Raw genomic sequence first — 57,127 nt, 5'->3', positions numbered from 1 at the left:
CCGGGCGACATGGCACTGACCGAGGACCCGCCGCCCGTACCGGCCAGCGAGCAGTCCGACGCTGCCGACCTGCGGTCCGAGCCGACCGCGGAATCGGCCGCCGAGCCGCTCACGGTCGACGAGCAGCCCGCACCGGCGGCCGTGGTCGCTCCGCGCCAGCCCGCGGACGACGTCCCGCCCGTCGATGCGACGCCGGCCGATGGCGCACCGGTCGCGGCCACTGCGGACGACGATGCGCAGAACAAGGCGATGGCTGTCGACCAGACGTCCGTAGGGACTCCGGCTGACCCGTCGGCTGCCGAGCCGGTGCAGGTCGCGTCGGCGGATGCCGCCGAGGAGGCCGAGCGGTCGGCGGTGGCCGCGCCTCCGGTCCGGCCGTCCGCCGCCGCGACGCCTCCGGTTGGTTCGGAATCCGAGACGACGATCGGCGGCGTCGACGCCGATCCGACCGGCCCGGCCGACGACTTCCGCCGGATCCAGGGGATCGGCCCGAAGATGGCGGCGGCCCTGCAGGACGCCGGTGTGCGCACGTACGGCCAGCTCGGCGAGTTGGACGAGCCGGCGCTGCGCGACCTCATCCGGGCCGCCGGCCTGCGTGCCGCACCTGGCCTGGCCAGTTGGCCGCAGCAGGCCCGCGTGCTGGCCGGCGCCGGCGACGAGATGGCCGCAGTGCTGCCGAACGGCAACCCGGCCTGACCGCTTGCATTCGAGCCCCCGGCAGCCGTCCATGGCGACGGCGGCCGGGGGTTCGGCTGTAGCTACCGAAACTCCGCCGGCGCACGGTGCCCCAGCGTGATCGGCGCAGAGATCGACTCGGCTTTCAGGAGACCGCGCCAACTCGTCGACTGGGACACCCCGATTTCCAGAAAACCGAGTCGATCACGAGCGACAGCGCGCCGGCGCCGTCCGGTCTCAGGCGCGCAGCCTCGCTGCGAGGTCGCCGATCGACGCCATCGCGTACCGCTGCATCCCTGGGCCGAAGGTGATGCGTGTCGCGCCCTGCCGACCCAGTTCGGCCACGGACTCCGGGTCGGGTTGGGCGGCCATGTTGATCGGACCGGAGATGCCCTCCCGCAGCCGCGGCAGCACCTGCGGCGGCGCCAGGATCGGGTAGACGCAGTCGGCGCCGGCCGCCACGTAGCGGCGGGCGCGTTCGATCGCCTCGACGGGGTCACCCGTGCCGACCAGGAACGTGTCGACGCGCGCGTTGATGAAGAGGGCGTCACCCGCTTCGGCGCGCACCTCGGCCAGCCAGTCCGCGTGCCGGCGGGGGTCCCTGAGGGTGGCGTGCCCGTCCGAGTCTTCCAGGTTGCAGCCGACGGCACCGGCCTCCAACAGCCGTCCGACCAGCTCGCGAGGGGTCAGACCGTACCCGCCTTCGACGTCGGCGGACACCGGGACGGACACGGCGCGGACGATGCGCGCGACCGCCGCGAACATCTCGTCGGGCGGGATCGCGCCGTCCTCGTAGCCGAGGGAGGCGGCGACGCCCGCGCTCGGGGTCGCGAGCGCCGGGTATCCGGCGTCGGCAAGCATCCGTGCGCTTGCCGCGTCCCAGGGGCCGGGCAGGACGAGCGGGTCGCCGGCGGCACGGTCGTGGTGCAGGGCACGGAAGGCGGAGGCGCTCATCGTTCGGGTCTCCCGACGGGGCTGCGGAGGTGCGCGGCTCCGGCACTGTCGCCACCAGCTCCCACCGGGGGCCCGAACCAGCTCGTCAGCCGCGACAAGAGCTTATTTGATCTTACGGGTGGAACGGACCACGATCTTCTCGTACTCCGGATGCTTGACCAGCCAGTCGGCGAGGAACGGGCAGATCGGCACGACGGTCCGGCCCTTGCTCCGCGCGTCGTCCATCACGGCCCGCGCCAGCGTCGACCCGACACCCCTGCCCTCGTACGCCGGATCGACCTCGGTGTGGGTGTAGGCGATGATCGAACCGGTCAGCTGATAGGTGACGAACCCGGCGACCACGCCCGCCTCGTCGCGCGCCTCGAAACGCTCCCGCGCCGACGCGTCTGTCACGGTGAACTGCACCCGACCATCCAACCACCCGCCCCGGCGGCACCCCCCGCGAGGCTGCCGGGGCGGTGATTCGGCGCATTGTCGGGCCCGAAACGGGAAACGCCACACGGCCGGACGCCCGCGCACACACCACCGCCGGGCACCGCACCACCGCCGGGCAGCAGACCACCGCCCGGCGGCGGCGCACACGGCACCGCCGGGCAGACCCTGGGAGGAGACCCGCCAGCATGACGAATGCGGCAACGGACGGCGGCTTCGCCGTCGTCGAGATGTTCACGTCTCAGGGCTGCAACAGTTGCCCTCCGGCGGAGGAGTTGCTGAGCGAGATCGAACGCGACGCCCGGGAGCGGGGACAGAACGTCTTCGCCCTCGGGTTCCACGTCGACTACTGGGACGACCTGGGGTGGCCCGACCAGTTCGCGGACGCGGCGTACACCGCGCGGCAGGAGGCGTACGCCCGCGCGTTGGGCACCAGAGGTCTGTACACCCCGCAGATGGTCGTCAATGGCACCGTCGAGTTCGTCGGCTCCGACCGTCGCCGGGCGGCCGGCGCGATCATGTCCGCCATGGCGTCGAGCGTCACCACACCGCTGGCGCTCTCCATCGCCAACCTCGGCAGGGACCGGGTGATGGTGGACTACCGGACCGACCAGCCGCCGGCGGGCTCGGTGGTGCACGTGGCGGTCGTCGAACGGGATCTGACCAGCGAGATCGCCCGGGGAGAGAACGCCGGTCGGACACTGCGGCAGGACAACGTGGTGCGCGCGTTCCGGTCGGTGGTCCTGGACGCCGAGCGGGGGCAGGTGGAGCTGGCGACGCCAGCCGGTCTCGATCCGGGCCGCGCCAGCGTGGTCGGCTACGTCCAGGAGAACGGTGACCGGGCCATCGTCGGTGCCACCGCCGTCGAGCTGTCCAGCGCGTAATCTCGGCGCATGCGGATGGCGCGCGGTGCGAGGGGGTTCGGTGGCTGACGCGGACGACGTACGCCGGGTGGCGTTGGCCCTGCCGCACACGGTGGAGATTCCCAGCGACGGCTTCGACTTCCGGGTGGCCGACAAGGGCTTCGTCTGGTCCTACCCGGAGCGGGTACCGGGCCGGCCGCGGGTGATCCGGCTCGACATCGCGGTGCTGTTCGTCGGCGACGAGGCGGAGAAGCAGGCGCTCCTGCTCGGGGAGCCCGAGATCTTCTTCACCACGCCCGGCTACGACGGTCTGCCGCTGGTGTTGCTGCGCCTGGCGGCGGTCGACGTCGACCGGCTGACCGAGTTGGTGAGCGACGCGTGGCGGATGCGCGTGCCGGACGCGTTGCTTGACGACCGTGCGGGCGCCGGCAAGTAGCGACATCAGCACGCAACGGGCCGGACACATTGACGGGAATCTCGGTGCTCCACTACCGTTGCCGAGAGAGCGCTCTCTCCCCTGACCTTCCCCCCAATTCAGACGCATCGCGCTGGACCCGGCAAGGGCCGCACCCGGCGCGCGATGGAGGCACCATGAAACCTCCCGTCCCCCACCGCCGATGGGCCCTGGCCGCCGCCACCGCGCTGGCCCTGGTCGTCGGCGGCCTCACCATCCCCGTCACCCGCGCGGCCGAGGCCGCACCCGTCGGCGCCGGCAGCTACACCACCACCCCGGTCGGCGCGCTCCCCAGTGGCTGCGGCGCGATGACCAGCAACCCCCGGCAGTTCGCCACCGCGAACGCGCCAGCCGGGCCGATACCCACCAACGACTGGTGGTCCTCGCTGCTGTGGAAGCGCACCGACTGCTCCTTCAGCGAGCCGTTGCACGCCCACCCGGTCTCGTACGACACCTTCGGCGACGGGCTCGGCTTCTCGGCCAACTCGACACCCGCCATCAGCGGCACCGCCACCGGTGTCGGCGAGTACCACTACCCGTACGTGCAGGACATCCGGGTCGGCGTGGCCGGGCTCGCCGCACCCCTGGTGAAGGTCGACGGTTGGACGGACTGGACGGTCAGCCCGCACTGGAGCGACGGCACGCGGACCATGCGCGCGACGATCGGCCACGGCCTGCCCTTCGCGTACTTCCAGACCACCGGCGGGAACGCGCAGATCAGCACCGCGGGCACCCCCGACGTCTGGTCGAACTCCGGGGCCACCATCGGCTTCCGGGTCAACGGCCACGACTACGTCGGGTTCGCGCCGAGTGGTGCGAGCTGGACCGTGGCGTCCGGCCGGATCTCGTCCACCCTGGCCGGTCGCGGCTACTTCTCGGTGGCCCTGCTGCCCCCGACGTCGAGCGCGACCGAACGCGCCAGCCTGGCCGCGACCTACGGCCAGTACGCGCACGCCCACGTGACCGGCACCCAGGTGTCGTACGCCTACAACCCCGCGACCAGCGGCCTGACCACCACGTACGCGTTCACCACGACCGCCCGGGAGGGCAGCGCCACGCAGACCGTGGTCAGCCTCTACCCGCACCAGTGGAAGTCGTTGAGCGGCTCCACCGCGATCACGCCGACCTACCCGTCGGCGCGCGGCCGGATGAAGGTGCTCACCGGCGTCAACCAGTTCCGCACCGCCATGAAGTTCCAGGGCATCCTGCCCGAGCTGCCGGCCGTCGGCGACGGCAGCGGTGGTGACCTGTCGACGCTCACCGGACACCTGGCCGCCACCCGCGCCAACCCGATGGACCAGCGCGGCAACGACACCTACTGGACCGGCAAGGGCCTCGGCCGGGCCGCCCGGATCGCCGAGATCGCCGACCAGGTCAACGACACCACGACCCGCGACAGCGCGCTGAACGCGATCCGGAGCACGCTCACCGACTGGTTCACCGCGTCCAGCGGCAAGACCAGCAGGGTCTTCTACTACGACAACAACTGGGGCACCCTGATCGGTTACCCGGCGTCGTACGGGTCCGACCAGGAGCTCAACGACCACCACTTCCACTACGGCTACTACATCGCCGCCGCCGCGACCCTGGCGAAGTTCGACCCGAGCTGGGCGGCCACCAGCCGTTACGGCGGAATGGTGGACCTGCTGATCCGGGACGCCAACAACTACCGCCGCGACGACACCCGCTTCCCGTACCTGCGGGACTTCGACATCTACGCCGGCCACGACTGGGCGTCCGGGCACGGCTCCTTCGGCTCGGGCAACAACCAGGAGTCCTCGTCGGAGGGGATGAACTTCGCGAGCGCCCTGATCCAGTGGGGGCAGACGACAGGCGACACCGCCGTCCGTGACGCGGGTGTCTTCCTGTACACCACGCAGGCCGCCGCCATCCAGGAGTACTGGTTCGACGTCAGCGACCAGAACTTCCCGAGCGCGTTCGGGCACTCGACGGTCGGCATGGTCTGGGGTGACGGCGGCGCGTACGCCACCTGGTTCAGCGGTGAGCCGGAGATGATCCAGGGCATCAACCTGCTCCCGGTCACCGGCGGACACCTCTACCTGGGCAACAACCCGGCGTACGTGCGGACCAACTACGCCGAACTCGTCCGCAACAACGGCGGGCCCCCGACCGTGTGGCAGGACATCCTCTGGCAGTTCCAGGCCCTCGGTGACGCCGACGCGGCGTTGGCGAACCTGCGGGCGAACCCCGGCTACACACCGGAGGAGGGCGAGAGCCGGGCGCACACGTTCCACTGGATCCGCAACCTCGCCGCGCTCGGCACCGTCGACACGTCGGTGACCGGCAACCATCCGCTGTCCGCGGTGTTCTCCCGCAACGGGGCCCGCACCTACGTGGCGTCGAACCCGACGGCGACGCCGATCACCGTGACGTTCTCCAACGGCACCACGCTCACCGTGGGAGCCGGCAAGACGGCCACCACCGGGGCGTACACCTGGAGTGGCGGTAACGCGGCCGGCGGTGTCCCCCCGACGACGCCCACCGATCCCCCGCCGACGACGACCCCCCCGACGACGACCCCGCCGTCCACCGGCGGGCCGACCCGCTACCTGCTGCCCGGGGGCGGTCTGGGTGGCGCCGGTAGCGCGGCCACGACGACGGTCGCGGCGGCGAACGGCAACCACGACGGTACGCCGACGAACGCCCAGGTCTTCACGGCGACCGGCCTCAACCTCGCCTACTCCGGCGGGCAGACCGCGTTCGACCTGTTCGTGGACGCCGGGGCGGCGGTCGGCAACGGCGTGCAGGTGCGGATCTCCTACGACCTCACCGGCAACGGCAGTTGGGACCGGGTGGAGACGTCGCGCTACTTCGCCACCGACCCGGTGGCCGGCTACGAGCACTACACGCAGAACGCCGGCCTGTCGTCGGCCACCGGCACGTTGGGCACGCTGAGCAACGGCACGGTCCGGGTGGAGGTCTGGTCGGCGATCGGCAACAACCCGAGCACGGTGGGCATCGGCAACCAGTCGGTGCTGCGGCTGCCGTACTCCTGACCGACCCGTTGCGCGGGACGGCCGGTGTGCAGGATGGTCCTCCACACCGGCCGTCGTGTGTTGTCAGAGGGTCAGGAGGCGGTGCAGGTGGGCGTCATGCCGGCCCCGCTGCCCGTGCCCTGGAAGCCGAACTCGGCGACCTGGCCGGCGCTGAGCCGGCCGTTGTAGTCGACGTTGGCGAACCGCACCGTGCCGGTGGAGCCGCTTGCCGTCGCACTCCAGGTGCTGGTGACGCTGGCGCCACTGGGCAGCGTGACGCTGACGTTCCACCCGTTGGTGCCGGCGGAGCCGGCGGTCACCTTCACGTTGGCCACGAACCCACCGTTCCAGGAGTTCAGCGACACCGATGCCGAGCAACCACCGGTGGTCGGCGGCGGGGTCGTGGGCGGCGGGTCGGTGGGCGGGGGCGTGGTCGGCGGCGGGGTGGTGGGGGTGCCCGTGCCGGCGTTGAGGGCGTTCAGGACGTTCGTGTACGCGGCCTTCTTGTTGCCGTTGCAGTCGAACAGCAACGCATTGTCCGAGCCACGCCACGAGTCACAGTCGCGTACCCCCCACACCGTGATGCCGGTGCAACGGGAGACGTTCATGCAGGCGCGGGTGACGGCGCCGAAGATGTTGGCCTGGTTGCCGCCGGTCATCACGTCCAGTTCGGTGATCTGCACGTCCACGCCGAGGTCGGCGAAGCGCTGCAGGTTGGCCTGGTAGTCACTGGCCAACGACGTGCCCAGGTGCGACTGGAAGCCCACGCAGTCGATCGGCACGCCACGGGACTTGAAGTCCCGCACCATGTTGTAGATCCCCGTCGACTTCGCGTTGACCCCGTCGGTGTTGTAGTCGTTGTAACACAACTTCGCACCCGAATCAGCAGCCCGCGCCGCCCGGAACGCCGCCTCGATCCAGTCGTTACCCGTACGCTGCAGGTTCGAGTCACGACGCCCACCCGAACCACCGTCGGCGAACGCCTCGTTGACCACGTCCCAGGCGTAGATCTTCCCGCGGAAGTGCGTCGCCACCTGGGTGACGTGGTTGATCATCGCGCTTCGCAACGCGCTGCCCGACATGCCCTGCGCCCAACCCGGCTCCTGCTGGTGCCACAACAGCGCGTGGCCGCGCACGCTCATGCCGTTGGCCTGGGCGTGACTGACCAGACGGTCGCCACCGGTGTAGTTGAACCGACCCTGCTGCGGCTCGGTGGCGTCCCACTTCATCTCGTTCTCGGCCACGACACTGTTGAACTCGCGGTTCAGGATCGTCGTGTAGACGCTCGTGGACAGCTTGTTCGTCGCGACAGCCGCCCCGAAGTAGCGGCCCTTCTCGGCCGCCGAGGCGCCGAGGGTCGTGCCGGCGCTGGCCGAGGTGGTCAGCGCCATCGTCATTCCGGCGGCGAGAGCGCCGGTGACCGCTATGGTCACCGCCGCTCGCAGGGCTCTGGTGTGTTTCATGCGGAATCCTTCTCTGTGGTGGTGCAGCGATGAAAGGCGCAGTGCCCGACCTGCTCCTGCGTGGACGCAGGGGTCGGCACCTGTCGCCGTCGCGGCAGCAGTGCGGGGAGTCCTGACGCGACGTCCGGCATGCCCTGGACGGACGTCGCGTGCCGAGGGGCCGCAGCAGGCTCGCCCGGTGAACCACGGGTGCGGCCGCCCTCAACCATCGACTGTGAGCGATAACATGCCGTTCGTCAAGTCGTAACCGACGGCGGCTGATGTGGATGCCGTGCGGGCGATGCGCGCTGCCGGAGCCGTACGGGGCGCGGCTCCGGCAGCACCCGTCACTGGAACGAGGCGTCGTCGACCAGGAGCCCGTCGGTGCCCGCCGCCGTCTCGACGTAGAAGGTGGCACCGGAGAGCGTGCCGCTCCACGACACGGTCGCCGTGCCGGTGAGCAGGGTCCAGCCGTTGACGTTCACCCCCACCGCCGGGGTCAGTTGGAGGTAGCTCGTGGTGCCGTTCGCGGTCAGCGACAGGGTCGCCTTCGCCGACGGGGTGCCGCTCTGTGCGCGTACCCAGACGTTCGTGGTGAAGCTCTTGCCGTTGGTGAGCTTGCTTGTCACGTCCTGACCGGGGCCGTTCCACGCACCGGTGCGGCCGGTGATCGACAGCGACCCGCTGCCACCGTGCGCCACGCTCGTGTTGTGGGAGAGGGTTCCGCTGCCGTGCACAGCCCACCCCGTCGTGCCGTTCTCCACGTCGCCGTTGGTGAGCAGGTTGCCGCCGCCGCTGCCGCCGCCGCCGAACTGCCACCAGTTGATGTTGAACAGGTTGCCGCTGCCGCCGGCGAAGCGCAGGTAGAGGTCGTGGGTGCCGGTCGCTGCGCTGACCGCGCAGGTGCTGGTGGTCCAGGTCTGCCAGCCGCCGGTGCCACCCACGGTGCAGGTGCCCACCACCGGGCCGCTGGCGCTGTCGAGGCGTACCTCGATCCGGCCGCCGCTGGTGGCGGACGCCACCCGGGCGCTGAACGACGTCGCACCCGCGCCGAACGCGACGCCCTTGACCTTGATGTAGTCGCCGTTCTCGATCCAGCCGACGTTCATTCCGCCCTCACCGGACACCTCGGTCTCGATCCCCGAGCCCCAGGCGATCGTCTCGGCCTCCTGCCGGACGTACGGGTTCAGCGTGCCCACCTGCGGCGCGCCAGTGGTGGTCATGTTGATCGTCGGGAAGGTGCCATTGCTGTTGTAGCTGAACTTCTCCACAGCGACCGAACGGGTGTAACCACTACCTCCGGGCAAGGCGCCGTTGTGATAGAAGAAGTACGATCCGCCCTGGAAATCGATCACACCCGCGTGATTGGTGAAACTGGCGCCCTGGCGCGGCATGATCGTTCCCCGGTACGTCCACGGCCCGGTCGGCCCCGTCGCCGTGGAGTACGCGAGAAACTCCGAGCAGCACTCCGCCGCGAACACGTTGTAGTACAACCCGTTGCGCTTGAACACCCACGGCCCCTCCTCGTACAGGGTGGGCCGGCTCGCGTTACCGCTCCGGGTGCCGAAGCCCGCCGTCGTGAGCGGGATGCGTGTCGCGCTGCCGGAGAACGAGATCATGTCCGGGTTCAACTTCACGTACCACAGGCCCGGGTTACCCCAGTACAGGTAGGCCTGCCCGTCATCGTCGATGAAGGCGTGCGGGTCGATCTCGTTGTTGCCGACGAGTGGTCGACCGAGCGCGTCACGGAACGGCCCGGTGGGGCTGTCGGCCACCCCGACGCCGATGACCATCTGCCCGTTGGAGCGCTGGCGCACCGGCACGTACCAGTAGAACTTCCCGTTCCGCGCGACGACCTGGCCGGCCCACGCGTTGGCGTCCGCCCACGCGAACGTCGCCAGGTTCATCGGCGAGCCGTGGTCGGTCCAGTTCACCATGTCCGCCGACGAGTACACCCGCCACTCACGCATGGTGAAGTAGGTGGATCCGTCCTCGTCGTGTCCGGTGTAGAGGTACACCCGGCCGTTGTGCACCATCGGCGCCGGGTCGGCCGTGTAGATGTTCTGCACGATGGGGTTGTCGGCCCTGGCCGTGCCCGGGATCAGTGCGAGGACGCAGGCCATGCTCGCCAGCCAGGCGATGGCGCGCCTGGCCCGGCGGGTGGCCCGGGTTGTGGATCGATCTTTCACAGTCACGATTACTCCCACAGAGAGTGCGCCGTGCGCGATGTCTGACTCGGCGAGCCACAGCCGTCCTGGCCGCCGCTCGAACGGGCTGAGCCGTCCGCACAATCAGCAGCACGAGCGTCGGCCCTGTTAGCGTTAACAGATCTCGCCGAACACCCCCTCCCTCACCTGACCTGGAATTTTGCGAGGCACCGGATGACCGTCGTCATCACATCGCAGCATTGATGTATCGACGTTGACATCCAAGATTTACGATGCACCGTACTGAGCGACCGGACGGGCGTCAACGGAGGGACAGTCGTCCCGCACCCACCGCCACTCGTCACTCACGGTCACATTCTGGCTGCCGCAGACCCGGTGGATGTCCGATTCGGACCATAGGTGCCGCCGGGCCCCGCGCCCCTCGAGTCAGGTGTCGCAGGATGGGTCAGCGAGGCGCCTCGGGGGTTGCGGGCGTGTTAACGACGAACTATGTTAGCGATCACATCGATGTGCCGCGATCAGCGCCTGGGTGGGCACCCGGCGTCCACGGCGACCACGTTCCCCACCACCCACACCGCATCCGCTGTCGGCCTTCTGCCGCCGACCGCCCCGCCGCCGTCGATGGCGGCCCCGACGTACCCGGCCACCTGGAGGTTCCCCATGCCACCCCCGCCCCTCAGCCGCCGCCACCTGCTTCAGGCCACCGGCGCCACAGTGGTTCTCTCCGCGACCGGCGCGGCCGTCGCTCCCGGAAGCGCGTCCGCCGCCGTCGTGCCCCCGGCCCGGTCCGACATCGGCGTCTCGGCGTACGCGTTCGACCTCGGTCAGGTGCGGCTGACCTCCGGGCGTTGGATGGACAACCAGTCGCGGACGCTCAACTACCTGCGGTTCGTCGACGTGGACCGAATGCTCTACAACTTCCGGGCCAACCACCGGCTGTCCACCAACGGCGCCGCCACCAACGGGGGCTGGGACGCGCCGAACTTCCCCTTCCGGACCCACATGCAGGGCCACTTCCTGAGCGCGTGGGCGTACGCGTACGCGGTGCTGGGCGACACCACCTGCCGGGACAAGGCGAACTACATGGTCGCCGAACTGGCCAAGTGCCAGGCGAACAACGGTGCCGCCGGGTTCGGCGCGGGTTACCTGTCCGGCTTCCCGGAGTCCGACTTCAGCGCGCTCGAGGCACGGACGCTTTCCAACGGCAACGTTCCCTACTACTGCATCCACAAGACCCTCGCCGGTCTGCTCGACGTCTGGCGCTACATCGGCAACACGCAGGCCCGTACGGTGCTGCTGTCGCTGGCGGGCTGGGTCGACACCCGGACGAGCCGACTGAGCTCCAGCCAGATGCAGTCGATGCTGGGCACCGAGTTCGGTGGCATGAACGACGTGCTCGCCGACATCTACCAGCAGACCGGCGACAGCCGGTGGCTCGCCACCGCGCAGCGGTTCGACCACGCCGCCATCTTCGACCCGCTGGCCTCCGGCCAGGACCAGCTCAACGGTAAGCACGCCAACACGCAGGTCCCGAAGTGGATCGGCGCGGCCCGGGAGTTCAAGGCCACCGGGACCACCCGTTACCGCAGCATCGCCAGCAACGCGTGGAACATCACCGTCGGCGCGCACACCTACGTCATCGGCGGCAACAGCCAGGCGGAGCACTTCCGGCCGCCCAACGCGATCGCCGGCTACCTCACCAACGACACCTGCGAGCAGTGCAACACGTACAACATGCTCAAACTGACCCGGGAGCTGTGGCTGCTCGACCCGAACCGGGCGGACTACTTCGACTTCTACGAGCGCGCGCTGATGAACCACCTGATCGGCGGCCAGAACCCGTCCGACAGCCGCGGCCACATCACCTACTTCACGCCGTTGCGACCGGGTGGTCGTCGGGGCGTGGGCCCGGCGTGGGGTGGCGGCACCTGGAGCACCGACTACAACTCGTTCTGGTGCTGCCAGGGCACCGGCCTGGAGATCAACACGAGGTTGATGGACTCCATCTACTTCTACAACGGCACCACGCTGAGCGTGAACCTGTTCACGCCCTCGGTGCTGGACTGGACGCAACGCGGCATCACCGTCACCCAGACCACAACCTTCCCGGTCAGTGACACCAGCACCCTGACCCTGAGCGGCTCGATGAGCGGCTCGTGGAGCATCCGGGTGCGGATCCCGTCCTGGACCAGCGGTGCCACGATCGCCGTCAACGGCACTGTGGAGAACGTCACCACCACACCGGGCAGCTACGCCACTGTCACGCGTACCTGGGCCGCCGGTGACACCATCACCGTGCGGCTGCCGATGCAGGTCGCCGTCAAGGCCGCCAACGACAACGCCAATGTCGGCGCGGTCACGTACGGCCCCACAGTGCTGGCCGGCAACTACGGCAACACGGCGCTGAGCTCCCTGCCCACCCTCACCGTCTCCTCGATCACCCGGACCAGCACCAGCTCGCTCGCGTTCACCGCCAGCGCCAACGGGTCCACTGTGAACCTCGCCCCCTTCTACGACGCCCACGGCTACAACTACACGGTCTACTGGAACACCAGCGGCAGCGGCGGCCCCACCGGCAGCTACCGCCTGGTCAACGTCGGCACCGGGCTGGTCCTCGGCGTCCAGAACATGTCCACCGCCGACGGTGGTCTGGCCGTGCAGTGGAGCGACAGCGGCACCGCCGACCACAACTGGGTGGTCGTGACCGACGGCAACGCGGTCCGGTTCCGCAACGTCAACAGCAACAAGGTGCTGGGTGTGGAGAACATGTCCACCGCCGACAACGCCCGGGTCCTGCAGTGGGCGGACAACGGCACCGCCGACCACCGGTGGATCCTCGTGGACAACGGCGACGGCACCTACAAGATCCGCAACGTCAACAGCAACAAGCTCCTCGCCATCCTGAACGGGTCGACCGCCATGGGTGCGCAGGCCGTACAGGATTCGGACAACGGCAGCGCGGACAACCGGTGGAGGCTGGTCCGCAACGCCTGACCTCGGCCCCGCTCGACGGGCTCACCGGCGCGGTCACCCGAAGACCGCGCCGGTGACGCCGGGCGCACGCCCGGCGGCGGTCGTACAGTGGTGAGGGTCCTGGCCCCAGTGAACCTGGCGGACGTGTCGGCTCGTGCCGCTTTCCGCCCGGAAGGAGCACAGTGAACCGCCCCCTCCGCACCACGCTCGGCGGCGCGTTGACCGCCGCCATGCTGACCACCGTCGCCGTCGCGCCGGCCCAGGCGCACCCCGCAGGGCGGCCCCCGGCCGTCCTCGCCCTCCCCGACGGCTTCCAGCCCGAGGGCATCGCGACCGCCGGCCGGTACGCCTACTTCGGCTCCCGCGCGACCGGCGCCATCCAGCGCGTCGACCTGGTCACCGGCCGGGGCACGACGATCGGCGCGGCCACCGGCACCCCGTCCCTCGGTCTCAAGGTCGACGGGCGCGGCCGACTCTTCGTCGCCGGTGGCACGGCCGGCGACGCCCGCGTGCTCGACACCCGCACCGGCGAGGTGCTGGCCCGCTACCAGTTCGCCACCACCCCGACGTTCGTCAACGACGTCGTGCTGACCCGCGACGCCGCGTACTTCACCGACTCGAACCGGCCGGTGCTCTATCGGCTGCCACTCGGTCGCGGTGGGGCGCTGCCACCCGCCGACGCCTTCACCACGATCACGCTGAGCGGCGCGTACGAGCAGGTAGGCGCCGGGGTGAACCTCAACGGCATCGCCCCCACACCGGACGGCCGCGCGCTGATCGTCGTCCAGTCCAACACCGGCACGCTGTACCGGGTCGACCCGGCGACCGGCGCGAGCACCGTCGTGGACGTGCCAGGTCACACCTTCACCAACGGCGACGGACTGTTGCTGCTCGGCCGCACCCTCTACGTCGTGCAGAACCGTCTCAACCAGATCGCGGTGGTCCGGCTCAACCACACCGGCACCGCCGGAGCGCTCACCAGCACCATCACCGACCCGGCCTTCGACGTGCCCACCACGGTCGCCAAGGCGTTGGGCCGGCTCTACCTGCCCAACGCCCGTTTCACCACACCGCCGACCCCCACCACGCCGTACACGGCCGTCGCGGTCCGCACCCACTGACCGGCCCGAGGGGGTACGCGCTGCGCGGGTGCCCCCTCGGCCCGCCGCTCTGGATCCCGATCGCCGACCGGCCGACAGTAAGATCACCGGCACCTCGGCGATGACTGTCGCCTCGTGCACCCCGGAGTTCCTGTGGCCGCCCGTTCGTACCGGTTCCTGCGCCGAACCCTGGCCGTGGGCTGCCTACTCGCCGCCGCCGCGCTCCCCGGCACGCCGCCGGCGGTCCCGGCCGCCGCCACGGACGCCCCGCAGGCCACGGTGCTGCGGATGCTCCAGATGAACCTGTGCAACAGTGGCCGCGCCGGCTGCTACACCGGCCGAGCGATGGACCGGGCCGCCGAGGTGATCACCATCGAGGCACCCGACCTGGTCACCCTCAACGAGATCTGCGCGAACGACCTCGCCACCCTGCACGGTGTGTTCCAGGCCGCGCACCCCGGCCGGACGGTCGTGGCCGCGTTCCAGGCCGCCGGCGACCGTCCGAGCGGCGACGACACCCGCTGCCGCAACGGGCAGCGGTTCGGCATCGGGGTGCTGACCCACGTGCCGACGGCAGCCACCCCGCGCACCGTGTACGCCGGAACCCATCCCACGCAGGACCTCGCCGACCCCGAGGAACGAGCCTGGCTCTGCGTCGACGTGGACGGGACCGTGCTCGCCTGCACCACGCACCTGTCGGCAAGCGGTTACCGCGTCGCGCTGACCCAGTGCGACCACCTGCTCGGCGCCATCCTGCCGGCGATCGGCCGCGACGCCGGACACCTACCCACCGTGCTGGCCGGCGACCTCAACCTGCGCGCCGGCCACGACCCCGATGTACGGACCTGCACCCCGCCGGGTCATCAACGGCTTGACGACGGGCGGCTGCAACACATCACGGCGACGAGCGACATCACGCTGTGCTGTCGCACCCTCGTGCCCATGCAGGGGGTGACCGACCACCCCGCGCTGCTGGCCACCCTCACCATCGGTCGCGGTGGACCCGGCCGACGGCCGGCCTGATCCGTCTCCTCGGCACCGGGCACGGGTGGGGCTGACCGGCCGAACGGCAGGATGGCGGGCCGGGTCCCGGCCGGGCGCGACGTCAGCGCGGCGGCGTGTCCCGGCGGGACGGAAACGGCGTACCCGGCTGACCGAGGGTGGAGCGGGCGCGCAAGCCCACCGGGTCCGGAGCAGCGGTCGGCGTCGGGGCGGTCGGCTCGGACAACCGCCGCTCCGCCAGGTACGCGGAGCCGGCCCGGTCGTCGTCGGTCGGAGCGGCGAGCAGGGCGTAGAGCAGACCGACCACCCCGAAGATCACCGCCAGCACGATCGGCACCAGCAGCGTGCTCACCCCGGCGCCGGTGATCTCCCGGCTGCCCTCGTGGCGGTGCACCGACAGGGCGCTCATGCCGGTGAAGTGCATCCCGTTCACGGCGATGCCCATGACCAGCGCGGACGCGAAGATCGCCAAGGCGCGCCGGACGGTCATCGCGAGCCACAGCGCGACGGTGGCCGCCACCACGGCGATCACCACCGAGAGCACGACCCGGAGGGTGTCGTAGCCGAGGTCGCCGTTGAGGCGCATCGCGGCCATTCCGGTGTAGTGCATGGCTGCCACACCGACACCGGTGAAGACACCTCCGGCGATCAGCCGTACCGGGCTCAGCCGGCCGGTGCCCACGATGGCCAGGCCGATACCGACCGCCACCACGGCGATGGCCGTGCTGGCCGCGGTCAGCGGCACGTCGTAGCGGATCCGGGTGTTCGCCACGGCGAAGCCGAGCATGGCCATGAAGTGCATCGCCCAGATGGCGGTGCCGCCGAGCGCCCACGCCGACAGCAGACCCCACCACGCGCGTTGACCGTTCGTCTGGGCGGTGCGGATCCGGCCGGCACAGACCAGACCGAGGATCGAGCCGAGGACGGACAACGCGTAACTCAACGCGGGTGTGATCCACCCATACTCAAAGTGATTGATCTCCGCCACGGCGGCTTTCTCCCCATTCGTTACCCACGCGTCAACAAGACGCCTGGGCAATGATCAGGTGTGCCGTGATCAGGCGCAATAGGCCCCCCGGGCTATTCGCGGGGTGCCGTTGCGGTGACCGTCCGCTGCGTCGATTGCCCCCACATAAATAACTGAGCGTGACGATCACGCCGACGTGTGGTACGCGAGAACGCCTCGATTGACGGCTGCTATAGCCTGTCGAGCGGTCGACCGCAGCTCCGGGGCGGCACCACCGGAGTCGGCAATCTGACCGAGCAGGTCGACGACCTGTCGGGCCCACCTGACGAAGTCTCCGGCGGGCATCTCGCCGTCGATCTCGTGACCGCTGCCGAGCACCTTGGCCAGCGCCTCGCCCCGGGCCCACCGGTAGACCGGCCAGGCGAACCCCAGATCGGGCTCCCTCGTCGCGGTCAGCCCCCGCGCCGCCTCGTCGGCCTCGATCTCGCCCCACAGCTTCAGCGTCTCGTCCACCGCGTCGGCGACCGGCCCGCGCGGCAGCGACGCCCGCTCGTCGACGTCGCGGCGCGCCTCGAACACCACCACCGACACCGCGGCGGCCAACTCGGCCGGCGACAGCCCGTTCCACACCCCCCGGCGCAGGCACTCGGCGACCAGCAGGTCCGCCTCGGTCCAGATCCGGCCCAGCATCCGACCGGCGTCGGTGACCGCGCCGTCGCGGGCGAGGTAACCCCGCTCGGTCAGCAGCGCCACGATCCGGTCGAACGTCCGAGCGAGGGAGCCGGTACGACCACTGACGCGCTCGCGCAGCTCCTCGGTGTCGCGCTCCAACCGCCGACGCCGCTCCGCCCAGCGGGCGTGCTCCTCCCGCTCGGGGCAGCCGTGGCAGGGGTGGTTGCGCAACTCGGTGCGGAGCTGGGTGATCCGGTGATCCTCGCCGGTCACCTGGCGGGAGCGGCCCCCGCGGCGGCCGCCGTGCCGGTCCAGGCCGGTGCCGCTGACCTCGGCGGCCAGATCCCGCCGGGCGCCCGGGGACCGGTGGTTGAAGTGCTTGGGCACCCGGATCCGGGCCAGCACCTCGGCCGGGGTGGTGAAGTCGCCCGGGCTCACCCGCCCGGCCCACCGGTCCTGGGTGAGCACCAGCGGCCGGGGCTCACCGAACCCGCCGGTCGCCGGGTCCAGCACCACGGCCAGCCCGGCCCGCCGGCCCGACGGCACCCGGATCACGTCGCCGACCCGCAACCGCTCCAGCGACGCCACCGCGGCGGCCTTGCGCTGGGTCTGCCCCTGCCGGGCGATCGCCTTCTCCCGGTCGGCGATCGCCACCCGCAGCGCGAAGTACTCGTCGAAGTCGCCGTGGTGGCAGGCGGCCTCCGCGCCGTACGCCTCGATGGTCTCGGTGTTGCGCTGCACCTGCCGGGCCAGGCCGACCACCGAGCGGTCCGCCTGGAACTGCGCGAACGAGGACTCCAGCAGGGCCCGGGCCGGGTCTACGCCGACCGAGCCGACCAGGTTCACCGCCATGTTGTACGACGGCCGGAAGCTGGACCGCAGCGGGTAGGTGCGGGTGGACGCGAGCCCGGCCACGTGCCGCGGGTCGGTCTCCGGGGACCACACCACGACGGCGTGCCCCTCCACGTCGATGCCCCGGCGGCCGGCGCGCCCGGTGAGCTGCGTGTACTCCCCCGGAGTCAGGTCGACGTGCGCCTCGCCGTTGTACTTCACGAGGCGTTCCAGGACGACGCAGCGGGCCGGCATGTTGATGCCCAGGGCGAGGGTCTCGGTGGCGAAGACCGCCTTGACCAGACCCCGGACGAACAGCTCCTCGACGACCTCCTTGAACACCGGCAGCATGCCGGCGTGATGGGCGGCGAGGCCGCGCTCCAGGCCGTCCAGCCACTCCCAGTAGCCCAGGACCGACAGGTCCTCGCCGGGAATGGCGGTGACCCGCGACTCCACGACCCGGCGGATCTCGGCCCGCTCCTCCGGCGAGGTGAGCCGCAGCCCGGCGGCGAGACACTGCTGCACCGCGGCGGCGCAGCCGGCCCGGCTGAAGATGAACAGGATCGCCGGTAGCAGACCCTCCCGGTCCAGTCGGTCGACGATGTCCGGGCGCATCGGGCCCCGCCAGCGCGGGCCACGCCGGCCGGCACCCGGCCCCGCGCTGCGCCCCTCGCCCAGCTCCAGCCGCCGGGTCTGGTCACGGGTGTAGCGCAGCAGCTCCGGATGCACGTCGTGCTTGCGGGCGGCGTCGGCGTCGTGGAACAGGTCGAACATCCGCTTGCCGACGAGCATGTGCTGCCACAACGGCACCGGCCGGTGCTCGCTGACCACCACGGCGGTCTCGCCGCGGACGGTGACCAGCCAGTCGGCGAACTCCTCGGCGTTGGAGACGGTCGCCGACAACGAGACCAGGGTCACCGACGCGGGCAGGTGGATGATCACCTCTTCCCACACCCCACCGCGGAACCGGTCGGCCAGGTAGTGCACCTCGTCCATCACCACGTACGCGAGGCCCTGCAGGGTGCTGGAGCCCGCGTAGAGCATGTTGCGCAGCACCTCGGTGGTCATCACCACCACCGGCGCGTCGCCGTTGATCGCGTTGTCGCCGGTCAGCAGGCCGACCTGCTCCACGCCGTACCGGGCGACCAGATCGTGGTACTTCTGGTTGGACAGCGCCTTGATCGGCGTGGTGTAGAAGCACTTGCGCCGCGGCGGCGGGGTCGTCGCGTCGGCCGTGGGCACCGGGTCGTCGGGCCGCCCGCGCAACGCCAGGTGTACGGCGAACTCCCCGACCACCGTCTTACCGGCGCCGGTGGGAGCACAGACCAGCACACCGCTGCCCCGCTCCAGCGACTGACACGCCTCCCGCTGGAAGTCGTCGAGGTCGAACCCCAGATCGAGGGCGAACTCGTCCAACGCCGGAAACTGTGCGGCTTGTGCGGCCTTGCGGCGCGCCGCTGCGTACCGCTCGGCGGGGCTCGACATGGCACCAAGATTAGTGCGTGCCGGGACACGTCACCCCACAAGGCCGTCCGGAGGCACGGTCGGGGGCGGTCGGTAGGGTGCACGGCGTGCCGGACCATGCCGAACCGCCCCAGACCAGTCCGCCAGGCACCGCCGAGGCGACCGCCGCCCGTCGGGCGTCCCGACGCCCTGTCAAGGCGGTGCTCTTCGACTTCCACGGCACCCTGGCCCAGGTGGAGGACCCCCAGCGGTGGGTGCTGGAGGCCGCAGCGGCCTGCGGCGTCACCCTGGACCGGGTACGCGCCACCTCGCTCGCCGACCGGCTGCTGACCGCCGGACGCGCCGGCGGACCACTACCGGCGCGGGTGCCACCCCGACTGGCCGAGCTCTGGGCCGACCGGGACCTCTACCAACACGCCCACCGGGGTGCGTACACCGGGCTGGCGGAGACCGTCGACGCCGGCATCGACGGCTTCGCCGACGCGCTCTACGAACGGTTGCTGACCGCCGAGGGTTGGTCACCGTACGCCGACACCGCCCCCACCCTGGCCGCGCTGCGCGACGCCGGGGTGCCGGTGGCGGTGGTCAGCAACATCGGCTTCGACCTGCGGCCCCACTTCGACACCTGGGGGCTCACCGAGCTGGTCGGCGCGTTCGTGCTCTCCTACGAGGTGGGGCGCTGCAAACCCGACCCGGCGATCTTCTGGCGTGCCTGCGGGATGCTCGGCGTCGACCCGGAGCAGACGCTGATGGTCGGTGACACACCTGCGGACGCCGGCGCCGTGGCCGCCGGCTGCTCGGTGCTGGTCCTCCCGGCCGCCGAGCCGGGCCGGGAGAACGGGCTCGGCGCGGTGCTCGACCTCGCCCTGCCGGCCTGACCAACGCCCGCTCGACAAGTACCCCACCCGGCCAGGGTCACCCGGGTGGACGCCGCCGCCAGGTGGCCGACGATGACGGCCTACCGTCGTGCCCGTGACCGAGATTCTGCTGCCCACGCCACCGCCGACCGACACCCCACCGGCCCGGCGCGGTGGCGTCGTCGCGGTGGGGCTGGTGCTCGGCGGGGCCCTGTCGGTGCAGTTCGGCTCCGCCCTGGCCGCGCTGCTCTTCCCACGTACCGGGGTGGCCGGGGCGGTGACCCTGCGGCTGACCATCTCGGCGGTGCTGCTGCTCGTCGTCTGCCGGCCACGACTGCGCGGTCACGACCGGTCGGCCTGGCTCGCGGTCGGCGCGTTCGGGCTGGCGCTGGCCGGTATGAACTCGCTGTTCTACCAGGCCATCGAACGCATCCCGCTGGGCCCGACGGTGACGCTCGAGGTGCTCGGCCCCCTCGCGCTGTCGGTGTTCTCCGCGCGACGACTGGCCAGTTGGGGCTGGGCCGGGCTCGCGCTGGCCGGGGTGGCGCTGCTCGGGCAGGGCGGCTTCGACCGGCTGAACCCGGCCGGGGTGGCGTTCGCGTTCGGCGCGGGCGCCATGTGGGCCGCGTACATCGTGCTGAGCGCCCGGGTCGGCAGCCGCTTCCCCGGCGCGGACGGGCTGGCCCTGTCGCTGACCGTCGCCGCCCTGGTCACCCTGCCGCTGGGCATCGTCGACGGCGGTGCCGTGCTGCTCGAACCGCAGGTGCTGGCGCTCGGCGCCGCGCTCGCGGTGCTCGCCTCCGGCCTGCCCTACACGCTGGAGCTGCTGGCGCTGCGGCGGATGCCCACCGCCACCTTCGCGGTGCTGATGAGCCTCGGCCCGGCCGTCGCCACGCTCGCCGGGTGGCTGGTGCTGCGGCAGGCGCTGACCCTGCTGGAGTGCGCCGCCATCGTGCTTGTCATCGCGGCGAGCATCGGTGCGGTACGCGTCAACGCAGCAGCCGCAAAGCGCCCGGAACCGCGCTGACCGTCACCGGCAGCTCCAGCGAGCGTTCCCCGTCGGCGTACGAGGTGATGCCGTCGGCGGCCAACTCCACCGTGCGGGCCCGGAAGCTGCGTACCAACGGGTGGCTGACGTGGGTGCCCTGGTAGATGCGCGGCTTCACCCGGATCAGCGTCCGCCGGTCGACCCGACCCGCGACCACCACGTCGAGCAAGCCGTCGGTCGGGTCCGCGTCGGGGCAGATCCGCATCCCACCGCCGTACGTGGGACAGTTGCCGACCGCAACGAGAACCGCGTCCAGGTCGTGCGGCACCCCGTCCAGGCGCAGCGTGTAGTGGCGTGGGCGCAGCCGGGCCAGCTCGACAAGGATCGCCAGGTCGTACCGGCGCGGACCACGTGGCCAACGCATCCGGTTGGCCCGCTCGTTGACGATCGCGTCGAACCCGGCCGCGAGGACCGCCCCGTACCAGCGTGCGACGCCGTCGAACCCGACCATCCGGGCCAGGTCCACCGGTTGGCTGCGGCCGACCCGCACCGCCTCGGCGATCACCGCCGCCGCCGCGAGGGGATCGGCCGGGAATCCGGTGTCCAGGGCGAAGTCGTTGCCGGTACCGGCCGGGATCGGGCCGAACGGCACGTCGGTGCCGCCGACGGCCTGCAACGCGCGGTGCACCGTACCGTCGCCACCGATGGCCACCAGGGCACCCGCGCCGTCCGCGACCGCGGCACGGCACGCCGCCTCGGCCTCCTCCGGGCCGGACGCCGACAGCAACCGCAGCGGCCGGCCGCCGGCGGCCAGCCCGTCCAGCAGCCGGGGCAGCAGGGCGCCGTAGCGGCCCCGGCCGGCGGACGGGTTCGTGAGTACGGCCACCGGGCCACCGGCGAGCGGGGCGCGGTCGACCGGGCCGGGCAGGTGATCGTCTGCGGTCACGGGCAGCACCGTACCGGTCGGACACCCGCCGTTCATCAGGGGCAGGCGGCGTCAGCACCCTCTGCCCCGCGAGTGCGGCAGGTGACGCGACGACGCCGCCCCCGGCGAACGGGGACGGCGTCGGTGGACCGGGCGGCGCGGGGCCGTCAGGTCATGTCGTCGTAGCGGCGTTCGATCGGCGCCGGCTTGGCGATCGGCTCGGGAACACCGATCGGCGCGGCCGAGTCGACCCGCTGCCCGGCCACGACCGGGTCCGCGTCGAACTCCAGCGGCGACACCTCGTCGTCGTCGATGCCGGCGTAGATCTCCTTGCCGCGCCCACGCCGCTTGTCGTTGAGGAAGGCGATGCCCACCGCACCGAAGTAGAGCGCGGAGAGGCAGATCGCCAGGGCCGTCATTCCGAACGGGTCCGGCGTCGGGGTGACCACCGCGGAGAACGCGAAGAACACGAAGATCGCCACCCGCCACCAGCTCAGCAACCGCTTCGCGCTGGCGATGCCCACGAAGTTGAGCATCAACACGACGAGCGGGAACTCGAAGGCCACGCCGAACAACAGGATCAGGTTGGTGACGAAGGAGATGTACTTGGTGATCTCCAAGGTCGTGCTGATCTCGCTGTCCGAGATGCTGAGCAGGAACTCCAGGCCCTTGGCCGTGACGAAGTACGCCAGCACCGCGCCGGCCGCGAACAGCGGCGCGGCGAGAGCGGTGAAGAAGTACGCGTAGCGCCGCTCGTGCCGGTGCAGGCCGGGCGCGATGAACGCCCAGAGCTGGTACAGCCAGATCGGGGCGGCCACGATCAACCCGACCCAGAGCGCGACCTTCAGGTTGAGCAGGAACAGGTCGGCCGGGCCGAGCTGAACGAACTCGCACTTGCCGTCGACATATCGGGCCTGCGGCAGGTCACAGTAGGGCTGCTGGAGCAGGTGCAGCACCGGCTTGGCCAACCAGAAACCGAAGCCGAAACCGATGAGGATCGCCACGGACGCGCGGAACAGACGGTTGCGCAGCTCACGAACGTGCTCGATCAGCGTCATCGAGCCATCGGCGGCCCGCTCGAACGTGCTCGGGCCGCGTTTACGCAGGGCGAAGGCCACGGGAGTGGGGCCCTTCGATCAGTTGTCGCGGACGCGGTGCACCGGGTCGACGACCGGCTGCTGCGGCGGGGCCTGCTGGTACGGGGCCTGCTGCGGCTGGCCGGCGTACGGCGCCTGCTGCCCGGCGTGCGGCGGCAGCGGCTGGTAGCCGGCCTGCGCGTCGGCCTTCTCGGCGAGGTCGCGGTCGTCGTCCTGCAGGCTCTTGGTCTCGGCCTTGATGATCCGCAGCGACCGACCCAGCGAACGGGCCGCGTCGGGGAGCCGCTTCGCACCGAAGAGCAGGATCAGCACAACCACGAGAACAGCGATGTGCCACGGCTTGAGGGCACCCATGAGAAGCTCCAGTCGCTCTGTGTCCGAGGGGTGGTACGCAGCCCATCGTACGTGCGGATCGGCTGCCCGCCACCCGCCGGGTGGTGGTGGTTTGGCCGGGAGGGTGAAGTCTTGACCAACCCGCGATGATCCGTCAACCACCGCCGGGTGAGTGCGCGATCAGCCGCGCCTGGCCTTGATCACCGCGAGTCGCCGGGACGCGGTGTCGAGCCGAGACTGGACCTCCTCGGCGCGCTGTTGCAACGCCTCGGCGGTCTCCCGCAGCGACTCGGCCTCGGTGGCCCGCCGTTGCAACGCCACGGCGGCGCGGCGCAGTCGGGGCAGCCGGGCCAGCACCGGGCGCACGGCAAGCGCGAGCACCACCAGGGGAAGCAGCACCACCGCGAGCACGATCCAGATCAGCACGGCGGTCAGCCTACTGGGTGCGGCCGGCCACCGCCGGGTCGCCCGACGGCACGCCCTCCGGGTCGGCCACGGGCCGGGGCGCGGAGATGGGCGTGGGCACGGCGTACGCGTCGAGCGCGGCGGCGGCCGTCGCCCGCACCTGTTCGGCCAACTCGACCGGGGCGACCACGGTGGCCTCCGGGCCGAGGCCCAGCACGAACCGGCGGGCCCATCCCAGGTCGGTGACCCGCAGGGAGACCAGCCACTGGTCGCCGTCGGCCTCCACCCGCTCGCACGGGTAGTACTCGGTGATCCACCGCTCGCCCCGACCGATGCGCAGGGTGATCAGCGGCAGGTCGACCGACGGGCGGAACACGCCCTCGGTGAGGTCGTGGGGAACGGCCTGCGGCGGCACCGTCGCCGGCTCGTCCAACTCGGTGATCGCGTCGATCCGGTCGGCGCGGAACAGCCGGACGGCCTCCGCGCGCCGACACCACGCCTCCACGTACGCCCGGCCGCCGACCATCAGCATCCGCAGCGGGTCGATGACCCGTTCGGTGGTCTCGTCGCGGGCCGCCGTGTAGTAGGTGATCCGCAGGGCCTTGCCACCCTCCACGGCGGCGCGCAGCGCCTCGACCCGGGGGGTGTCCCCGGGCAACCGGACCGCGACCGGGGCGCCCACCAGGTCGCCCGCGTCCTCGATCTTGGCGAGAGCCCGTTCGACGGCCTCCCGATTGGCCACCCCGGGCGTCTCGGCGATCATCCGCAGCGCCACCACCAGCGCGAGGGCCTCGTCGGGCGTCAGCCGCAACGGCCTGTCGATGCCGGCGTCGTAGGTGATGGTCACCCGGTCACCGTCGAACGCCATGTCGATCAGGTCACCGGGGCCGTACCCGGGGAGCCCGCACACCCAGAGCAGCTCCAGGTCCTCCCGGAGCTGCCGCTCGGTGACGCCCAGGTCACCGGCCGCCTCGGCGATCTCGATGCCCGGCCGGGCCAACAGGTAGGGCACCAGGTTGAGCAGTCGGGCCAGCCGGTCGGCGGACGTGCGGGAACCGTTGCGGACGGCCGGGCGGGTCACCGGGCACCTCCGCTGACGGCCAGCTCGTCGTGGCGCACCGCGATCTCCTTGAGTCGTTGAATGACCGCCTCACGGACCTCGGGTGGGTCGAGGACCCGCACGTCCGGGCCGTAGCCGACGAGATGACCGGCGAGCCCGTCCGGGTCGGCGTACGGCAGGACCAGCCGGTCGCCGTCCGGCCCGGCGGTCACCTCCACCGCCCAGCGGCGCAGGCCGGCCGCCCGCCCCGGCGCGGCCAGCACGGTGGCTCGACCGGTGCGCTCCACCGGACCCGACCAGCGGGCCACGTGGCTGATCAGGTCGACGTTCGCCGGCGGCTCGTACGCGCCGGGGGCACCGGTCACCCGGACGGCGCCGACGACCCGGGACAGCCGGAAGCAGCGGGTCGCCTCCCGGTCCTGGTCGTGGCCGACGACATACCACCGGCCGCGCCAGCAGACCACGCCCCACGGTTGCAGCCGCCGCCGGCTGGGCGCGTCACGGTCGGGCACCCGGTAGTCGAACCCCACCTCGCGGCGGTCACGGGCGGCGGCGGTCAACGGCGCGAAGGCCGGGTCGACGGTGACCATCGGCTCCAGGCCGAGCGTCGCCTGCGGGTCCACGTCCACCCCGGCGGCCCGCAGCTTGGCCAGCCCGGACGACGCGGCGGCGGCCAGCCCGGCGTGCTGCCACAGTCGCGCGGCGATGCCGACCGCGGCGGCCTCGTCCGGTTCGAGGAGGATGTCGGGCAGCGCGTACTCCCGGTGCGCGATCCGGTAACCGGGCTCGGCGTCGAACGCGCTCGCCGTGCCGGTCTCCAGTGGCACACCCAACTCACGCAGCTCGGCCTTGTCCCGTTCGAACTTGCGTTGGAACGCCTCGTGGTCGCGCGCGTCGTCCGGATCGTGCTCGTAACCGGGCACGGTCGCGGCGATCTGCGCGGCGGTCAGGAACCGTCGCGTGGACAGCAGGCAGATCACCAGGTTGACCAGGCGTTCGGTGCGGGTCCGCGACACGCGGTAGACGCTAGCAGCCGACCCGCCCAGACCGTGCACCCACGCGGGCGTGCCGCACACTTGTTCGGATCGGGTCTCCCCCGGCGCGCCGTCGTCCGCGGTCATAGGCTGACCCTCATGTCGCAGCCGGAGCCCAGGCCCGAGAGCGAGAGCGTCGGCACCGTCGTCGTCGCCGGTGTCGCCAACCTCGCCATCGCGGTGGCCAAGCTGATCGCCGGGCTGGTCTCCGGGTCCGCCGCGATGCTCTCCGAGGCGGCCCACTCGGTCGCCGACACCACCACCGAGGTGCTGCTCTTCCAGGCGCTGCGCCGCGGCTCCCGTCCGGCCGACCAGCGACACCCCTTCGGGTACGGCAAGGAGAGCTACGTCTGGGCGTTCTTCGCGGCGATGTTCACGTTCGTCGCCGGCGCCGGTTTCGCCGTCACCCACGGTGTCACCACGATCCTGGTGCACGAGCACAGCGGCGACTACCTGATCTCGTACGTCGTGCTCGGGGTGTCCTTCGTCATCGAGTCGATCTCACTGGCCCGGGCGGTGCGGCAGGTCCGCCGCGAGTCACGGCGCTGGCGGACCACGCCCCGACGGTTCCTGCGGCTGACCGCCGACACCACCGTCAAGGCGGTCTTCCTGGAGGACAGCGCCGCCCTGATCGGTCTGGTGCTGGCCGGGCTCGGCGTCGGCCTGTCGCACGCCACCGGCGACGAGGTGTGGGACGGCGTCGCGTCGATCCTGATCGGGCTGCTGCTGCTGACCGTCGCCGGGATCCTCGCCGGCAACAACCTGTCGCTGCTTGTCGGTCGGGCCGTCCCGGAGCGGCTGCGCCACGAGATCGAGCAGGACCTGGCCGGGCTGCCCGAGGTGGAGCGCATCGACACCCTGTTGACCATGCAGCTCGGTCCGCAGGACATCCTGGTCGCGGCGAAGGTCGACTTCCGCGACGAGGCCACCGGGGCGCAGATCGAGGCCACCGCCGACGAGGCCGAGCGGCGGCTCACCGGCCGGTACCCGGAGATCCGATTCGTCTTCCTCGACCCCACCCGCTCACTGCCCGGCGTCACCGGCGACGCGCGACACACCCAGGCCGGGCCGAGCCCGGACGCCGGCGGGCCCGAGCCGGGCTGAACCGCACCCGGGCGAGGGCCGCCGGGGCCGCGCGGGCTAGCGTGCCCGTCATGGTGCGATGGCGTACGGGGACGGTGGTGGCGCTGCGACGGCAGTGGACCGGGGCGGTGGAGCTGGACGTCGACCTGCCCGACGGCACGAGGATGCGGGCCCTCGCGTACCCGGAGCTGGTCGGCACGCCCCAACCCGGCGACCGGGTGCTGCTCAACGCCGGCGCGCTGCTGATGGGGCTCGGCACCGGCGGGTACGCCCTCGTGGTGGCCCTGCCGGACCGGCTGCCGCCGGACCCGCCGGACGTCGCCGACACCCGCGACGCGGGGCACCTGGTCAAGGCCCGCTACACGCCGTTGCAGCCGATCCTGCTCGGCGTCGACGAGGAAGCCTCCCCGCACCGCGACGTGCTTGCCGCCGCCGACGACCTGGGCGGCCTGCCGGTGGTCACCGCCGACCTGCACTCGGCCCTCCCGGCGATCCTGGCCGGCATCCGGGCCGACGCCCCCCAGGCCCGGGTGGCCTACCTGCTCACCGACGGTGGGGCGCTGCCCGCCTGGTTCTCCCGCACGCTCGCCGGCCTACGGGCCGAGCTGGCCGGCACGATCACCGTCGGGCAGGCGTTCGGCGGCGACCTGGAGGCCACCACGGTGCACGGCGGTCTGCTCGCCGCCCGCCACGTGCTCCACGCGGACGTGGCGGTCGTCGCCCAGGGGCCTGGCAACCTGGGCACCGGCACCCGCTGGGGCTTCTCCGGCGTCGCCGTCGGCGAGGCGGTCAACGCGGTCGCCACGCTCGGTGGACGGCCGGTCGGCTCGTTGCGCATCTCCGACGCCGACCCCCGCCCCCGGCACCGGGGCGTGTCGCACCACAGCCTCACCGCGTACGGCCGGGTCGCGCTCGCCCCGGCGGAGCTGGTGGTGCCCGAGGACCTGACGCCGTCGCTCGCTGCGGAGGTGGACGCGGCGCTGGCGCCCCTGGCGGCCCGGCACCGGATCGTCCGGGTGCCCACCGAGGGTCTCGACGCCGCACTGCGGGCCAGCAGCGTCCCGCTGTCCACCATGGGCCGTGGCCTCGACGCCGACCACGCCTACTTCCTGTCGGCAGCCGCCGCCGGCCGCCACGCGGCCACCCAGCTCCCCTGACCCTCCCCGAGCTGATCAAGAGGTTTGCGTCAAGTCGAGCCCGGTTTCTGACGCAAACCTCTTGATCAACTTGAGGGTGGGGTGGGGTGGGGGTGGGGTGGGGGTGGGGTTAGGCCAGGAAGATCAGGGCCAGCCAGCCGCCGACGATGAGCACCAGCGCCAGGGCCAGCACCCACGTCGGCACGGTGTATTCACCGCGCCGGTTGCGGTCGATCTCGGCGCGGATCTTCTCCCGCCGGCGTTCGACCCAGTTCTGCCGCTCGGCGCCGCGCTCGGAGCGGTCGGAAGGTCCAGAAGTCGTCATGGCGCGCTCAGCCTACCGGGCCGCCCGACTCCGGCGGCGCTGCCCGCCGCCGGAGCCGAGGCAACCTGTCACATGCTGGCGATCAGCCGCTCGACCCGCTCGTCGTACGCCCGGAACGGGTCCTTGCAGAGCACGGTGCGCTGTGCCTGGTCGTTGAGCTTCAGGTGCACCCAGTCGACGGTGAAGTCCCGGCGCTTCTCCTGGGCGTGCCGGATGAACTCGCCGCGCAACCGGGCCCGGGTGGTCTGCGGCGGAGTCTCCTTGGCCTCGAAGATCTCCGGGTCGGTGGCCACCCGGTCGACGTCGCCACGGCGCTCCAGCAGCCCGTAGAGACCCCGGCCACGGCGCACGTCGTGGTAGGCCAGATCCATCTGGGCCACCCGGGGGTGCGACAACGGCAGGTCGTGCTTGCGCTGGTAGCGCTCGATCAGCCGCAGCTTGCTGACCCAGTCGATCTCTCGCGAGACCGGCTCCAGGTCGCCGGTCTCCACCGCGTTGAGCACCCGGCCCCACAGCTCGACGACCCGCTTGGCGGCCTGGTCGCCGCCGCGTCGCTCGACGAACTCGGTGGCCTTGGCCAGGTATTCCTGCTGGATGTCCAGCGCGCTGACCTCCTTGCCGTTGGCCAGCCGCACCTTGCGCCGGCCGGTGATGTCGTGCGACACCTCCCGGATGGCCCGGATCGGGTTCTCCAGGGACAGGTCGCGCATCACCACCCCGGCCTCGATCATCCGCAGCACGATGTCGGCGGTGCCGACCTTGAGCAGCGTGGTGACCTCGTTCATGTTGGAGTCACCCACGATGACGTGCAGCCGCCGGTAGCGCTCGGCGTCGGCGTGCGGCTCGTCGCGGGTGTTGATGATCGGGCGGCTGCGGGTGGTCGCCGAGGAGACACCCTCCCAGATGTGCTCGGCCCGCTGAGAGAGGCAGTAGACCGCGCCGCGTGGGGTCTGCAGGACCTTGCCCGCCCCGCAGATCAACTGCCTGGTGACCAGGAACGGGATGAGCACGTCGGCGAGTCGGCCGAACTCGCCGTGCCGCGAGACCAGGTAGTTCTCGTGGCACCCGTACGAGTTGCCGGCCGAGTCGGTGTTGTTCTTGAACAGGTAGATCTCACCCGCGATGCCCTCGTCGTGCAGCCGCTTCTCGGCGTCGACGAGCAGGCCCTCCAGGATCCGTTCGCCGGCCCGGTCGTGGGCGACGAGGTCGGTCACCGAGTCGCACTCCGGTGTCGCATATTCCGGGTGCGACCCGACGTCCAGGTAGAGCCGGGCCCCATTACGCAGGAAGACGTTGCTGGACCGACCCCAGGAGACCACGCGTCGGAACAGATACCGCGCGACCTCGTCCGGGGACAGCCGCCGCTGCCCGCGATAGGTGCAGGTGACGCCGTACTCGGTCTCGAGGCCGAAGATTCGCCGCTCCATGATGAGACATTAGCCGCCCGGAGGCCCGGTTCGTCACTGTCAGACCACAGGTCGTGCCCCGAGCGCGGTCACATACCGGTTGAGTGCGACATTCCGTCCGGCCCGAGGCTCGCCACGAAGCGACGGCAGGCGTCGTACTCCGGCAGCAGACCCTTCTCCCGGGCCCGCGCGAGCGTCGGCGCGGCGTCGTCGCGCGCGGACAGCAGCGGAACCTCGGCGGGCCACTCGATGCCCAACTCCTCGTCCAGCGGGTGCACCGCGTGCTCGCCGGTCGGGTTGTAGGTGGCCGAGCAGAGGTAGCTCAACGTCGCGTCGTCGGTCAGGGCGCAGAATCCGTGCCCCAGCCCCTCGCTGAGGTAGACCGCCCGCCGGTCGGTGTCGTCCAGCCGGACGCCCTCCCACCGGCCGAACGTCGGAGAACCCACCCGCAGATCCACGATCACGTCGAGGACCGCGCCCCGCACACAGGTCACGTACTTGGCCTGCCCGGGCGGGACGTCGGCGAAGTGGACGCCGCGCACCACGCCACGCGCGGAGACCGACATGTTGGCCTGGGCCAGCCGCAGCGGGTGCCCCACCGCCTCGGCGAGCTTGTCGAAGCGGTACCACTCCATGAACATGCCACGCGGGTCGCCGTGCTGCTGGGGGCTGATCTCCCAGGCGCCCTCGATGCTCAGCTCGCGGATCTTCACCAGGAACCCCCGTCGCCGACTACCTGCTCGCTCAGCAGACCCAGCAGGTAGTCGCCGTAGCCGCTCTTGGTCAGCGGCTCGGCGAGCGCGCGCAGTTGCGCGTCGTCGATCAGGCCGGCCCGCCAGGCGACCTCCTCGACACACCCGATCTTGAGCCCCTGCCGCTCCTCGACCACCCGGACGAACTCGGCGGCCTGCATCATCGAGGTGAACGTGCCGGTGTCCAGCCAGGCGGTGCCTCGGTCCAGGACCGTCACCGACAGCTCGCCGGTCTCCCGGTACACCTCGTTGACCGCGGTGATCTCCAACTCGCCGCGGGCGCTCGGGGTGAGCTTGCGGGCGATGTCCACCACCCGATTGTCGTAGAAGTACAGGCCGGGCACCGCGTAGCGGGACTTCGGACGGGCCGGCTTCTCCTCGATCGAGAGCACCCGACCGTCGGCGTCGAAGTCGACCACGCCGTACTCCTGCGGGTTGGCCACCTGATAGGCGAAGACCCGCCCACCGACCGGGTCACCGTGCTCGGCGAGCTGCCGGCCCAGACCCACGCCGTGGAAGATGTTGTCACCGAGGACCAACGCCACCGACTCGGTGCCGATGAAGTCCGCGCCGAGGATGAACGCCTGCGCGATGCCCTCCGGACGCTCCTGGCTGACGTACTCCAGGCGCAGCCCGAACTGGCTGCCGTCGCCGAGCAGCCGACGGAACTGGTCCTGGTCGTCCGGGGTCGTGATCACCAGGATCTCCCGAACCCCGGACATCACCAGGGTCGAGAGCGGGTAATAGATCATCGGCTTGTCGAAAACCGGCATCAGCTGCTTCGAGACCGCCCGGGTGATCGGCCAGAGCCGGGATCCGGTGCCGCCGGCAAGTAGGATTCCACGCACCGGGGAAGCCTAGCCGTACCCGGTTGATCGTGCGGGGGTCGCGTCCCTGTCGTCGTGTCAACCGTCGCGTATACTTCCGGACCCGTGAGGATCCTCGTCACCGGCGGAGCCGGATTCATCGGGTCGGAGTACGTTCGCCTGCTGCTGGGCAAGCCGCTCGGCAGTGCTGACGGCGTGCCGCCGCTCGAGCCGGCCGTCGTGACCGTGCTGGACAAACTGACCTACTCGGGCAACCTGGCCAACCTCGAGCCGGTCAGCGACGACCCACGGCTGCGGTTCGTGCAGGGCGACATCTGCGACCCGGTCGTGGTCGACCAGGTGGTGGCCGAGCACGACGTGATCGTGCACTTCGCCGCCGAGTCGCACGTCGACCGCTCGATCGCCGGGGCCGCGCCGTTCGTCACCACGAACGTGCTGGGCACGCAGACGCTGCTCGACGCCGCGCTGCGCCACGGCACGGGCCGGTTCGTGCACGTCTCCACCGACGAGGTCTACGGCTCGATCGACGAGGGCTCCTGGACCGAGACCTGGCCGCTCGCCCCCAACTCCCCGTACTCGGCGTCCAAGGCCGGCTCCGACCTGCTCGCGCTCTCGTACCACCGCACCCACGGCATGGACGTGGTCGTCACCCGCTGCTCCAACAACTACGGCCCGTACCAGTTCCCCGAGAAGGTCATCCCGCTGTTCGTCAGCAACCTGCTCGACGGCGGCACCGTCCCCCTCTACGGCGACGGCGGCAACATCCGCGACTGGCTGCACGTGCACGACCACTGCCGCGGCATCGCCCTGGTTCAGCAGAAGGGCCGCGCCGGCGAGGTCTACAACATCGGCGGCGGCACCGAGCTGACCAACAAGGAACTCACCGGCATGCTCCTGGACGCCTGCGACGCCGGGTGGGACCGGGTCGTGCCGGTCACCGACCGCAAGGGCCACGACCGCCGGTACTCGCTGGACATCACCAAGATCAGCGAAGAGCTCGGCTACCACCCCAGCATCACCCTGGACCAGGGCCTCGCCGACACCGTCCGCTGGTACCGGGACAACCGCAGCTGGTGGGAGCCCCTCAAGTCCGCGCCGACCGCATGACCCGACTCCTCGTCACCGGCGCGGGCGGGATGCTCGGCCGGGACCTGATCACCGTACTGGGGGCCCGACCCGACCTGAAGGTCACCGCCGCCACCCGCGCCGACCTGGACATCACCGACCGCGCGGCGGTGGACGCCGCCGTCGCCGGGCACGACCTGGTGATCAACGCGGCCGCGTGGACGAACGTCGACGCCGCCGAGGCCGACGAGGCGGCGGCGACCGCCATCAACGGCGACGCCGTGGCCAACCTGGCCGCGGCGTGCGCCACCGACGGCACCCGGCTGATCCAGGTCTCCACCGACTACGTGCTCGCCGGCAACGCCGACACCCCCTACCCTGAGGACGCGCCCACCGCGCCGGTCAACGCCTACGGCCGCGGCAAGCTGGTCGGCGAGGAGGCCGTCGCGCGGCTGCTGCCCGACACCGGGTACGTGGTGCGCACCGCGTGGCTGTACGGCGCACACGGCCCCAACTTCGTGGCCACCATGCTCCGCCTCGCCAACCAGCACGAGCACCTCGACGTGGTCGACGACCAACACGGCCAGCCCACCTGGTCCCACGCCCTCGCCGAACGGCTCGTCGCGCTGGCCGACGCGGCGCTCGCCGGCCGCGCGACGCCCGGCGTCTACCACGGCACCTGCGCCGGGCAGACGACCTGGTACGGGCTGGCCAGAGCCACTTTCACACTGGCCGGACTCGACCCGGACCGGGTCCGACCCACCACCAGCGACCGGTATCCGCGTCCCGCCCCCCGGCCTGCGTACAGTGTGCTAGGGCACAGCCGCTGGGCAGCCGTCGGTCTGCCTCCGCTTCCAGACTGGCACGACGCCCTGGTTGACGCGTTCCACTCCCCCGCTCCACCCGCCCCGTGGAAGGTCGCATGAAGCTCACCCTCGTCACCGGCCTGACCGGCCTGCTGCTCCTCGGCACCATCGTCGAGCTGCTGCGTCGCCGCCAGCTGCGCGAGAAGTACGGCATGCTCTGGCTCGCCGTGCTGATCATCGTGATTCCGCTGTCCCTGTTCCCCCGGCTGCTCGACAACGTCGCCGAAGTCCTCGGTGTCGCCTCCGGTGTCAGCCTGGTGCTCTTCCTCGGCATCGTCTTCCTGCTGCTGGTGTGCGTACACCTCAGCTGGGAGGTCAGCGCCCTGGAAGAAGAGACCCGCACCCTGGCCGAAGAATTCGCCCTGCTCCGCGCGCAGATCGACGCGGACCGGGCAGCCCGAGACGAACTGGTGTCGACCGATGGTTAACGGCAAGCGCACTTTGATCATCATTCCGGCGCTCAACGAGTCCGGCTCGATCGCCGACGTCGTCGGCGAGGTCCGCGGCGAACTGCCCGGCGTCGACGTCCTCGTCGTCGACGACGGCTCCACCGACCGCACCGCAGCCGTCGCCGCCGCCGCCGGCGCCCGCGTCGCCAAACTGCCGTACAACCTCGGCGTCGGCGGCGCCATGCGCCTCGGTTACCGCTACGCCCGGGACAACGACTACGACGTCGCCATCCAGATCGACGCCGACGGCCAGCACGACCCCCGGTACGTGCCGAAGCTCGTCGACCTGCTCGACGACAACGACCTCGTCATCGGCGCACGCTTCGCCGGTGAGGGCGACTACAACGTCCGCGGCCCCCGCCGCTGGGCGATGGTGATGCTCTCCGCCGTGCTGTCCCGGGTCGCCCGCACCAAGCTCACCGACACCACCTCCGGCTTCCGGGCCGCCAACCGGCGCGTCATCGAGATGTTCGCCGGCTGGTACCCGGCCGAGTACCTCGGCGACACGGTGGAGACCCTGGTGCACACCGCCCGCCGGGGCTACCGCATCCGTCAGGTGCCGGTCGCCATGCGCAAGCGGATGGCGGGCACGCCCAGCCACTCCCCCGCCAAGGCGATGGTCTACCTCGGTCGCGCGTTCGCCGTCCTCACGCTGGCGCTAATCCGCCGGTGATCCGACGGCTACTGAGCCTGGTCCCGCCCGGCACCGTCGCTGTCGGTGCCGGGCTGGCCCTTCTCGGGCTCGCCTCCTACGTTCACCTCGCGGTCGCCGGCCACAGCCTCAGCAAGGCCGACTACTCGTCCCTGTCCGTCCTCTGGTCGATCGTGTTCACCCTGGGCATCGGGGTGTTCATGCCCATCGAGCAGGAGGTCGCCCGGGTCGTCGCCGCCCGGCACAGCCAGGGCCTGCCCCCCGGGCCGGTGCTGACCCGCGGCGTCACCGTCGCCGCGGCGCTGCTCGCTGTGCTGGTGCTGGGCGTCACCGTCGGCCGTCAACCGCTCGCCGACAAGCTCTTCGCCGGTGACGGCAACCTGGTCACCGTGCTGATCGGCGCACTCGCCGCGATGGCCGTCGCCTACGCCACCCGCGGCGTCCTCTCCGGCCTGCAACTGTTCCCCTGGTACGGCACCCAACTCGGGATCGACGGCGGCCTGCGCATCATCATGGTCGCCCTGCTCGGGCTGGCCGGGGTGACCGCTCCCGTCTGGTACGGGCTCGTGCTCGTCGCCGCCCCGCTGGTCAGCGTCCTGTTCACCCTGCCGCCGGTGCTGCGTGCCATCGGCACCGGCCCGCCGGTGCCCTGGGCCACCCTGCTGCGTGGCCTGGGCCTCCTCACCGCCTCCAGCCTGCTCTCCCAGGTCGTGGTGAACATCGGCGTGATCAACGTGCAGCTACTCGCCCCCTCCGACGCGGCCGCGGCCGGCGCGCTGCTCTCCGCCCTCGTCCTGGTCCGCATCCCGCTGTTCGTCTTCGGCTCCCTCCAGGCGTCCCTGCTGCCCGGCCTGGCCACCACCGCCACGACCGGCGACCAGGCCGGCTTCCACAGCCTGCTGCGGCGGGCACTCGGCATCGTCACCGCACTCGGCCTCACCGGTGCCCTCGGCGCCGTGCTGCTCGGCCCGTGGCTGGTCGGCACCCTCTTCGACGCGCCCGGCGTCCTCGGCCACGGCGACTTCGCCTGGTTGGCGGCCGCCACCCTCGCCTACCTGTGGGCGATGGTGCTCGGCCAGGCCCTGCTCGCCCTAGACCGGCACCGCGCCCAGGCCCTCGCCTGGACCGCGGGCGTCGCCGCCCTGGTCGCCGTGACGCTGATCCCGGCTCCGGTCACCCTGCGGGTCGAACTGGCGTACACCATCGGCTCCGTCATCGTGGCCGCCACCATGGCGCTGCTGCTGCGGGGCGGCACCCGCCGACCCACCCCCACCCGGCCGCCCGCCGAGGCCGTCACCCCTGCCGTATCCGGAGGCATCCGATGACCCCACCCCGGGTGAGCGCCGTCATGCTCGCCTACGGCGCGGAGCCGTACCTCGTCGATGCCGTTCAGGCGGTGCTGGCCAGCACCGACGTCGAGATCGACCTCATCGTCGTCGACAACGGCTGCACCGGGGACGGCATCGACATCGTCAAGGGCCTGCCCGGTGTACGGGTGCTCCGACCGGAGGAGAACACCGGCTACTCCGGCGGCTGCCGGGTCGGCGCCGCCGAGGCCACCGGCGACTGGCTCGCGTTCGTCAACTCCGACGCCGTCGTCGCACCCGACGCCCTGGCCAAGACCACCGCCGTCGCCGCCGAAGCGGGCGTCGGCGCGGCCATGGCGTCCATCCGGCTGGCCGACACCCCCGAGCTGATCAACACCAGCGGAAACCCGCTGCACTTCACCGGGCTCTCCTGGGCCGGCGGCAACGGCGAACCGGCAAGCGACCACGCCCGACGGCGGGCCGTACCCTCCCTCAGCGGCTGCTGCTTCGTGATCAGCCGGCAGCTCTGGCGCGAACTCGACGGCTTCGCCGCCGAGTACTTCGCCTACCACGAGGACACCGAACTCAGCCTGCGACTGTGGCAGCGCGGCCTCCGGCTGGAGTACGTGCCGGACGCCGTCGTGCGTCACCACTACGAGTTCTCCCGCAACACCCTGAAGCTCTACCTGGTCGAGCGGAACCGCCTGGTCACCCTGCTCACCGCATACGAGGCGCGGACGCTCGTCGTCCTCGCCCCGGCACTGCTGCTCACCGAGGCCGCCATGTTCACCGCCGCGCTCGCCGGCGGCTGGTCCCGACAGAAACTACGGGGCTGGGGCTGGCTGTGGCGCAACCGCGACTGGGTACGCGGCCGGCGGAGGCAACTACAGGCCGAACGCCGGGTGCCGGACGGGGTCATCGCGGAGCTGATGACCGCTCGGATCACCCCCTCCGGGGGGCCCACCATGCCAGGCATGGGCGCCTTCAACGCCATCACCGGCGGTTACTGGGCCCTGACCAGGCCCCTGCTGCGCCGAGGATGACCGCTGGTGCCGGCCCCGGACAGGGGCCCGGCACCAGCGGGCGAAACCCTAACGCTCGCCGCCCTCCGCGGGCCGGTCCTCCAGGTCCGCGGAGCCGGCCGAGGTCGTCGGCTTGTGCGCCTCCGTGGTCGGTACGACCGGCTCACCGGGACCACCGGCCGCCCCGGTCGACTGGCTCTCCGCCGCCGGGTCCCCGTCCAGCAGGGCCGTCAGCGCGACACCGGTGATCCGTCGGAACGTCCGGCCGATCCGCTGGCGATCCAGGACAGCCACCTCGAGCTGGTTCGCGGCGATCGTCCGGGCGGCACCGCCCTCACCACCGACGCTGCTCAGCGCCTGCACCGCCACCTTGACCGCCTCGGCCAGAGACATGTCCGATCGGTGCTGTGACTTCAACACCCCGGTGATCGCCTCGGCCTGACCGCCCATGGCCATCCGGCCCGGCTCGTCGTTGACCGAACCGTCGTAGGTCAGCCGGTACAGCTCGTCCGCGTCCGCCGTGGCACCGACCTCCGCCACGCAGATCTCCACCTCGAACGGCTTCGACTGCTCGGTGAAGATCGCGCCCAGGGTCTGTGCGAACGCGTTGGCCAGGGCCCTGCCGGTGACGTCACGCCGGTCGTAGCTGAGCCCGTTCAGGTCCGCCATCCGGACACCAGCGCGCCGCAGGTTCTCGAACTCGTTGTACCGACCGACCGCCGCGAACCCGATCCGGTCGTAGATCTCACTGACCTTGTGCAAGGCGCTGGAGAGGTTCTCCGCGACGAAGAGGACCCCGCCGGAGTAGCTGAGGACCACCGCACTGCGACCCCGAGCGATGCCCTTGCGGGCCAACTCGGAGCGGTCGCGCATGATCTGTTCGGGAGAGGCGTAGAACTGCATGGCCACGTCGGCGGTTCTCCTTACGGCGCTGTGCTGACGACTGCTGACTTGTGCGGTGCGGGTCTCAACCGCCCGGGTTCTCCATCCGGCCGGCAACCACGCCCTCGGCGATCGCCGCCGTCTCGGTGTCGGTCAACCGGCGGGTGCCCTCGGCGGTCGCGGTCATCACCACGGGGTAGATCCGGCGGGTCAGGTCCGGACCACCTGTCGCGGTGTCGTCGTCGGCCGCGTCGTAGAGGGCCTCGACCGCCAGCCGGGTCGCGTCCTCGACGGACAACCCGGCCCGGAAACGCTTCTTCAACGCGGACTTGGCGAACAGCGACCCGGACCCGATCGCGTCGTAGCCGGTCTCCTCGTAGGGGCCACCCGTCACGTCGAAGCTGAAGATCCGACCGGCCCGCGCCGGGTCGGCGGCGGCCAGGTCGAACCCGGCGAAGAGCGGCACCACTGCCAGCCCCTGCATGGCCGCACCCAGGTTGCCGCGGATCATCGAGGCCAACCGGTTGGCCTTACCGTCCAACGAGAGCATCGCGCCCTCGATCTTCTCGTAGTGCTCCAGCTCCACCTGGAACAGTCGCATCAGCTCGATGCCGATGCCCGCGGTGCCCGCGATACCGACGAGCGAGTACGCGTCGGCGGGGTGCACCTTCTCGATGTCGCGCTGGGCGATCAGGTTGCCCATGGTGGCCCGTCGGTCGCCCGCCATCACCACACCCTCGGCGGCCGCGATGGCCACGATGGTGGTCGCGTGCGGCGCCAGGTCGGCGGCCATGCCCGGCGGCAGCGGTCGCCGACCGGGCAACATCTCGGGGGCCACCCGACTTAGAAACGTCGTGAAGGAGGACGTCCCCGCGTTGGTGAACACATCTGGTAGACGCCCGGATGGATCAAAGCCCGCTGCCACGTGGTTCCTCTCAGGTACGTGATCGCCCTGGCCAGCCTCATGGGACTGTCACGGAACTGGCCAAGACCACCGTTGCAGTTGAAGCAGAGTATCCCGCGCACCCATCCGTTGCGATGGTCGTGGTCCAGATGTTGCGGGTCGGCACCGCCACAGATCGCGCAGACGTCGTGGTGGTGGGAAAACTGTCGAGTGATTTGATCTGCTCGCAGTCCGGACACCACTTCAGACCCTCACCCACGGGCGTCGGTGACTTCTTCTGCGCAGCGACGCCCCGCTTGCGCCGACTCGCTTCCGACCGGGCATTGGCGCAGGCTTTGCAGTAGAAGGCGAGGCCGTCCGATCGCCGCCGATCACGGTGGAACTCCGTGCGAGCCAGCACCCTCTTACACTGCGGGCAGGCCTTGCCCAGGGGGTCGGCTAAATCGGACATATGCTATCATTGGCCCCCTTTTTGCACATATCCTCTCACGAATTCTTCTGCATTTTCTTCGAGGACGGAGTCGATTTCGTCGAGGAGGTCGTCGACGTCCTCGGTGATCTCGGCGTGCCGCTCGGCCACCTCGGGGTTGGCCTCGGTGGTGACGTCCTCGATTTCCTCGCCCTGACGGGACTTGCCGGACTGCGACTGACCGCCGCTGTCATGAGTGGCCATGGCTGTCTCCTCCACGATCGTCTGCGATGAACTTACCTCGCGCGGGCGACGAAAAGCCCGCCGCGCGCCGGGTTGCGGCACACGGCGGGCAATCGCACCCGGGGTCAGCCCCCGGTCAACGTCTCCAGCAGGTCCTTGGCGCTCGCGCAGCGGTCGAACAACGCCCCGACGTGGGCGCGGGTGCCCCGCTCGGGTTCCATCATCGGCACCCGGACCAGCGACTCCCGACCCACGTCGAAGATCACCGAGTCCCAGCTCGCGGCGACCACCTCGGAGGCGTACTGGGCGAGACAGCGGCCGCGGAAGTAGGCCCGGGTGTCCTCCGGCGGCTCGGTCATCGCGCTGCGCGTCTCGTCGTCGGTGAGCAGCGTCTTCATCGCACCCCGGCTGACCAGCCGGTGGTAGAGGCCCTTCTCCGGCCGGACGTCGGAGTACTGGAGGTCGACGAGCTGAAGCTTGTGCGAGCCCCAGCCGAGCTTCTCCCGCTCCCGGTAGCCCTCCAGCAGCCGCAGCTTGGCCACCCAGTCCAACTCGTCGGCGCAGAGCATCGGATCCCGGCCCAGCCGGTCCAGGACGCTCTCCCAGCGGTCGAGCACGTCGATGGTCTGCTCGTCGGCGTCGGTGCCGTACCGGTCGTCGACAAAGGACCGGACCCGCTCGAGGTAGGCCCATTGCAGGTCCAGTGCGGTGAGCCGGCGGCCGTCGCGCAGTCGCATACGGTGCGTCAGCGAGGGGTCGTGGCTGACGGCGCGCAGCTCGCTGACCGGGTCGGCGATGCCGAGGTCGGCGCCGAGCGCCTTCTCCTCGATCATGGTGAGGATCAGGGCGGTCGTGCCCACCTTGAGGTAGGTGGAGATCTCCGAGAGGTTGGCGTCGCCGATGATGACGTGTAGCCGGCGGTACTTGTCGGCGTCGGCGTGCGGCTCGTCGCGGGTGTTGATGATCGGCCGCTTGAGGGTGGTCTCCAGGCCCACCTCGACCTCGAAGAAGTCGGCGCGTTGCGAGATCTGGAAGCCGCTCTGGCCGCCGTCCTGGCCGATGCCGACCCGGCCGGCGCCGCAGACGATCTGCCGGGTGACGAAGAACGGCGTCAGGTACGCCACGATGTCGGCGAACGGGGTCTGCCGCCGCATGAGGTAGTTCTCGTGGGCGCCGTAGCTGGCGCCCTTGTTGTCGGTGTTGTTCTTGTAGAGGTGGATCGGTTGGGTGCCCGGGATGGTGGCGGCCCGGCGGGACGCTTCGGCCATCACCCGTTCACCGGCCTTGTCCCAGCGCACGATGTCCCGGGGGGTGGTGACCTCCGGGGTGGAGTATTCAGGGTGGGCGTGGTCGACGTAGAGCCGTGCGCCGTTGGTGAGTATCACGTTGGCCAGGCCGAGGTCCTCGTCGGCGAGGGCCTCGGCGGGGTCGTACGCGGCACCGGAGTAGGTGAAGCCGCGGGCGTCGCGCAGCGGAGACTCTTCCTCGTAGTCCCACCGGGCCCGGCCGCCCCGGTTGAGCTCCGGACGTGCCCCGTAGGCGTTGACCACCTGCGATGAGGTGACCATCGGGTTGGCTCCGGCCTGCCCGGGCACGGAGATGCCGTACTCGACCTCGGTGCCCATGATCCGTCTTACACTCATCGACCTACCCGTTTCGCTCGCCCGACCCGGTCCCCGTCAGGTCGAGCGTAGTCCGCCCTGGGCACCTGCACTCTGTAGGTGAGTGCCGGCGGGCCGTAACACTTCGGTGGTTTCGGTGTCGGCGGGGGCGGCTGCCGGCGTCGGCGCGTCGGTCGCGGCGGGACGCGTGGTCCAGATGAGCCATCCGAACAGCACCAGGCCGAGGCTGGCGCTCAGCAGCGGGATCGCCGAGCCGACCACCGGGTGCCAGTCGCCGGCGAGCGGGTTGAGGCTGCTCAGCCCGAGGTTGGCGGGCAGGCCGTTCTGCCAGCGGACCATCGTGTACGCCAGGCAGAAGAGGTGGATCGGCAGGAGCAGCAGCACGGCGAGTCGGGTGAACGAGCGGGCCTGGGCGATCTCGAAGCCGCGTTGTTCGGCGACCCACGCGGCGTAGAGCAGGACACCGACGAGCACGGGCAGCATGTAACGGCCCTGGGTGACGAACCCGGTGTCGTTGATCAGGGCGATCTGCATGAGGGAGGGGACGGCCACGCCGCTGCCGAGGAGCACGAGCAGGCGCCACCGGTCGAGCGTGCTGCCCCAGACGACGCCGATGAGCAGCAGCGCTCCGGCGACGAGTTGCCAGATGAGGTACGGCGGAGCGGGCATCCGGGTGTCCAGCCAGGAGGTGACCCCGACGATCTCGTCGAGATAGTCCCGCCACCGTTCGGCCTCGAGCAGCGTGGCCTGGCCGTAGGTGAACCGTTCGACCGCGTAGTTGCCGAGGTCGGAGGTCTGTTGGCGGACGGACCAGGCGATCACGAGGAGGGTGGACAGCACGATGCCACCGGCCCAGAGTTGGGCGGCCCGGTCGCGGAGCAGGCTGGCGAGGTTGCTGCGGCGCAGTGGGAAGGCGAACGCGACGAAGGCGGTGGCCAGCCAGAGCGGGCCGGTCTGGCGCAGCACCGCCAGGAGCAGCGCGCTGATCCCGACGAGGAGGATGAGGCCGCGCCGTGGGCCGGGTGGGCCGAGCAGCAGGGGGATGACGGCGCTGAAGAAGGCGATGCCGGCGGCGATCTCCAGGCCGTTCGGGTTGACCGCGCTGGCGATGTGCACGGCCATCGGGGTGGTGACGACGACCAGGGCGCCGAGCATGAGGCCGCGGCGGGAGCGGTTGCGGATCACGACGTACGCGCAGGCGAGCAGCGCGGCGCAGCACAGGGCGCTGATCATGCGGGCGAGCAGGACGCCGGACCAGCCGGGCCAGAGGACCGTCGGCGCGCCGACGAGGGCGTAGTAGGCGGGGAAGTAACGGCCGGCCCCGGTGCCGGCCCGGGTCGGGGTGTCGTCGCTGCCGGGTGGCTGGGCACAGGCCGCCGAGACTTCTTCCTTGAACTGCCAGCACTGTTCGCGGACGAGACCGCCGGGGACGGTCTGGAAGGCTCCGGTGCCTTTCTTCGCGGCGGCCGGCGGGGGCGCGATCTGCCCGGAGGCCACGCCGGCCGCCCGGACGATGTGCTCGCGCTCGTCCGGAGTGCCGTCGTAGGGGGCGGCCATCGACCAGGCGAAGATGATCAGGAAGAACGCGGCGAAGGCCAGGGTCCAGTGTCGGCGGGCCGCGCTCGTGGTGGCTGCCGGGCTTGCGTCGGTGGCCGGCGTCACTTTTCCGGGATCAGGCACGTCAACCTCGCGGCTCGCGCGGGCAGGCCCCGCTGGGTGGATGGACAGACGATAGGCTCCCTCGTCGTCGTCACCGCTCCGGGTCCCCCCTGGGAGAACTCTCTTGCAGTCACCTGTTGCCGATTCCGTCTACCGCTTGTCCCGACACAGCGCCGTGCGGTTCCTGGTCGTCGGGGGTCTGAGCATTGCCGTCGACACGGGGTCTCTCTTCGTTTACCACGGAGTTCTCGGGATTGTGCTACCGCTGGCGACCGCGATGTCGTTTCTGACCTCGTTCTGGGTCAACTTCGTGCTGAACCGGGTGTGGTCGTTCGGCTCGTCGGCGCAGATGATGCCGCAGGTGGGGCGCTACTTCGCGCTGGTGATCGCCAACCTGATCGCCAACGTGGTGCTGGTGTCGGCGTTGACCTGGGCGGGCACGCCGTACCTGTTGGCGAAGCTGCTGGTGACGGCGTCGTTGTCGGTGGTGAACTACGTGGTGTCGAAGCGATGGATCTTCGCGGCCTGACTGACGCCTGACATGCCGCAGCGAGGGTGCCCGCCGGGTGGCGGACACCCTCGCTGCCGGGGATCAGAGGTACTGGCCGGTGTTGCTCGCGGTCTCGATGGATCGGCCGGCCTCGGCGCCCTTGCCACCGGAGACGAGCGTGCGGATGTAGACGATCCGCTCGCCCTTCTTGCCGGAGATGCGCGCCCAGTCGTCGGGGTTGGTGGTGTTGGGGAGGTCTTCGTTCTCGCGGAACTCGTCGACGCAGGCGTCGAGCAGGTGCTGCAGGCGCAGCCCCTTGCGGCCCGAGGTGAGGAACTCCTTGATGGCCATCTTCTTGCTCCGGTCGACGATGTTCTGGATCATCGCGCCGGAGTTGAAGTCCTTGAAGTAGAGGACTTCCTTGTCACCGTTGGCGTAGGTGACTTCGAGGAATCGGTTCTCCTCGGTCTCCGAGTACATCCGCAGCACCACGGCGTCGATCATCGCCGCGACGGTGGCCTGCGGGTCGGTGCCGTGTTCGGCCAGGTCGTCCGGGTGCAGGGGCAGCCCGGAGAGGATGTACTTGGAGAAGATGTCCTTCGCCGCCTCGGCGTCCGGACGCTCGATCTTGATCTTCACATCGAGTCGGCCGGGGCGCAGGATCGCCGGGTCGATCATGTCTTCCCGGTTGGAGGCGCCGATGACGATGACGTTCTCCAGCCCCTCCACGCCGTCGATCTCGCTGAGCAGCTGCGGGACGATGGTGTTCTCCACGTCGGAGGAGACACCGGAGCCGCGGGTCCGGAAGATCGAGTCCATCTCGTCGAAGAACACGATCACCGGCGTGCCCTCGCCGGCCTTCTCCCGGGCGCGCTGGAAGATCAGCCGGATGTGCCGCTCGGTCTCACCGACGTACTTGTTGAGCAGCTCCGGGCCCTTGATGTTGAGGAAGAAGCTGGTGTGCTTCTCCTTGCCCTGCCGCTCGGCGATCTTCTTGGCCAGCGAGTTGGCCACCGCCTTGGCGATGAGCGTCTTGCCGCAGCCGGGCGGGCCGTAGAGCAGGATGCCCTTGGGCGGGCGGAGCTGGTGCTCACGGAACAGGTCCGCGTGCAGGAACGGCAGCTCCACCGCGTCGCGGATCTGCTCGATCTGCGACTGGAGGCCACCGATGTCGCCGTAGTCGACGTCGGGCACCTCCTCCAGGACCAGCTCCTCGACCTCGCTCTTCGGGATCCGCTCGTACGCGTACGCCGAGCGGGGCTCGATCATGAGCGAGTCGCCGGCTCGGATCGCCGAGCCGATGAGCGTCTCCGCGAGGTGCACGATGCGCTCCTCGTCGGAGTGGGAGACCACGAGCGCCCGGTCTCCCGGAGCGCCGTTGGGTCCCTCCAGGATCTCCTTGAGCATCACCACCTCGCCGACCCGCTCGTACCCGAACGCGTCGACGATGTTGAGTGCGTCGTTGAGCAGGACCTCCTGGCCACGGCGCAGGTCACCCACATCGAGCGAGGGTGAGACCGCGACCCGTAGTTTGCGGCCGCCGGTGAAGACGTCCACCGAGCCGTCCTCGTGCTTCGCCAGGAAGACGCCGTACCCACTCGGCGGTTGCGCGAGCCGGTCGATCTCCTCCTTGAGCGTCACGATCTGCGTGCGAGCTTCCTTGAGGGTGCTCACCAGCCGGTCGTTGTTCTCGGTCAGCCGCGCCAACTGTGCCTGGGTGGCCGCCAGCCGCTCTTCGAGCTGCCGGACGTGTCGGGGGCTTTCGGTCAACTTACGCCGCACCAGGGCGAGTTCCTCTTGCAGGAACGCGACCTGCGTGGAGAGATCGTGGGCTTCCTTCTCCCACCGTGCGGCGCGCGAGTCCGCGTCGTCGCTACGTGCTGCCACGTCCCACCTCCCCGGGGGGCTTGAACGTTCTGCCCTAACACTAGCCGCTATGAGGCCGATTCGGTCCCACGCAACACCCTCGTCACCGAACCTTGATCGCCAAGGGTGGCCTGACGGGCCGTTACCGGCGTTCGGGTACCGTCGAAGCGTGGGACGGGAGAACATGGGGGGTGCACAGGTGGCCGAGGTCGCGACCGACGAGTTGCAGGTCTGGGTCGACCAGGATCTCTGCACCGGCGACGGGCTCTGCGTGCAGTACGCGCCGGAGGTTTTCGAGTTCGACATCGACGGTCTGGCCTACGTCAAGGGCGTCGACGGTGAGCTGCGGATGGCGCCGGGCAGCCGGGTCGACGTCCCCGCGCACCTGCGACTCGAGGTGATCGACTCCGCGAAGGAGTGCCCGGGCGACTGCATCCACGTGGTGCGCGGCGACGGCGTCGAGGTCGCTGGCCCGGACGCCGAGGACGACTGACCGGCCGGCCGGGCCACGCGGCCCGGCCGGACCCAGAACGGGGTACGCCTCAGAGCATCGGCCGGCCGACCACCGAGGCGACCAGCCGCGCGAACTCCTCCAACCGGGCGATCTGCCCGGCCCCGCCGTCGTCGAGGGTCTTACCGAAACGCAGCGCGTCGTGCCGGGGGGTGCCGGCCATCTCCTCGCTCGGCGGCGCCTCGTCCAACGAGGTGAGCAACAGGTAGACGTCGATGCTGTCGACCCGGATCTCGCCGCTCTCGGCGCGGTTGAGTCGTCGCCGGCAGCCCACCTCGGTGACGGTGGAGACCGGTACCACCCGCAACGACGAGGTCATCGACCCGGGCGGGCCCTCCTCGGGCGGTACGTCCTCGCCGTGCCAGAGAATCAGCCGGCTGCCGTCGCAGACGACGACCTCCTGCCACACCCCGTTGACCTCGTTGACGAAGCGTTCCAGGGTGAAGCCGAGCACCGACGCGCCGCGCAACACCCCGCCGAGCGCCTCCAGGGCGACGTCCGGGTCACGCAGGTAGGCCCGCGCCGCCGACTCCAGGTCCTGGTAGGGCGACCAGTCGGGGAAGACCGCGGGGAGGTCTCCACCGCCGTAGCCCGGTCGGCTCATGCCAGCGTCTCCCCCTGCTCGGCGGTGCCGACACCCAGCTCCATCGTCACGGCCTGTCCATCTCCCCCGTACCGTTGGGCTGGGCGCCTGCCGCCTGGGCGCCTGCCGCCTGGGCGGCCGCGGCCTGTCGGGCCGCCTCCGCCTCGCGCAGGTCCTGGCGGCGCTGCGCGTACGCCTCGGTGCCCTTGCTGGGCTTGCGGCGGCGCGGCGGCGCGGTGACCCCCGGGGCCAGTTTGCGGGCGGACACCAGGAAGGCGGTGTGCGCGATCATCCGGTGGTCCGGGCGGACGGCGAGGCCCTCGGCGTGCCAGTCGCGCACCAGGGACTCCCAGGCCCGGGGCTCGGTCCAGCCGCCGCGCTCGCGCAGCGCCTCCACCAGCTCGGAGAGCTGCGGCGTGGTGGCGACGTAGCCGATGAACACCCCGCCGGGCACCAGTGCCCGCTCGACCATGTCGAGGGTCTCCCAGGGGGTCAGCATGTCCAGGATGATCCGGTCGAAACCGGTCTCCTGGCACTGCGCGACGTCGCCGACGTGCAGGTTCCACGAGGGGTGCGGCCCGTTGAAGAACGCCTCGACGTTGCGTTTGGCGATCTGGGCGAAGTCGTCGCGCAGCTCGAACGAGTGCAGCTCACCCTCGGTGCCGACGGCGCGCAGCAGCGAGCAGCTCAGCGCGCCGGAGCCGGCGCCGGCCTCGAGGACCTTCGCGCCGGGGAAGATGTCGCCCATCGCGACGATCTGCGCCGAGTCCTTCGGGTAGATCACCTGCGCGCCGCGCGGCATGGACAGCACGTAGTCCGACAGGAGGGGCCGCAGAGCCAGGAACGCGGTGCCGCCACCGGAGGTGGTCACCACGCTGCCGTCGGGGAGCCCGATCAGCGCGTCGTGGGCCAGGATGCCGCGGTGGGTGTGGAACTCCTTGCCGGGCTCCAGCGTCACGGTGTGCATCCGCCCCTTGGGGTCGGTCAGCTGGACCCGGTCGCCGGGCCGGAACGGCCCCCGGTGCACGGGTGTCAGCGCCGGCGTGGCGGGGTCGGCGGCGACGGTGGAGGGAGTTGCGGTCACGGTGTCATCTTCCGGTTGGGTTCGAGGAGCTGTGCCAGGTCCGCGATGTGCAGAATGCCGACGACATCTTCGCCTGACGTCACCACGTACTGCGCGCCCGGGTGGGTCTGTACGGCCTCCATCACCCGCTCGCCGTCCCACCCGAGGGGCAACGAGGGGAGTGTGCCCAGGGACCGGGCGACGGCGTCCACCGCCAGCCACGGTCGGCGCTCGACGGGCACCGCGTCGGCGGCGGCCGGGTCGACGAGCGCCACCGGCCGACCCGTGGAGTCGGTGACCAGCAGCGCGGCGCCCGGCTGGTCGCTCTCGGCGCGTCGGCGCTGGGCCTCGGCCAGGGGCGTGCCGGTCGGCACCGGCCAGGTCGGGCGGGCCAGCCGGGCGAGGTCGATGAGCGGGAACCGGCGGCTGACCCGGGCGGCCCGGATCGACTGGCCGGCGCCCCGCCAGAGGGTGACGGCGACCAGCAGCATCAGCGGCAGCGCCAGCGGCGCCAGCCGCCGCTCGACGGTGAGGAGCAGCACCAGGGCCGCGGTGCCGACGGCGACCACTCGGCCGGCCCACCCGGCGACCTCGGTGCCGAGGTGCCGGTCGCGGGTCAGCCCCCACACGGCGGCGCGCAGCGCCCGGCCGCCGTCGAGCGGCAGCCCGGGCAGGCTGTTGAACAGCGCCACGATGACGTTGCTGACCGCGAGCTGGAAGGCGAGCTGGTGGGCCACGGTCCCCTCGGGCAGGGCGAGCGTGGCGGCGACGGCCAGGACGCCGAGCACCGCGGAGACCGCCGGGCCGGCGAGCGAGACCAGCAGGTCGACGCGGGGCGACGGGGCGTCCCGGTCCATCTCGGTGTAGCCGCCGAGCAGTTCCAGGGTGATCCCGCGCACACCGATGCCGTAGCGTCGGGCGGTGAGGGCGTGGCCCAGCTCGTGCAGCAGCACCGAGCCGAGCAGCGACACGACGAACCCGAAGCCGATCAGATAACCGCTGAGCTGCGGCAGGCCCAGTTGCCGGCGGGCGAACTCGCCGTACAGCACCGCGATGAGCACCGCGAGCAGGACCATGGAGCCGTTGAGGTGCAGTGGCACCCCGAACACCCGACCGACGTTCAGGCCGAGACGTCGGTCTGGTCGGCGCGGCGGCCGGCTTGTCTGCTCCATCGCCACGATGCTACGGACCGTCGCTGTGCGGGACGGGCGGCGGGCGGTGTCACACCGGTGCCCTAACCTTTGCCGACATGACGGCGGAACCGGTCACCACCTCCCAACCCTCCCCCGCGGCGCAGGCGCCACCGACGGTGCGGGCCTCGCTGTCCCCGTCCCGCGCGGCGGATTTCAAGACCTGCCCGTTGCTCTACCGGTTCCGCAGCATCGACCGGCTGCCCGAGCGCACCACCATCGAGCAGGCGCGGGGCACACTCGTGCACGCGGTGCTGGAGCGTCTGTTCGACCTGCCGGCCACCGAGCGCACGCCGGAGGCGGCCGGCGACCTGGTGGCCCCACAGTGGGACCGGCTGGTCACCGAGCAGCCGGAGCTGACCGGCATCTTCGACGACGCCGAGCCGGCGGGGCCGGTGGAGTTCCTGCGCTCGGCCGCCGGGTTGTTGCAGGGTTACTTCGCGGTGGAGGACCCGACCCGGCTGGAGCCGGCCGAGCGCGAGAGCCTGATCTCGGCGGTCGTCGACGACGAGTTGCTGATCCGGGGCTACCTCGACCGCCTCGACGTCGCGTCGGACGGCGCGCTGCGGGTGGTCGACTACAAGACCGGCGGCGCTCCGCGGGAGGCGTTCGAGGCGCGGGCGCTGTTCCAACTGAAGTTCTACGCCCTGGTGCTGTGGCGCACCCGGGGGGTCGTGCCCCGGGTGTTGCGGCTGCTCTACCTGCGTGACGCCGAGGTGTTGGACTACACCCCGGACGCCGACGAGCTGGTCCGCTTCGAGCGCACCGTGGTGGCGCTGTGGCGGGCGATCGAGCAGGCCACCGCCCGGCAGGATTTCCGGCCCCGGCCGAGCCGGCTCTGCGACTGGTGCAGCCACCAGGCGCTGTGCCCCACGTTCGGCGGCACCCCACCCCCGTTCCCCGTAACGGCGACAACCGCCGACCCCCTCCGCGACGCACGCACCACCCCCGCACCCCCCGGCGCCGACGAGTAACCCCCCGACGCCCCACCCACCGCGCCGCCCGCACCCCACCCCGCCCGCCCGCCCGCCCCGCCCCGCCCGCCCGCCGATCTTGCACTTTCGGATGTCGACTCATCGGATTCGCACCATCTATCTCAGCAGAAAGTGCAAGATCGACGGCGTCAGGAGGGTCGAGCCCCGGCACCGCCCGACCGGAGCGGTGCTGTCCGGGTCGGGACAGGGCGCCCGGCCGACCTCTACCGTGGTCCGCGACGCACAGGCCGGCGACGCGGGACGGGAGACGACATGAGCGATCGGGTGCCCTCGGCGCGGCCGGTGCGGATCCTGCTCGCCGACGATCAGCCGCTGCTGCGGACCGGGTTCCGGATGGTGCTAAGCGCCGAGAGTGACCTGGACGTGGTGGCGGAGGCCGGTGACGGCGTGGAGGCGGTGGAGCTGTCCCGTCGGCTGCTGCCCGACGTCGTGCTGATGGACATCCGGATGCCCAGGATGGACGGGGTGGCGGCGACCCGGGCCATCGTCGACGCCCGACTGCCGGTGCGGGTGCTGGTGCTCACCACCTTCGACCTGGACGAGTACGTGGTGGGCGCGTTGCGGGCTGGTGCCAGCGGGTTCCTGGCCAAGGACGTGCCGGCCGAGGACCTGATCGCGGCGATCCGCACGGTCGCCGGCGGGGACGCGGTGGTGACCCCGCGGATCCTGCGGCGGCTGCTGGATCGGTTCGCCGAGTTGCTGCCCGACCCGGCGGCGACGCCGTCGGCCGCGCTCGCCGCGCTCACCGACCGGGAGCGTGAGGTGCTCGTGCAGGTCGCCCGGGGGCTGTCGAACGCGGAGATCGCGGCGGTGTTGTCGGTGAGCGAGACCACCATCAAGACCCACGTCGGGCACGTGCTCACCAAGCTGCGGCTGCGTGACCGGGTGCAGGCGGTGGTGCTGGCGTACGAGTCGGGGCTGGTCCGCCCCCGGGGGTAGCCGCGCCGGCCCGGGTACCTCACCAGGCGTACTCGAAGATCCCTCCGTGGGGGGACGGCTGCCGTTGCCACCGTCACCTACCGTGACCGGAGATGGCCCGGCGCGGTTGACCCTCCTGTGGCGTCAGGTGCGAGCGTCGGTGTCGCCGCCCGGCGCCCAGTGGGGGAAATCGGTCGACGGGCCGTCGAGTCAGGGGCAACCCTGAGCCGGCATGGGGGTGCACCCGCAGCGGGAAATCCGCAGCGGGTCCCCCCAGGGTCGGACGGAGCGGGCGGACACAGCACCGATGATTGAACGGTCGCGCCGGACCATCGGGGGGCGGCGTGCATTTTCGGACAGACGGAAGAGGTAGATGACGTGACCGCGACGGTAGGCCAGCAGGCGCAGGCCGCGGCCCGGGCGAACGACGTGTGGAAGGTGTACGGCAGCGGCGAGGCTCAGGTCATCGCCCTGCGGGGGGTCAGCGCCGAGTTCGAACGTGGCCAGTTCACCGCGATCATGGGCCCGTCGGGTTCCGGTAAGTCGACGTTGATGCACTGCCTGGCCGGCCTGGACTCGGTGACCCGGGGGACGGTGGCGATCGGTGAGACGACCGTCACCGGGCTCGGCGACGCGGGGTTGACGAAGCTCCGGCGCGACAAGGTGGGCTTCATCTTCCAGCAGTTCAACCTGCTGCCGACGCTCACCGCGAAGGAGAACATCCTGCTGCCGCTGTCGATCGCCGGGCGCAAGCCGGACCCGGCCTGGTACGACACGGTGATCAAGACGGTGGGTCTGCAGGACCGGCTGGACCACCGGCCGGCGCAGCTCTCCGGTGGGCAGCAGCAGAGGGTGGCGTGCGCCCGGGCGCTGGTCTCCCGCCCTGAGGTGATCTTCGCGGACGAGCCGACCGGCAACCTGGACTCGCGCTCCGGCGCGGAGGTGCTCAACTTCCTGCGCAACTCGGTGCGGGAGCACGGCCAGACCATCGTGATGGTCACCCACGACCCGACGGCCGCCGCGTACGCCGACCGGGTGGTCTTCCTCGCCGACGGGCAGATCGTCTCGGAGCTGATCGAGCCGACCGCCGAGACGGTGCTGGACACCATGAAGAAGCTGGACACGTCGGCCGAGGTGGGCAACTGATGTTCCGCGCGACGATGAAGAGTCTGCTGGCCCGTAAGGTCCGGCTGATCCTGTCCGGCCTGGCGGTGGTGCTCGGGGTGATGTTCGTCTCCGGCGCGTTCGTGCTGACCGACACGCTGGGTCGCTCCTTCGACTCGGTCTTCGCCGACGGTTTCTCCGAGATCGACGTGAACGTCGCGGCGAAGCCGAAGGTGCAGGTCGACGAGTTCGAGGGCGAGCAGACCGCCACATCGCTGCCGGCCGCCGTTGTCGACCGGGTCAAGCAGGTGCCGGGGGCGGCCTCGGCGACGGGTGTGGTCAACGCCGACGGTGCTCGGGTGATCGGCAGCAACGGCAAGGTGGTCACGTCGTTCGGCCCGCCGCAGCTGGGCGAGAACTGGATCGGCGAGAGCGAGCTGCTGAAGCTGCGTGAGGGGCGCGCGCCGCAGGCCGAGGACGAGATCGTCGTCAACAAGGCGTTGGCCACGGCCGCGAAGGTGCAGGTGGGCCAGAAGGTCGGCGTGCTGACCGCGTTCGAGTCGAAGAAGCGGGACTTCACCCTGGTCGGTGTCTTCGGTTACAGCGGTGACCGGGACTCGATCGGTGGCGTCAACGAGGTCTTCTTCACCACGCCGGTGGCGCAGCGACTGATGCTCGGCGAGCCGGACGTGTTCAGCAGCATCACCGTGACCGCCGCCGACGGGGTCTCCGACGAGAAGCTGCGCGACGACGTGGCCCGCACCCTGGGCACGGACTTCGAGGTGAAGACGGGCGAGCAGGTCGCCGCGGACGCCTCGGCCAGCCTGAAGGAGGGCCTGTCGTTCTTCAACAAGATCCTGCTCGGTTTCGCCGCGGTGGCCCTGCTGGTGGGCACCTTCCTGATCCTCAACACCTTCTCGATCATCGTGGCCCAGCGCACCCGCGAGTTGGCGCTCATGCGCGCCATCGGGGCCAGCGGCCGGCAGATCATCGGTTCGGTGGTGCTGGAGGCCATCGCGGTCGGGTTGATCGCCTCGGTGCTCGGTCTGGCCGCCGGCATCGGGGTGGGCGCGTTGCTGGCGTACCTGTTCGGCAGCCTGGCCGGTGGGCTCACCCTCGCCGGGATCGGCGTGCCGGCGGCGGCGGTGATCGGGTCGTTCGCTGTCGGGCTGGTCATCACGGTGGTGGCAGCGCTGTTGCCGGCGCTGCGGGCGTCGCGGATCCCACCGATCGCGGCGATGCAGGACGTGGCCACCCCGGACCGGCCGTTGACCAAGGTCACCGTGGCCGGCTCGCTGGTCACCGGCATCGGCGCGGTGCTGCTCTTCCTCGGGCTCAGCGGTAACGCCGGCGGTCAGACGCTTGCCACCATCCTCGGTGGGGTGCTGTTCGCGTTCATCGGCGTGGCGTTGCTGACCCCGCTGATCAGCAGGCCGGTGGTGAGTCTGCTCGGCGGGATCTTCTCCTGGTCGTTGCCGGGCAAGCTGGGCCGGCTCAACTCCGGGCGCAACCCGCGCCGGACCGCGATCACCGCCGCCGCGCTGATGGTCGGCATCGCGCTGGTCACCGGTGTCACGGTGATCCTCGACTCGGCCAAGGGCAGCATCAGCGCCCTGGCCCAGGACACCGTCAAGGCCGAGCTGGTGATCGCCGGGGCGCAGGGCGGGCCACGCCCGCCGAGCTTCGACCCGGCGGTGCTGGACCAGACGAAGGCCCTGCCCGGCGTGCGGATGGTCGACGGCGAGTACGGCGACATGGCACAGATCAACGGCGAGCGCACCTGGGTCGGGGCGAGCAGCGACATCGCCTCGCTTCGGCAGATCTTCAGTGCCAAGCCCGTCGCGGGTGACATCGACCGACTCGGGCCGACCCAGATGCTCGCCAGTTCGGACACCGCCACGTCGCGCGGCTGGTCGGTGGGCTCGACGGTGAACGTGCAGTTGACCCGCGGCCAGACGCGGACGTACACGATCAGTGGCATCTACGAGTCCGGGCAGCTGCTGAACCCGGTGATGCTGCCGGCGACGGCGGCCAAGGACTTCGCGATCCCGCAGCCCTTCCAGGGCTTCATCCAGTTGGCCCCGGGCACTCGGGTGAGCGACGTGCTGCCGCGGGTGGAGACGCTTCTGGCGGACAGCCCCGAGGTGTCGGTGGCCGACCGGGACGCGTTCATCAAGCAGCAGACCGGTCAGCTCGACGGGCTGCTCAGGATGATCCAGATCCTGTTGGCGCTGGCCATCGTCATCGCCGTGCTGGGCATCATCAACACCCTGGCGCTATCGATCCTGGAACGGACCCGCGAGTTGGGGCTGCTACGGGCGATCGGCCTGCGTCGGTCGCAGACCATGGGCATGATCACCGTGGAGGCGGTGGTGATCTCGGTGTTCGGCGCGCTGCTCGGCGTGGTGGTGGGCACCGGCCTCGGTGCCGCGGTGGTCGAGGCCCTCAAGGACGAGGGCATCACCGACCTGATCCTGCCCTGGGGCCAGATGGGTGTCTTCCTGGGTCTCGCCGCGATCATCGGTGTGGTGGCGGCGGTGCTCCCGGCCATCCGGGCGGCCCGGATCAACGTCCTGGGCGCCATCGCCCACGACTGATCGGCACTGCCGAGGCCCCCGGTCGCCATCCGTGCGACCGGGGGCCTCGGCCTGTCCCATATTCCCTCGGCCACCCGTGCACGACTGCCAGACTGGTGCTGCCGGCAGGGCGCTGGCCCGCCCTCGACCCGGGCGGCCGGAGAGCCGGGGCCGGTGACATGACCGATGAGGACGCGTACCAAAGGGCACTCGACAACGCCGAGCGGCTGCTCGGCCAGCCGTTGGTCCTACCGCTCGGCGAGGGCGAACCGTCGGTGGGGCACGACTTCCGTCGTCTCGCCACCGTGCAGACCTTCGGCGCGGCCTGGCCCCGGGAGGGACTGGACCTCCGCAGCCGGTGCCTGGTCTCGGTGGCGATCGCCGCCGCCCTCGGCACCCACGAGCCGCTGCGCGGGCAACTGCGCATCGCGCTGACCTCGGGCGTGACCAGGGAGGAGATCGTCGAACTGTTCATCCACCTGGCCGCGTACGCGGGGGCCGCGCGGGCGTTCGACAGCTACCAGGTGGTCGCCGCGGTCTTCGCCGAGCGCCAGTGAGCCGGCCGGTCCCGTCAGCCGAGCGCCCCTGACCCGCGCCGGGTTAGCTCAGCCGGTCGCCGCGGCCCGGTCGGTCAGCAGCGCCGCGAGCAGTTCCAGGTCCACGCCGGCCAGGCTCTCCACCTGGCGTACGCCGACAGTGCTCGGCAACGCCACCTCCGCCGGTACGGCCAGCACCGCCGCGCCCGAGGCCACCGCGCTGGCCACCCCGGTCGGCGAGTCCTCGATCGCCACGCAGCGCTCGATCGGCACACCCAGCAGCCGGGCCGCGGTGAGGTACGGCTCGGGGTGCGGTTTGGCCGCCACCACCTCGTCACCGGCGACCACCGTGTCGAAGGTGTCCCGGCCGAGGGTGTCCAGGGCGATCTCGACGAGCGCCCGCGGGCTGGAGGTGACGAGTGCGGTGGGGATTCCCGCCGCACGGATCGCGCGCAACAGCTCGAACGCTCCCGGCCGCCAGGGCAGACCGGCACGGAACAGGTCCAGGATGCGGGCGTTGATCCACGCCGCGCTCAGCTCCGGATCCCGTTCGGGTTGCCCCAGGTCGTCGTGCAGGATGCGCATCGACTCGGCCATGGCGGTGCCGATGATCGCCTGGCGGGCGGCGACGGAGAGTTCCCCGCCGTACTCCTCGGCGAGTTCCTGCAACGCGACGTCCCACAGCTTCTCGCTGTCGACCAACGTGCCGTCCATGTCGAAGAGCACAGCGGCGGGGTAATGGCTGCTCAGCGGAACCTCCAGGGTCGTGACCGACACCGGCGATCCTGCCAGCACCGCCCGTTGCCGGCGCCGGCAACGGGCGGCAGGGTGATGCGGGCAACCCCGCTCAGCCCAGGTCGCACTCCTTCAGGGAACCCTCGTAACCCCTGAAGAACATGTCGGTGCGCTGCTCGGCGGTGCCGTGCGCCCCCTCGGCGAACCAGGGCTGGTCCGGGTCGTCGCCGACTGCCGCGACCCCCTCCCGGAACTCGTCCAGGTCACCCTCGGCGAGGGTGAGCGCGCGCGAGCGCACCGAATCACCGAGGTACGCCCCGGCCATGCAGTCGGCCTGCAACTCCTGCTGGATGGTGAAGCTGTAGTTGATGCCGAGCCGCACCTGGATGGCGTGCGCGTACTCGTGCCCGAGCAGGTAGAAGACGAACGCGTCGCCGACCTGGCGGAACGCCGCCACCGACCAGGCGACGTCGTACGCGATGAAGTCGCCCTGGGAGCAGTAGACAGCGTTGTTGCGGGGCAACCGCTGGCCGCCGCAGGACACCTCACCGTCGCGCTGGTACGGGATGATCCGCCGGATCGGTCGGAACGGCTGCCCGGACTCCTTGAACTGGGCCGCCCAGTACCGCTCGGCGACCGCCTGCGCGTCGGCGACGTCCTGCTCGAACTCGGCGACGCTGGTGGTGCTGTCGGCCCGGGTGGTGCTCGCCTCCGGTGCGGCGGCGGACGGCTTCGCCCCGGGGCGCTCGGCCTCCGGCTCGGCCAACCCGCCGCCGGCGCAGGCGAGGGAGACCAGGGCGGCGACCACGAGTCCCGCGAGTGGGCCCCGCGCGCCGCGTCCGAACCGTACGCCCACTGTGCCTCCCCAGACATCGGTGCTCGCGCTGCGATGTACCCCGACGATACGGCCGCCACGCCCACCACCGGATTCACGCAGAGCGCGCCCAAACGGTTCACGCCGGACGTCGCCGTGGCCGACGGTCAGGAGGATCGGTCAGCCGCTCGACTCTCGCCCGCGCTGCCAGGTGTCACCCTGGTCCCCGTGCCGCTCGGCCTCGTACCGGTGCTGCCGACCCCGGGCCTCCCGCCCGGCCGCCGGATCGTCCCCGAAGTTCGTCCGCCCCCGCCGAACCACCGCCGCCCAGGCCGCCCCCGCCACCACCACAAAAGCCCCACCCACCACCCACACCACCGTCATGCCCACCAACCTAATCCCCACCCACCACCCCTCGCTCCCCGGTGATCAAGAGGTTGGCGTCAGCCCGCCCGGCGTGTCGTGACGCAAACTTCTTGATCAACAGATCGGGTGGGGTGGGGGTGTCCGGGAGCGGGGTTGGGGTTCGACGTTTCTGGTGAGCGGTGCCGGGGCGGCACCGGAGACAGGAGGGCCACTGTGAAGTACATGATTCTGCTCTACGGGTCGCAGCAGGACTACGACGTGCTGTCCGGGCGGGCCTCCGACCGGCCGGCGATGTCGCCCGAGCAGATCGCCGCCATGCACCAGCACATGGAGACCTTCCACCAGGCGCTCGCCGAGTCCGGGGAGCTTGTCGACGCCCGTGGCCTGAGCGAGCCGGTGCACGCCCGCCGGGTGCAGGTGCGCGAGGGGGCACCCGTGGTCACCGACGGGCCGTACCCGGAGACGCAGGAGGTCCTCGCCGGTTACACCATCGTGGAGTGCGCCAGCTTCGACCGGGCCACCGAGATCGCCGCCGGCCTGGTCGACCCGGACGCCCCCGGCGGGTACGTGGACGTGCGGCCGGTGCTCGACGGTGTCGAGGACCTGGCCGGCTGACCCGGTGCCGGAGACTCCCGCCGAGGACCTGCTGCGCGAGTTGGCGCCGCAGGTCCTCGGCGCGCTGGTCCGTCGTTACGGGCACTTCGACACGGCCGAGGACGCGGTGCAGGAGGCGCTGATCGCCGCGGCGAACGGTTGGCCGCGTGACGGCGTACCGGAGAATCCGCGCGGTTGGTTGATCACCGTGGCGTCCCGTCGGCTGACCGACCTGCTCCGTCGCGAGCAGGCCCGGATGCGGCGGGAGGACCGGGTGGCCCGGTGGGTGCTGCCGGAGCAGTGGCGCTCCCCCGCCGCGGACCATCCGCCGGCGGACGCCGACGACACGCTCGTCCTGCTGTTCCTGTGCTGCCACCCGGCGTTGTCGGCGGCGTCGCAGATCGCGCTCACCCTCCGGGCGGTCGGCGGGTTGAGCACCGCCGAGGTGGCGCGCGCGTTCCTGGTGCCGGAGGCGACGATGACCC

Annotated in this window: 55 protein-coding genes (2 of these 55 cut by a window edge); 26 read left to right on the top strand and 29 right to left on the bottom strand. The window is 71.1% G+C overall.

The genetic code is table 11. The features are described from left to right. Positions 1-696: the 3' portion of a hypothetical protein gene (locus tag AB0C15_RS13960; protein WP_357351669.1), read on the top strand. 297 nt of this gene lie to the left of the window's left edge; 696 of the gene's 993 nt are visible here — the last part of the coding sequence; its start codon lies beyond the left edge, outside the window; it ends in the stop codon at positions 694-696. Between the two features lie 216 nt (positions 697-912). Here the strand turns inward: AB0C15_RS13960 and AB0C15_RS13955 are convergent, their stop codons facing one another. Both AB0C15_RS13955 and AB0C15_RS13950 read right to left on the bottom strand, forming a co-directional pair. Next, a complete protein-coding gene (locus tag AB0C15_RS13955; RefSeq protein WP_357351667.1) occupies positions 913-1,629 on the bottom strand; it encodes an isocitrate lyase/phosphoenolpyruvate mutase family protein in 717 nt (238 codons plus the stop codon). 102 nt (positions 1,630-1,731) lie between these two features. Beyond that, positions 1,732-2,034, bottom strand: coding sequence for a GNAT family N-acetyltransferase (locus tag AB0C15_RS13950; RefSeq protein WP_357351665.1), 303 nt, complete (start codon positions 2,032-2,034; stop codon positions 1,732-1,734). 215 nt (positions 2,035-2,249) lie between these two features. Between AB0C15_RS13950 and AB0C15_RS13945 the strand changes: the two genes are divergently transcribed. From AB0C15_RS13945 to AB0C15_RS13935, 3 genes are all read left to right on the top strand, one after another. Continuing rightward, a complete protein-coding gene (locus AB0C15_RS13945; RefSeq protein ID WP_357351663.1) occupies positions 2,250-2,945 on the top strand; it encodes a DUF1223 domain-containing protein in 696 nt (231 codons plus the stop codon). A 40-nt stretch (positions 2,946-2,985) separates the two neighbouring features. Further along, positions 2,986-3,360 (top strand): hypothetical protein, encoded by a 375-nt coding sequence (locus AB0C15_RS13940; RefSeq protein ID WP_357351661.1) that lies wholly within the window; start codon positions 2,986-2,988, stop codon positions 3,358-3,360. Between the two features lie 155 nt (positions 3,361-3,515). Continuing rightward, entirely contained in the window at positions 3,516-6,395 is a 2,880-nt protein-coding gene (locus AB0C15_RS13935; RefSeq protein ID WP_357351659.1) for a glycosyl hydrolase, read from the top strand. Between the two features lie 71 nt (positions 6,396-6,466). Here the strand turns inward: AB0C15_RS13935 and AB0C15_RS13930 are convergent, their stop codons facing one another. Next, positions 6,467-7,837: an endo-1,4-beta-xylanase gene (locus AB0C15_RS13930; protein ID WP_357351657.1), complete on the bottom strand. Its 1,371-nt coding sequence runs from the start codon at positions 7,835-7,837 to the stop codon at positions 6,467-6,469. 326 nt (positions 7,838-8,163) lie between these two features. Then, positions 8,164-9,939 carry a family 43 glycosylhydrolase gene (locus AB0C15_RS13925; RefSeq protein ID WP_357351739.1) on the bottom strand — a complete coding sequence of 592 codons (1,776 nt, stop codon included), beginning with the start codon at positions 9,937-9,939 and terminating at the stop codon, positions 8,164-8,166. A gap of 705 nt (positions 9,940-10,644) precedes the next feature. Between AB0C15_RS13925 and AB0C15_RS13920 the strand changes: the two genes are divergently transcribed. The 3 genes from AB0C15_RS13920 to AB0C15_RS13910 all read left to right on the top strand — a co-directional run bounded on the left by AB0C15_RS13920 (position 10,645) and on the right by AB0C15_RS13910 (position 15,080). Then, positions 10,645-12,978: a beta-L-arabinofuranosidase domain-containing protein gene (locus tag AB0C15_RS13920; protein ID WP_357351737.1), complete on the top strand. Its 2,334-nt coding sequence runs from the start codon at positions 10,645-10,647 to the stop codon at positions 12,976-12,978. Positions 12,979-13,139: 161 nt separating this feature from the next. After that, positions 13,140-14,078: a superoxide dismutase gene (locus AB0C15_RS13915; RefSeq protein ID WP_357351655.1), complete on the top strand. Its 939-nt coding sequence runs from the start codon at positions 13,140-13,142 to the stop codon at positions 14,076-14,078. Positions 14,079-14,210: 132 nt separating this feature from the next. Continuing rightward, complete coding sequence (locus tag AB0C15_RS13910; RefSeq protein WP_357351653.1) at positions 14,211-15,080, top strand: endonuclease/exonuclease/phosphatase family protein; 870 nt, start codon at positions 14,211-14,213, stop codon at positions 15,078-15,080. Positions 15,081-15,162: 82 nt separating this feature from the next. Here the strand turns inward: AB0C15_RS13910 and AB0C15_RS13905 are convergent, their stop codons facing one another. Together AB0C15_RS13905 and AB0C15_RS13900 are read right to left on the bottom strand one after the other, a co-directional pair. Continuing rightward, entirely contained in the window at positions 15,163-16,047 is an 885-nt protein-coding gene (locus AB0C15_RS13905; protein ID WP_357351651.1) for an MHYT domain-containing protein, read from the bottom strand. A 165-nt stretch (positions 16,048-16,212) separates the two neighbouring features. Then, a complete protein-coding gene (locus tag AB0C15_RS13900) occupies positions 16,213-19,014 on the bottom strand; it encodes a DEAD/DEAH box helicase (RefSeq protein WP_357351649.1) in 2,802 nt (933 codons plus the stop codon). A gap of 86 nt (positions 19,015-19,100) precedes the next feature. Here AB0C15_RS13900 and AB0C15_RS13895 point away from each other — a divergent pair, with 86 nt between their 5' ends. Together AB0C15_RS13895 and AB0C15_RS13890 are read left to right on the top strand one after the other, a co-directional pair. Then, entirely contained in the window at positions 19,101-19,871 is a 771-nt protein-coding gene (locus AB0C15_RS13895; RefSeq protein WP_357351647.1) for an HAD-IA family hydrolase, read from the top strand. Positions 19,872-19,959: 88 nt separating this feature from the next. Beyond that, positions 19,960-20,877 (top strand): EamA family transporter, encoded by a 918-nt coding sequence (locus tag AB0C15_RS13890; RefSeq protein ID WP_357351645.1) that lies wholly within the window; start codon positions 19,960-19,962, stop codon positions 20,875-20,877. On the opposite strand, the gene AB0C15_RS13885 is transcribed toward AB0C15_RS13890, so the two are convergent. The 6 genes from AB0C15_RS13885 to AB0C15_RS13860 all read right to left on the bottom strand — a co-directional run bounded on the left by AB0C15_RS13885 (position 20,840) and on the right by AB0C15_RS13860 (position 25,674). Then, the gene (locus tag AB0C15_RS13885; RefSeq protein ID WP_357351643.1) at positions 20,840-21,784 is read right to left on the bottom strand and encodes a diacylglycerol kinase family protein; all 945 of its coding nucleotides are present in this window, start codon (positions 21,782-21,784) and stop codon (positions 20,840-20,842) included. The genes AB0C15_RS13890 and AB0C15_RS13885 overlap by 38 nt on opposite strands. Positions 21,785-21,930: 146 nt before the next feature. Next, on the bottom strand, positions 21,931-22,881 hold the full coding sequence (gene tatC, locus AB0C15_RS13880) for a twin-arginine translocase subunit TatC (protein ID WP_357351640.1): 951 nt from the start codon (positions 22,879-22,881) through the stop codon (positions 21,931-21,933). Between the two features lie 18 nt (positions 22,882-22,899). Continuing rightward, entirely contained in the window at positions 22,900-23,214 is a 315-nt protein-coding gene (tatA, locus tag AB0C15_RS13875; RefSeq protein WP_124855346.1) for a Sec-independent protein translocase subunit TatA, read from the bottom strand. A gap of 159 nt (positions 23,215-23,373) precedes the next feature. Continuing rightward, a complete protein-coding gene (locus AB0C15_RS13870) occupies positions 23,374-23,619 on the bottom strand; it encodes a hypothetical protein (protein ID WP_357351638.1) in 246 nt (81 codons plus the stop codon). Positions 23,620-23,629: 10 nt separating this feature from the next. After that, positions 23,630-24,679: a YafY family protein gene (locus tag AB0C15_RS13865; RefSeq protein ID WP_357351636.1), complete on the bottom strand. Its 1,050-nt coding sequence runs from the start codon at positions 24,677-24,679 to the stop codon at positions 23,630-23,632. Beyond that, complete coding sequence (locus AB0C15_RS13860) at positions 24,676-25,674, bottom strand: WYL domain-containing protein (protein ID WP_091408906.1); 999 nt, start codon at positions 25,672-25,674, stop codon at positions 24,676-24,678. Before AB0C15_RS13860 ends, AB0C15_RS13865 begins: the two co-directional genes overlap by 4 nt. A 117-nt stretch (positions 25,675-25,791) precedes the next feature. Here AB0C15_RS13860 and AB0C15_RS13855 point away from each other — a divergent pair, with 117 nt between their 5' ends. Then, positions 25,792-26,796: a cation diffusion facilitator family transporter gene (locus AB0C15_RS13855; protein WP_357351634.1), complete on the top strand. Its 1,005-nt coding sequence runs from the start codon at positions 25,792-25,794 to the stop codon at positions 26,794-26,796. Between the two features lie 50 nt (positions 26,797-26,846). After that, the gene (locus AB0C15_RS13850; protein ID WP_357351632.1) at positions 26,847-27,932 is read left to right on the top strand and encodes a DUF3866 family protein; all 1,086 of its coding nucleotides are present in this window, start codon (positions 26,847-26,849) and stop codon (positions 27,930-27,932) included. A 109-nt stretch (positions 27,933-28,041) separates the two neighbouring features. Here the strand turns inward: AB0C15_RS13850 and AB0C15_RS13845 are convergent, their stop codons facing one another. The 4 genes from AB0C15_RS13845 to rfbA form a co-directional block, all read right to left on the bottom strand. Next, positions 28,042-28,236, bottom strand: coding sequence for a hypothetical protein (locus AB0C15_RS13845; RefSeq protein ID WP_074309749.1), 195 nt, complete (start codon positions 28,234-28,236; stop codon positions 28,042-28,044). 68 nt (positions 28,237-28,304) lie between these two features. Continuing rightward, entirely contained in the window at positions 28,305-29,663 is a 1,359-nt protein-coding gene (gene pafA / locus AB0C15_RS13840; protein WP_030332925.1) for a Pup--protein ligase, read from the bottom strand. 68 nt (positions 29,664-29,731) lie between these two features. Beyond that, on the bottom strand, positions 29,732-30,355 hold the full coding sequence (gene rfbC, locus AB0C15_RS13835; RefSeq protein ID WP_357351629.1) for a dTDP-4-dehydrorhamnose 3,5-epimerase: 624 nt from the start codon (positions 30,353-30,355) through the stop codon (positions 29,732-29,734). Further along, complete coding sequence (gene rfbA / locus AB0C15_RS13830; RefSeq protein WP_357351627.1) at positions 30,352-31,242, bottom strand: glucose-1-phosphate thymidylyltransferase RfbA; 891 nt, start codon at positions 31,240-31,242, stop codon at positions 30,352-30,354. Before rfbA ends, rfbC begins: the two co-directional genes overlap by 4 nt. A gap of 84 nt (positions 31,243-31,326) precedes the next feature. Here rfbA and rfbB point away from each other — a divergent pair, with 84 nt between their 5' ends. Genes rfbB through AB0C15_RS13800 form a run of 6 tightly spaced genes read left to right on the top strand, consistent with a single transcriptional unit; the run spans position 31,327 to position 36,603 of the window. Then, positions 31,327-32,328 carry a dTDP-glucose 4,6-dehydratase gene (gene rfbB / locus AB0C15_RS13825; RefSeq protein WP_357351625.1) on the top strand — a complete coding sequence of 334 codons (1,002 nt, stop codon included), beginning with the start codon at positions 31,327-31,329 and terminating at the stop codon, positions 32,326-32,328. Then, positions 32,325-33,212, top strand: coding sequence for a dTDP-4-dehydrorhamnose reductase (gene rfbD, locus AB0C15_RS13820; RefSeq protein ID WP_357351623.1), 888 nt, complete (start codon positions 32,325-32,327; stop codon positions 33,210-33,212). The genes rfbB and rfbD overlap by 4 nt, the downstream gene beginning before the upstream one ends. Further along, positions 33,209-33,580, top strand: a complete 372-nt coding sequence (locus tag AB0C15_RS13815) for a DUF2304 domain-containing protein (protein WP_357351621.1) — start codon at positions 33,209-33,211, stop codon at positions 33,578-33,580. Before rfbD ends, AB0C15_RS13815 begins: the two co-directional genes overlap by 4 nt. After that, complete coding sequence (locus AB0C15_RS13810) at positions 33,573-34,274, top strand: glycosyltransferase family 2 protein (RefSeq protein WP_357351619.1); 702 nt, start codon at positions 33,573-33,575, stop codon at positions 34,272-34,274. The genes AB0C15_RS13815 and AB0C15_RS13810 overlap by 8 nt, the downstream gene beginning before the upstream one ends. After that, on the top strand, positions 34,271-35,578 hold the full coding sequence (locus tag AB0C15_RS13805; protein ID WP_357351617.1) for a polysaccharide biosynthesis protein: 1,308 nt from the start codon (positions 34,271-34,273) through the stop codon (positions 35,576-35,578). The genes AB0C15_RS13810 and AB0C15_RS13805 overlap by 4 nt, the downstream gene beginning before the upstream one ends. Then, complete coding sequence (locus AB0C15_RS13800; RefSeq protein WP_357351615.1) at positions 35,575-36,603, top strand: glycosyltransferase family 2 protein; 1,029 nt, start codon at positions 35,575-35,577, stop codon at positions 36,601-36,603. The genes AB0C15_RS13805 and AB0C15_RS13800 overlap by 4 nt, the downstream gene beginning before the upstream one ends. 48 nt (positions 36,604-36,651) lie before the next feature. Here the strand turns inward: AB0C15_RS13800 and prcA are convergent, their stop codons facing one another. From prcA to AB0C15_RS13770, 6 genes are all read right to left on the bottom strand, one after another. Then, the gene (prcA, locus tag AB0C15_RS13795; protein ID WP_357351613.1) at positions 36,652-37,491 is read right to left on the bottom strand and encodes a proteasome subunit alpha; all 840 of its coding nucleotides are present in this window, start codon (positions 37,489-37,491) and stop codon (positions 36,652-36,654) included. Positions 37,492-37,549: 58 nt separating this feature from the next. After that, positions 37,550-38,389, bottom strand: a complete 840-nt coding sequence (gene prcB, locus AB0C15_RS13790) for a proteasome subunit beta (protein WP_181518379.1) — start codon at positions 38,387-38,389, stop codon at positions 37,550-37,552. Continuing rightward, entirely contained in the window at positions 38,308-38,607 is a 300-nt protein-coding gene (locus AB0C15_RS13785) for an endonuclease VII domain-containing protein (RefSeq protein WP_357351611.1), read from the bottom strand. Before AB0C15_RS13785 ends, prcB begins: the two co-directional genes overlap by 82 nt. A 218-nt stretch (positions 38,608-38,825) precedes the next feature. Continuing rightward, complete coding sequence (locus AB0C15_RS13780; protein WP_030332902.1) at positions 38,826-39,041, bottom strand: ubiquitin-like protein Pup; 216 nt, start codon at positions 39,039-39,041, stop codon at positions 38,826-38,828. A gap of 104 nt (positions 39,042-39,145) precedes the next feature. Then, on the bottom strand, positions 39,146-40,663 hold the full coding sequence (gene dop, locus AB0C15_RS13775) for a depupylase/deamidase Dop (RefSeq protein ID WP_357186575.1): 1,518 nt from the start codon (positions 40,661-40,663) through the stop codon (positions 39,146-39,148). A 36-nt stretch (positions 40,664-40,699) separates the two neighbouring features. Then, the gene (locus AB0C15_RS13770; RefSeq protein WP_357351609.1) at positions 40,700-42,322 is read right to left on the bottom strand and encodes a DUF2142 domain-containing protein; all 1,623 of its coding nucleotides are present in this window, start codon (positions 42,320-42,322) and stop codon (positions 40,700-40,702) included. 154 nt (positions 42,323-42,476) lie between these two features. Here AB0C15_RS13770 and AB0C15_RS13765 point away from each other — a divergent pair, with 154 nt between their 5' ends. Beyond that, entirely contained in the window at positions 42,477-42,830 is a 354-nt protein-coding gene (locus AB0C15_RS13765; protein WP_357351607.1) for a GtrA family protein, read from the top strand. Between the two features lie 63 nt (positions 42,831-42,893). On the opposite strand, the gene arc is transcribed toward AB0C15_RS13765, so the two are convergent. Then, the gene (gene arc / locus AB0C15_RS13760) at positions 42,894-44,678 is read right to left on the bottom strand and encodes a proteasome ATPase (protein WP_357351604.1); all 1,785 of its coding nucleotides are present in this window, start codon (positions 44,676-44,678) and stop codon (positions 42,894-42,896) included. A gap of 178 nt (positions 44,679-44,856) precedes the next feature. Between arc and AB0C15_RS13755 the strand changes: the two genes are divergently transcribed. Continuing rightward, positions 44,857-45,150, top strand: a complete 294-nt coding sequence (locus AB0C15_RS13755) for a ferredoxin (RefSeq protein ID WP_266242041.1) — start codon at positions 44,857-44,859, stop codon at positions 45,148-45,150. A 49-nt stretch (positions 45,151-45,199) separates the two neighbouring features. Here AB0C15_RS13755 and AB0C15_RS13750 read toward each other — a convergent pair whose 3' ends face one another. Genes AB0C15_RS13750 through AB0C15_RS13740 form a run of 3 tightly spaced genes read right to left on the bottom strand, consistent with a single transcriptional unit; the run spans position 45,200 to position 47,986 of the window. Then, positions 45,200-45,772 carry a hypothetical protein gene (locus AB0C15_RS13750; protein ID WP_091408625.1) on the bottom strand — a complete coding sequence of 191 codons (573 nt, stop codon included), beginning with the start codon at positions 45,770-45,772 and terminating at the stop codon, positions 45,200-45,202. Positions 45,773-45,818: 46 nt separating this feature from the next. After that, on the bottom strand, positions 45,819-46,787 hold the full coding sequence (locus tag AB0C15_RS13745; protein WP_357351735.1) for a tRNA (adenine-N1)-methyltransferase: 969 nt from the start codon (positions 46,785-46,787) through the stop codon (positions 45,819-45,821). A 44-nt stretch (positions 46,788-46,831) separates the two neighbouring features. Next, positions 46,832-47,986, bottom strand: a complete 1,155-nt coding sequence (locus AB0C15_RS13740; RefSeq protein ID WP_357351602.1) for a site-2 protease family protein — start codon at positions 47,984-47,986, stop codon at positions 46,832-46,834. 77 nt (positions 47,987-48,063) lie between these two features. On the opposite strand from AB0C15_RS13740, the gene AB0C15_RS13735 reads away from it, so the two are divergent. From AB0C15_RS13735 to AB0C15_RS13715, 5 genes are all read left to right on the top strand, one after another. Then, on the top strand, positions 48,064-48,978 hold the full coding sequence (locus AB0C15_RS13735) for a PD-(D/E)XK nuclease family protein (protein WP_357351600.1): 915 nt from the start codon (positions 48,064-48,066) through the stop codon (positions 48,976-48,978). 273 nt (positions 48,979-49,251) lie between these two features. Next, positions 49,252-49,938, top strand: a complete 687-nt coding sequence (locus AB0C15_RS13730; RefSeq protein WP_357351598.1) for a response regulator transcription factor — start codon at positions 49,252-49,254, stop codon at positions 49,936-49,938. Between the two features lie 357 nt (positions 49,939-50,295). Continuing rightward, entirely contained in the window at positions 50,296-51,063 is a 768-nt protein-coding gene (locus AB0C15_RS13725; protein WP_357351596.1) for an ABC transporter ATP-binding protein, read from the top strand. Further along, complete coding sequence (locus AB0C15_RS13720; RefSeq protein ID WP_357351594.1) at positions 51,063-53,618, top strand: FtsX-like permease family protein; 2,556 nt, start codon at positions 51,063-51,065, stop codon at positions 53,616-53,618. The genes AB0C15_RS13725 and AB0C15_RS13720 overlap by 1 nt, the downstream gene beginning before the upstream one ends. Positions 53,619-53,776: 158 nt before the next feature. Then, positions 53,777-54,154, top strand: a complete 378-nt coding sequence (locus tag AB0C15_RS13715) for a carboxymuconolactone decarboxylase family protein (protein ID WP_357351592.1) — start codon at positions 53,777-53,779, stop codon at positions 54,152-54,154. A gap of 48 nt (positions 54,155-54,202) precedes the next feature. Here AB0C15_RS13715 and AB0C15_RS13710 read toward each other — a convergent pair whose 3' ends face one another. The 3 genes from AB0C15_RS13710 to AB0C15_RS13700 form a co-directional block, all read right to left on the bottom strand. After that, positions 54,203-54,859 carry an HAD family phosphatase gene (locus AB0C15_RS13710; RefSeq protein WP_357351733.1) on the bottom strand — a complete coding sequence of 219 codons (657 nt, stop codon included), beginning with the start codon at positions 54,857-54,859 and terminating at the stop codon, positions 54,203-54,205. Positions 54,860-54,980: 121 nt separating this feature from the next. After that, the gene (locus AB0C15_RS13705) at positions 54,981-55,772 is read right to left on the bottom strand and encodes a neutral zinc metallopeptidase (RefSeq protein WP_357351731.1); all 792 of its coding nucleotides are present in this window, start codon (positions 55,770-55,772) and stop codon (positions 54,981-54,983) included. 90 nt (positions 55,773-55,862) lie between these two features. Next, positions 55,863-56,066 (bottom strand): hypothetical protein, encoded by a 204-nt coding sequence (locus tag AB0C15_RS13700; RefSeq protein WP_357351590.1) that lies wholly within the window; start codon positions 56,064-56,066, stop codon positions 55,863-55,865. A 204-nt stretch (positions 56,067-56,270) separates the two neighbouring features. Here AB0C15_RS13700 and AB0C15_RS13695 point away from each other — a divergent pair, with 204 nt between their 5' ends. Next, entirely contained in the window at positions 56,271-56,663 is a 393-nt protein-coding gene (locus tag AB0C15_RS13695) for a YciI family protein (RefSeq protein ID WP_357351729.1), read from the top strand. Continuing rightward, a protein-coding gene (locus AB0C15_RS13690; RefSeq protein ID WP_357351588.1) for a DUF6596 domain-containing protein crosses the window boundary here: on the top strand, positions 56,641-57,127 show its start. The gene runs 797 nt beyond the window's last position; 487 of the gene's 1,284 nt are visible here — the first part of the coding sequence; the start codon lies at positions 56,641-56,643; the stop codon falls past the right edge of the window. The genes AB0C15_RS13695 and AB0C15_RS13690 overlap by 23 nt, the downstream gene beginning before the upstream one ends.

The sequence above is a fragment of the Micromonospora sp. NPDC048835 genome (assembly GCF_040649995.1).
Lineage (GTDB): Bacteria > Actinomycetota > Actinomycetes > Mycobacteriales > Micromonosporaceae > Micromonospora.
The sequence above is the reverse complement of the archived record's forward strand: the minus strand, read 5'-3'. Positions and strand labels throughout refer to the sequence as shown.

What these genes read in the sequence shown, in the direction of transcription:
- AB0C15_RS13720 (WP_357351594.1), top strand. Translation starts at nt 51,063, where the DNA reads ATGTTCCGCGCGACGATGAAGAGTCTGCTGGCCCGTAAGGTCCGGCTG.
- AB0C15_RS13955 (WP_357351667.1), bottom strand. Translation starts at nt 1,629, where the DNA reads ATGAGCGCCTCCGCCTTCCGTGCCCTGCACCACGACCGTGCCGCCGGC.
- AB0C15_RS13695 (WP_357351729.1), top strand. Translation starts at nt 56,271, where the DNA reads ATGATTCTGCTCTACGGGTCGCAGCAGGACTACGACGTGCTGTCCGGG.
- AB0C15_RS13925 (WP_357351739.1), bottom strand. Translation starts at nt 9,939, where the DNA reads ATGGCCTGCGTCCTCGCACTGATCCCGGGCACGGCCAGGGCCGACAAC.
- AB0C15_RS13935 (WP_357351659.1), top strand. Translation starts at nt 3,516, where the DNA reads ATGAAACCTCCCGTCCCCCACCGCCGATGGGCCCTGGCCGCCGCCACC.
- AB0C15_RS13845 (WP_074309749.1), bottom strand. Translation starts at nt 28,236, where the DNA reads ATGACGACTTCTGGACCTTCCGACCGCTCCGAGCGCGGCGCCGAGCGG.
- AB0C15_RS13810 (WP_357351619.1), top strand. Translation starts at nt 33,573, where the DNA reads ATGGTTAACGGCAAGCGCACTTTGATCATCATTCCGGCGCTCAACGAG.
- dop (WP_357186575.1), bottom strand. Translation starts at nt 40,663, where the DNA reads ATGAGTGTAAGACGGATCATGGGCACCGAGGTCGAGTACGGCATCTCC.
- AB0C15_RS13920 (WP_357351737.1), top strand. Translation starts at nt 10,645, where the DNA reads ATGCCACCCCCGCCCCTCAGCCGCCGCCACCTGCTTCAGGCCACCGGC.
- AB0C15_RS13855 (WP_357351634.1), top strand. Translation starts at nt 25,792, where the DNA reads ATGTCGCAGCCGGAGCCCAGGCCCGAGAGCGAGAGCGTCGGCACCGTC.
- AB0C15_RS13850 (WP_357351632.1), top strand. Translation starts at nt 26,847, where the DNA reads ATGGTGCGATGGCGTACGGGGACGGTGGTGGCGCTGCGACGGCAGTGG.
- rfbD (WP_357351623.1), top strand. Translation starts at nt 32,325, where the DNA reads ATGACCCGACTCCTCGTCACCGGCGCGGGCGGGATGCTCGGCCGGGAC.
- AB0C15_RS13815 (WP_357351621.1), top strand. Translation starts at nt 33,209, where the DNA reads ATGAAGCTCACCCTCGTCACCGGCCTGACCGGCCTGCTGCTCCTCGGC.
- AB0C15_RS13715 (WP_357351592.1), top strand. Translation starts at nt 53,777, where the DNA reads ATGACCGATGAGGACGCGTACCAAAGGGCACTCGACAACGCCGAGCGG.
- AB0C15_RS13900 (WP_357351649.1), bottom strand. Translation starts at nt 19,014, where the DNA reads ATGTCGAGCCCCGCCGAGCGGTACGCAGCGGCGCGCCGCAAGGCCGCA.
- tatA (WP_124855346.1), bottom strand. Translation starts at nt 23,214, where the DNA reads ATGGGTGCCCTCAAGCCGTGGCACATCGCTGTTCTCGTGGTTGTGCTG.
- AB0C15_RS13730 (WP_357351598.1), top strand. Translation starts at nt 49,252, where the DNA reads ATGAGCGATCGGGTGCCCTCGGCGCGGCCGGTGCGGATCCTGCTCGCC.
- AB0C15_RS13930 (WP_357351657.1), bottom strand. Translation starts at nt 7,837, where the DNA reads ATGAAACACACCAGAGCCCTGCGAGCGGCGGTGACCATAGCGGTCACC.
- AB0C15_RS13945 (WP_357351663.1), top strand. Translation starts at nt 2,250, where the DNA reads ATGACGAATGCGGCAACGGACGGCGGCTTCGCCGTCGTCGAGATGTTC.
- pafA (WP_030332925.1), bottom strand. Translation starts at nt 29,663, where the DNA reads ATGGAGCGGCGAATCTTCGGCCTCGAGACCGAGTACGGCGTCACCTGC.
- AB0C15_RS13700 (WP_357351590.1), bottom strand. Translation starts at nt 56,066, where the DNA reads ATGACGGTGGTGTGGGTGGTGGGTGGGGCTTTTGTGGTGGTGGCGGGG.
- AB0C15_RS13800 (WP_357351615.1), top strand. Translation starts at nt 35,575, where the DNA reads ATGACCCCACCCCGGGTGAGCGCCGTCATGCTCGCCTACGGCGCGGAG.
- AB0C15_RS13780 (WP_030332902.1), bottom strand. Translation starts at nt 39,041, where the DNA reads ATGGCCACTCATGACAGCGGCGGTCAGTCGCAGTCCGGCAAGTCCCGT.
- AB0C15_RS13735 (WP_357351600.1), top strand. Translation starts at nt 48,064, where the DNA reads ATGACGGCGGAACCGGTCACCACCTCCCAACCCTCCCCCGCGGCGCAG.
- AB0C15_RS13740 (WP_357351602.1), bottom strand. Translation starts at nt 47,986, where the DNA reads ATGGAGCAGACAAGCCGGCCGCCGCGCCGACCAGACCGACGTCTCGGC.
- AB0C15_RS13750 (WP_091408625.1), bottom strand. Translation starts at nt 45,772, where the DNA reads ATGAGCCGACCGGGCTACGGCGGTGGAGACCTCCCCGCGGTCTTCCCC.